42 protein-coding genes are annotated in these 40,741 nt (G+C 68.1%); 22 read left to right on the top strand and 20 right to left on the bottom strand.

Annotated features, from left to right (window positions below):
• Positions 1-568 precede the first annotated feature (568 nt).
• From ACFU5M_RS22965 to ACFU5M_RS22945, 5 genes are read right to left on the bottom strand one after another with little or no spacing between them, the layout of a single operon-like run.
• Positions 569-1,357 carry a DUF4913 domain-containing protein gene (locus tag ACFU5M_RS22965; protein WP_379052485.1) on the bottom strand — a complete coding sequence of 263 codons (789 nt, stop codon included), beginning with the start codon at positions 1,355-1,357 and terminating at the stop codon, positions 569-571.
• Positions 1,354-3,207 carry a type IV secretory system conjugative DNA transfer family protein gene (locus tag ACFU5M_RS22960; RefSeq protein WP_379052483.1) on the bottom strand — a complete coding sequence of 618 codons (1,854 nt, stop codon included), beginning with the start codon at positions 3,205-3,207 and terminating at the stop codon, positions 1,354-1,356. Before ACFU5M_RS22960 ends, ACFU5M_RS22965 begins: the two co-directional genes overlap by 4 nt.
• On the bottom strand, positions 3,207-3,533 hold the full coding sequence (locus ACFU5M_RS22955) for a WhiB family transcriptional regulator (protein WP_379052482.1): 327 nt from the start codon (positions 3,531-3,533) through the stop codon (positions 3,207-3,209). The genes ACFU5M_RS22960 and ACFU5M_RS22955 overlap by 1 nt, the downstream gene beginning before the upstream one ends.
• On the bottom strand, positions 3,530-3,775 hold the full coding sequence (locus ACFU5M_RS22950; protein ID WP_379052480.1) for a hypothetical protein: 246 nt from the start codon (positions 3,773-3,775) through the stop codon (positions 3,530-3,532). The genes ACFU5M_RS22955 and ACFU5M_RS22950 overlap by 4 nt, the downstream gene beginning before the upstream one ends.
• Positions 3,775-4,089 (bottom strand): hypothetical protein, encoded by a 315-nt coding sequence (locus tag ACFU5M_RS22945; protein ID WP_379052478.1) that lies wholly within the window; start codon positions 4,087-4,089, stop codon positions 3,775-3,777. The genes ACFU5M_RS22950 and ACFU5M_RS22945 overlap by 1 nt, the downstream gene beginning before the upstream one ends.
• Before the next feature lie 115 nt (positions 4,090-4,204).
• On the opposite strand from ACFU5M_RS22945, the gene ACFU5M_RS22940 reads away from it, so the two are divergent.
• The 4 genes from ACFU5M_RS22940 to ACFU5M_RS22925 all read left to right on the top strand — a co-directional run bounded on the left by ACFU5M_RS22940 (position 4,205) and on the right by ACFU5M_RS22925 (position 7,994).
• A complete protein-coding gene (locus tag ACFU5M_RS22940; protein WP_379052476.1) occupies positions 4,205-4,582 on the top strand; it encodes a GntR family transcriptional regulator in 378 nt (125 codons plus the stop codon).
• A gap of 356 nt (positions 4,583-4,938) precedes the next feature.
• Positions 4,939-5,730 (top strand): hypothetical protein, encoded by a 792-nt coding sequence (locus tag ACFU5M_RS22935; RefSeq protein WP_379052475.1) that lies wholly within the window; start codon positions 4,939-4,941, stop codon positions 5,728-5,730.
• Positions 5,727-6,305: a cysteine hydrolase family protein gene (locus ACFU5M_RS22930; protein WP_379052473.1), complete on the top strand. Its 579-nt coding sequence runs from the start codon at positions 5,727-5,729 to the stop codon at positions 6,303-6,305. The genes ACFU5M_RS22935 and ACFU5M_RS22930 overlap by 4 nt, the downstream gene beginning before the upstream one ends.
• A 582-nt stretch (positions 6,306-6,887) precedes the next feature.
• Positions 6,888-7,994, top strand: coding sequence for a hypothetical protein (locus ACFU5M_RS22925; protein ID WP_379052471.1), 1,107 nt, complete (start codon positions 6,888-6,890; stop codon positions 7,992-7,994).
• An 86-nt stretch (positions 7,995-8,080) separates the two neighbouring features.
• Here ACFU5M_RS22925 and ACFU5M_RS22920 read toward each other — a convergent pair whose 3' ends face one another.
• Positions 8,081-8,260, bottom strand: a complete 180-nt coding sequence (locus ACFU5M_RS22920) for a hypothetical protein (protein ID WP_357811178.1) — start codon at positions 8,258-8,260, stop codon at positions 8,081-8,083.
• A 203-nt stretch (positions 8,261-8,463) separates the two neighbouring features.
• Positions 8,464-9,261, bottom strand: coding sequence for a ParA family protein (locus ACFU5M_RS22915; RefSeq protein ID WP_357811181.1), 798 nt, complete (start codon positions 9,259-9,261; stop codon positions 8,464-8,466).
• 442 nt (positions 9,262-9,703) lie between these two features.
• Between ACFU5M_RS22915 and ACFU5M_RS22910 the strand changes: the two genes are divergently transcribed.
• Both ACFU5M_RS22910 and ACFU5M_RS22905 read left to right on the top strand, forming a co-directional pair.
• Complete coding sequence (locus ACFU5M_RS22910; RefSeq protein ID WP_379052470.1) at positions 9,704-11,107, top strand: hypothetical protein; 1,404 nt, start codon at positions 9,704-9,706, stop codon at positions 11,105-11,107.
• Entirely contained in the window at positions 11,107-12,942 is a 1,836-nt protein-coding gene (locus ACFU5M_RS22905) for a hypothetical protein (RefSeq protein WP_379052469.1), read from the top strand. The genes ACFU5M_RS22910 and ACFU5M_RS22905 overlap by 1 nt, the downstream gene beginning before the upstream one ends.
• A gap of 68 nt (positions 12,943-13,010) precedes the next feature.
• Here the strand turns inward: ACFU5M_RS22905 and ACFU5M_RS22900 are convergent, their stop codons facing one another.
• A complete protein-coding gene (locus tag ACFU5M_RS22900; RefSeq protein ID WP_379052468.1) occupies positions 13,011-13,244 on the bottom strand; it encodes a hypothetical protein in 234 nt (77 codons plus the stop codon).
• A 291-nt stretch (positions 13,245-13,535) separates the two neighbouring features.
• Here ACFU5M_RS22900 and ACFU5M_RS22895 point away from each other — a divergent pair, with 291 nt between their 5' ends.
• Complete coding sequence (locus ACFU5M_RS22895; protein ID WP_379052467.1) at positions 13,536-13,925, top strand: plasmid mobilization protein; 390 nt, start codon at positions 13,536-13,538, stop codon at positions 13,923-13,925.
• A 7-nt stretch (positions 13,926-13,932) separates the two neighbouring features.
• The gene (locus tag ACFU5M_RS22890) at positions 13,933-15,780 is read left to right on the top strand and encodes a relaxase/mobilization nuclease domain-containing protein (protein ID WP_379052466.1); all 1,848 of its coding nucleotides are present in this window, start codon (positions 13,933-13,935) and stop codon (positions 15,778-15,780) included.
• 454 nt (positions 15,781-16,234) lie between these two features.
• Here ACFU5M_RS22890 and mobF read toward each other — a convergent pair whose 3' ends face one another.
• On the bottom strand, positions 16,235-20,941 hold the full coding sequence (mobF, locus tag ACFU5M_RS22885; protein ID WP_379052487.1) for a MobF family relaxase: 4,707 nt from the start codon (positions 20,939-20,941) through the stop codon (positions 16,235-16,237).
• A 319-nt stretch (positions 20,942-21,260) separates the two neighbouring features.
• Here mobF and ACFU5M_RS22880 point away from each other — a divergent pair, with 319 nt between their 5' ends.
• Complete coding sequence (locus ACFU5M_RS22880; RefSeq protein ID WP_379052464.1) at positions 21,261-21,506, top strand: hypothetical protein; 246 nt, start codon at positions 21,261-21,263, stop codon at positions 21,504-21,506.
• 73 nt (positions 21,507-21,579) lie between these two features.
• On the opposite strand, the gene ACFU5M_RS22875 is transcribed toward ACFU5M_RS22880, so the two are convergent.
• The gene (locus ACFU5M_RS22875) at positions 21,580-21,909 is read right to left on the bottom strand and encodes a hypothetical protein (RefSeq protein ID WP_379052463.1); all 330 of its coding nucleotides are present in this window, start codon (positions 21,907-21,909) and stop codon (positions 21,580-21,582) included.
• Between the two features lie 140 nt (positions 21,910-22,049).
• Here ACFU5M_RS22875 and ACFU5M_RS22870 point away from each other — a divergent pair, with 140 nt between their 5' ends.
• Together ACFU5M_RS22870 and ACFU5M_RS22865 are read left to right on the top strand one after the other, a co-directional pair.
• Complete coding sequence (locus ACFU5M_RS22870) at positions 22,050-23,927, top strand: DNA cytosine methyltransferase (protein ID WP_379052461.1); 1,878 nt, start codon at positions 22,050-22,052, stop codon at positions 23,925-23,927.
• On the top strand, positions 23,915-24,259 hold the full coding sequence (locus tag ACFU5M_RS22865) for a hypothetical protein (RefSeq protein ID WP_379052460.1): 345 nt from the start codon (positions 23,915-23,917) through the stop codon (positions 24,257-24,259). Before ACFU5M_RS22870 ends, ACFU5M_RS22865 begins: the two co-directional genes overlap by 13 nt.
• 91 nt (positions 24,260-24,350) lie before the next feature.
• On the opposite strand, the gene ACFU5M_RS22860 is transcribed toward ACFU5M_RS22865, so the two are convergent.
• Positions 24,351-25,055: a hypothetical protein gene (locus ACFU5M_RS22860; RefSeq protein ID WP_379052458.1), complete on the bottom strand. Its 705-nt coding sequence runs from the start codon at positions 25,053-25,055 to the stop codon at positions 24,351-24,353.
• 229 nt (positions 25,056-25,284) lie between these two features.
• Positions 25,285-26,004: a GIY-YIG nuclease family protein gene (locus tag ACFU5M_RS22855; protein ID WP_379052457.1), complete on the bottom strand. Its 720-nt coding sequence runs from the start codon at positions 26,002-26,004 to the stop codon at positions 25,285-25,287.
• Between the two features lie 257 nt (positions 26,005-26,261).
• On the opposite strand from ACFU5M_RS22855, the gene ACFU5M_RS22850 reads away from it, so the two are divergent.
• On the top strand, positions 26,262-26,465 hold the full coding sequence (locus ACFU5M_RS22850; protein WP_195078888.1) for a hypothetical protein: 204 nt from the start codon (positions 26,262-26,264) through the stop codon (positions 26,463-26,465).
• Positions 26,466-26,471: 6 nt separating this feature from the next.
• On the opposite strand, the gene ACFU5M_RS22845 is transcribed toward ACFU5M_RS22850, so the two are convergent.
• A complete protein-coding gene (locus ACFU5M_RS22845; RefSeq protein ID WP_379052456.1) occupies positions 26,472-26,753 on the bottom strand; it encodes a hypothetical protein in 282 nt (93 codons plus the stop codon).
• Positions 26,754-26,804: 51 nt separating this feature from the next.
• On the opposite strand from ACFU5M_RS22845, the gene ACFU5M_RS22840 reads away from it, so the two are divergent.
• Positions 26,805-26,978, top strand: a complete 174-nt coding sequence (locus ACFU5M_RS22840) for a hypothetical protein (protein ID WP_379052454.1) — start codon at positions 26,805-26,807, stop codon at positions 26,976-26,978.
• A gap of 60 nt (positions 26,979-27,038) precedes the next feature.
• Here the strand turns inward: ACFU5M_RS22840 and ACFU5M_RS22835 are convergent, their stop codons facing one another.
• Positions 27,039-27,575 carry a hypothetical protein gene (locus ACFU5M_RS22835; RefSeq protein ID WP_379052453.1) on the bottom strand — a complete coding sequence of 179 codons (537 nt, stop codon included), beginning with the start codon at positions 27,573-27,575 and terminating at the stop codon, positions 27,039-27,041.
• 122 nt (positions 27,576-27,697) lie between these two features.
• Here ACFU5M_RS22835 and ACFU5M_RS22830 point away from each other — a divergent pair, with 122 nt between their 5' ends.
• Positions 27,698-27,889, top strand: coding sequence for a DUF6011 domain-containing protein (locus ACFU5M_RS22830; RefSeq protein WP_379052451.1), 192 nt, complete (start codon positions 27,698-27,700; stop codon positions 27,887-27,889).
• Here the strand turns inward: ACFU5M_RS22830 and ACFU5M_RS22825 are convergent.
• Positions 27,850-28,218, bottom strand: a complete 369-nt coding sequence (locus ACFU5M_RS22825; RefSeq protein ID WP_379052450.1) for a hypothetical protein — start codon at positions 28,216-28,218, stop codon at positions 27,850-27,852. The genes ACFU5M_RS22830 and ACFU5M_RS22825 overlap by 40 nt on opposite strands.
• Before the next feature lie 306 nt (positions 28,219-28,524).
• On the opposite strand from ACFU5M_RS22825, the gene ACFU5M_RS22820 reads away from it, so the two are divergent.
• On the top strand, positions 28,525-29,097 hold the full coding sequence (locus ACFU5M_RS22820; RefSeq protein WP_379052449.1) for a hypothetical protein: 573 nt from the start codon (positions 28,525-28,527) through the stop codon (positions 29,095-29,097).
• A 56-nt stretch (positions 29,098-29,153) separates the two neighbouring features.
• On the opposite strand, the gene ACFU5M_RS22815 is transcribed toward ACFU5M_RS22820, so the two are convergent.
• On the bottom strand, positions 29,154-29,345 hold the full coding sequence (locus ACFU5M_RS22815; protein WP_379052447.1) for a DUF6011 domain-containing protein: 192 nt from the start codon (positions 29,343-29,345) through the stop codon (positions 29,154-29,156).
• 210 nt (positions 29,346-29,555) lie between these two features.
• On the opposite strand from ACFU5M_RS22815, the gene ACFU5M_RS22810 reads away from it, so the two are divergent.
• Complete coding sequence (locus tag ACFU5M_RS22810; protein ID WP_379052486.1) at positions 29,556-30,128, top strand: SLATT domain-containing protein; 573 nt, start codon at positions 29,556-29,558, stop codon at positions 30,126-30,128.
• 2 nt (positions 30,129-30,130) lie between these two features.
• Positions 30,131-30,991 (top strand): nucleotidyltransferase, encoded by an 861-nt coding sequence (locus tag ACFU5M_RS22805; protein ID WP_379052446.1) that lies wholly within the window; start codon positions 30,131-30,133, stop codon positions 30,989-30,991.
• A 101-nt stretch (positions 30,992-31,092) separates the two neighbouring features.
• Here the strand turns inward: ACFU5M_RS22805 and ACFU5M_RS22800 are convergent, their stop codons facing one another.
• Positions 31,093-32,019, bottom strand: coding sequence for a tyrosine-type recombinase/integrase (locus ACFU5M_RS22800; RefSeq protein ID WP_379052444.1), 927 nt, complete (start codon positions 32,017-32,019; stop codon positions 31,093-31,095).
• Positions 32,020-32,287: 268 nt separating this feature from the next.
• On the opposite strand from ACFU5M_RS22800, the gene ACFU5M_RS22795 reads away from it, so the two are divergent.
• The 5 genes from ACFU5M_RS22795 (at position 32,288) to ACFU5M_RS22775 (ending at position 35,558) form a co-directional block, all read left to right on the top strand.
• Positions 32,288-33,070 (top strand): hypothetical protein, encoded by a 783-nt coding sequence (locus ACFU5M_RS22795; protein WP_379052442.1) that lies wholly within the window; start codon positions 32,288-32,290, stop codon positions 33,068-33,070.
• A gap of 619 nt (positions 33,071-33,689) precedes the next feature.
• The gene (locus ACFU5M_RS22790) at positions 33,690-33,899 is read left to right on the top strand and encodes a hypothetical protein (protein WP_379052441.1); all 210 of its coding nucleotides are present in this window, start codon (positions 33,690-33,692) and stop codon (positions 33,897-33,899) included.
• A 481-nt stretch (positions 33,900-34,380) separates the two neighbouring features.
• Positions 34,381-34,671, top strand: coding sequence for a hypothetical protein (locus ACFU5M_RS22785; protein WP_379052440.1), 291 nt, complete (start codon positions 34,381-34,383; stop codon positions 34,669-34,671).
• Complete coding sequence (locus ACFU5M_RS22780; RefSeq protein WP_379052438.1) at positions 34,649-34,999, top strand: hypothetical protein; 351 nt, start codon at positions 34,649-34,651, stop codon at positions 34,997-34,999. The genes ACFU5M_RS22785 and ACFU5M_RS22780 overlap by 23 nt, the downstream gene beginning before the upstream one ends.
• Before the next feature lie 379 nt (positions 35,000-35,378).
• Positions 35,379-35,558, top strand: a complete 180-nt coding sequence (locus ACFU5M_RS22775) for a hypothetical protein (RefSeq protein ID WP_379052437.1) — start codon at positions 35,379-35,381, stop codon at positions 35,556-35,558.
• A gap of 72 nt (positions 35,559-35,630) precedes the next feature.
• Here ACFU5M_RS22775 and ACFU5M_RS22770 read toward each other — a convergent pair whose 3' ends face one another.
• The 3 genes from ACFU5M_RS22770 to ACFU5M_RS22760 form a co-directional block, all read right to left on the bottom strand.
• Positions 35,631-35,936, bottom strand: coding sequence for a hypothetical protein (locus tag ACFU5M_RS22770; RefSeq protein WP_379052435.1), 306 nt, complete (start codon positions 35,934-35,936; stop codon positions 35,631-35,633).
• Positions 35,933-38,215, bottom strand: a complete 2,283-nt coding sequence (locus ACFU5M_RS22765; RefSeq protein WP_379052434.1) for an RRQRL motif-containing zinc-binding protein — start codon at positions 38,213-38,215, stop codon at positions 35,933-35,935. Before ACFU5M_RS22765 ends, ACFU5M_RS22770 begins: the two co-directional genes overlap by 4 nt.
• A 14-nt stretch (positions 38,216-38,229) precedes the next feature.
• Positions 38,230-40,741 (bottom strand): toprim domain-containing protein (locus tag ACFU5M_RS22760; protein WP_379052433.1); only part of this gene is annotated, 2,512 nt, incomplete at its 5' end.

The raw sequence follows: 40,741 nt of genomic DNA, 5'->3' as shown, positions 1-40,741 counted from the left end.
CCGCCCTCGGGGGGGTGGGGGGGGTGGTACCACGGTGTGTGCTTATTTCGTTGGCGGGGGCGGGGGTGTTTGGGGGATGCCTGCCCCCCCCCCCCCCCCGCGACGGTGCCGTCGGCGCGCAAGTACGGGTAGACCGCGACCCGCTTCCACGGCGAGGTCTGCGCACCCAGATCCGGCCGCTTGGGCTGCACCAGCGGCAGACCCGCCGCACCGAGGGCCTGATCAGCACGCGAGACCCGCTGCGGACGCGGCCGCGAGCGTAGTGTGCGAGCACGCCCGCGGTGGCGGCCGCGTTCGAGCGGGGCGTCGTAGAGGTCCTTGACCCGCAGGCCGACCGCTTCGAGGACCTGCTCATCCGAGCAGCCCGCATAGCAGCGGACTTTCGTGCGGCCCATGTCGCGGATGTACTTCGCGCCCAGGCTCGGGCGGTGCCCGCGGCCGTCGGCTTCGTGTACCGGGCAGCAGTATTTGACCCAGGACCCGGCGGGGCGGCCCGGCCCGACCGCCCGTTCCAGGGCCTCGGTGACCCGCTCCCACGACCCCGCAGGGCCGTGGCGTGCCGGGGCACTCATTCGGGGAAGCTCACGACGAATTCGCGGCGCCCGATCGGCGGTGCGGGCACGATCAGCCCCGAAGCGCTCGTCGTCCCGGCCGGTTCATCGTGGGCGTGGCCGTCTTCGAACATGCCCTCCGGCGCCAGGATCGTCGGCAGCGCCACCAGCTTCGTCGAGTGGCCGCGTTCCACCGAGCAGAACTGGAAAGGACCGTCGAGGGCGAAGATCCGGTCCAGCGCGGGGTAGGCGTGGGTGAGCAGGAACGTGGACATCTCGTCGGTCTCACCCAGCCGCAGGTGCTCGAACGCGCTCCACAGCGCGTCGAACACCGCGACGGCCTCGCCGTGGTCCCACCAGCGCGGGCACCACCGCGTCTTCTTCTCGCTGCCGGTCGCGGTGACCTCGCGGCGGAACACGTGCGCGATGTAGCCGGTGACGAACGCGTCCAACGTGCGGAAATGCAACTTCCGCTGCGGCTTCTCCTCCACCGGTTCCGGTTCGGGCTCCGGTTCGGGTTCCGGCTCCGGTTCGGGTTCGGCGGCCGGTTCGAGTGCGGCCTGCGCTTCGAGGATCGCGGTCTCCCGCATCCCGGCGATGACTTCCGGGGTCAGCAGCTCGGCGACCACACCGTCGGCGATGTCCTTGGCCTGCGCGTTGATCTGCGCGAGGACCGCTTTGCGGACCGCCGCGTTCGGCAACTGCCCCAGATCCATCTGCGGCACCACCTGCTCGGCCGCCTCGACGGTCTCGGCGGCCTCGGTTGCCTCGGTGGTGGTCTGGGTGTCGTTCACGGTGGCGGTCATGCCGTCTTCCCTTCTTCATCGGTGTGAGGCGGCACGATGCGCAGACGCGGGCGCTCGCCCTCAGCAGTGGTGTGGGAGTGTTCGAGTTCGTCGAGCGCGGCCTGGATCTCGGCCGCGTACGGGCGGTCCCACCACGGGACAGTCGCCGCGAGCGTCGGGCGGTGCCCCGAGGCGAACACCAGCAGCCGCCCCTTGGGCATGGCCGCGATCTCGCTGGCGTACAAGGTGGGCTCGGTGGTGCGGCTGGTCGAGGTCGAGCGCCCGCCCTGGCCCTTGGACACCGAAGTGGTCAGCTCGTGATGAGAGCCGATCAGCTCCGCGCGATCCCGCAAGAAGGAGGCGTCGTCCAGGCCCGCACCGAGGGTCTTGATGTTGGCCGCCGACCACAGCGCGGTCATGCCCTCATGCCCCCAGCAGCGCACGCCCTGGGCCCACGACTGCAGGATCGTCATGACGACCACACCGCGAGAACCGAAGTGGCTGTACTGCTTGGGAAGATCGGCCCAGCGCACGATGTTGGCGGCCTCGTCCAGCACGATCAGCAACGGCACCGGCAACCGCCCGCCGTGGCGGGTGCCCTCCCGCTCCGCCGCCGCAGCGACCGCCGCGCACAAAGCGGTGACCAGCGGCCCCGCAGAGCCCTTGCCCTCCTTCGACAGCGGATACAGCGTGTCCTTGGACTTCACGAACTCCGCGGCGTCGAACTCGGTACGCGGGCGCTCACCCTGCTGCGGCGGGCACACCCACGGGTGGATGCGCGAGTACTTCAAGCAGGACGCCATCTTCTTGGCCGTGCCGAACACGCCCGCGCGCTGCTTCTCCGGCGCGTAGTACTGCGCCGACAGCGACGCCGCGACCAGCCGGAATCCGCCCTTCTTGCAGATGTCGATCGGCGCCTTGTCGTCCTCTGCGGTCACCCACTCGAACGCCTGGGTGATCGGCTGCTTGGCCAACGCGGCGGCCAGGAACAGCCCCGCCAGCAGGTCCTCGCCCTCGGGCTCGAAGAACGCATCACGGCGGTCGCTGTCGCTGGTACCGGCGGCGAAATGGCCGGCCAGCTCCGCCGCGCGTTCCTGCGCGCCCGCGCCGTCGTCGTCACCCAGCACCCACGCGATCGGATCCCAGAACCAGGTGCACGGTTCATCAGCCACACCCTGCGGGTCGAACACGTGCACCTGGCGGCCGCCGGTGGAGCGGGCCGCGCGGGTGGCGTCGACGACGTCACGCTTGTTGCTGGTGGCGACCACCGCGCCGATGGCCTCCATCACCGCCGGGATCACGCGGCTGGTGGTCTTGCCCGAGCGCGGCCCCCAAATGTCCAGGTGCAGATCCTCGTAGGAGGCGTAGAGCATCGCCTTGTCGGCCACCCCACGCCCGATCGTCACGCCCGGGGAATCACCCTCGCCAAGCTGGACTTTCAGCTTGGTCGTGGCGTCCTTGAGGATCGCCTCGCGGCGCATGTCGGCCAGCTCCCGCCCACGCGCCATCCACCGGGCCTGCGAATCGATCCGCTCACGAGACCGCTTGCGCCGCCAGGCCAGCGCACGGCACTTCGCGCACACCTTGCGGTAGCCCAGCGTCGCCAGGCCCACGCCAACGGCGGCACCGGCCACGAGCGTGACCGCGCCGCCGGTGTCCGCGCCGGTCCACTCCAGATGACCCGTCGCCAAGTTGAGTGCCAGCGACAGCGGGTTCCACGGGATGTCCTGCGGGGTGTCGGCGTAGAGGGCCTCACCAACCCGCATCGATACGCCGACCGCCTCACCGGCACCAATGGCCGCCGAAACCGCGATCAGCTCTTTCCACTCCGAAGAATCGCCCTTACCAGGGTCTTTGACACTGCGGTCCATCAGGCTGCCCCCTCAATCTGGGTGGTGCTGGCGGCGACGGCCTCCAGCTGATCGGCGGCCGCGTCGCGGCGGCGGCGTCTGTTGGAGTTGGAGTGGGCGGCCGGTACCTTCACCGCCGCGATCACGCAGTCGGACAGAGCACCCGAGCGCACCAGCGGAGCCGCCCACTCCGCGCACTCGGCCAACCGCGGGCAGCGCCCGCAAATCTCCTGAGCGCGCCGAATCTCCTTCGGCCGCGAGGCATGCGGGAAGAACACGTCCTGGTCGATCCCGTTGCACGCACGATCGCGGTAGACCACCGGACCGAGCAGGTTGGTGCTGGTCATCGCGCCACCCCCGCACCCGGAGTCGCGGTCACGGTCGCGGTGCAGAACGGGGCGCATCCGTTGCCGGTCGGGATCGTGCTGCCAGGCCCGAAGTCGGTGCAGGACACGACCACACAGGTGATGCCAGCGAGAACAACGACCGCACCGAACAGGCTGGCCATCGCACCGACCACACCGATCCCATTGCCGCCGGAGTCCGGCACGACCGGGATCACCACGTCGACCACTCGCTCGCGCACCATCACGCCACCCCCACAGGCAGCGCCGCGAAACCCCTGGCCTCGGCAGCGGTCAGGCCCAGGAGGTTCGCCCACCGTTCGACCTCGATCCGGTCGGGCGCCACCGCGATCCGCATCGCCGCCCGCGCCTGCTCCCATGTCAGCTGACGGCCCGGCAGGTAATCGACGACCCATCGGTCCTGGCCGACGTAGTCGGCGTGGTGGGCGGTCTCCTCGCTGACCATGTGCCCGCGGACTTCGAGCACCGCCGGGATCGCCAGCGAGGCCGCGCGCCGCCAGATCGCCGGAGTCCACCTCTCGGACTGCTTGATTGCCATGAACTTCCCCTTTCGCTGATTCCAGCCAGTCACTTAAGTGAATCAGCGTCACCTAGTTGAGTCAATGGTGTCTATCAGTTGACGTAGGTGACTCACGGGGACTTACTCTTAGGTGGTGAGCACGAAACCTGGCCGACCTCGCTACCTGCAGATCGCAGATGATCTGCGCAGCCGCATAACCAGCGGCGAGTACTCCCCTGGGGACCGCATCCCAACGAAGGCGAGCCTCATGGAACAGTGGGGCGTCGCGCTCAATACGGTGGATCGAGCAGTCGACGAACTCCGAAACGATGGATTGATCGAGACGTTTCACGGCGTGGGGAGCTTCGTCCGCGCCGCGGCCGAACCGGAACAGCAGTCCCACGAGGATGAGCTCGAAGACCTCCGAGAACGCGTAGCACGCCTGGAAACTCAGATGATGGACGTCTACGCCAACATGGGGCTTGAGTACCCCGCTCCTGCGCCGCGCAAGTCGGTGAAGGAGGCAGGGTGAGTGTCAGTCGACTCCCCCGAAGCCCCGGAACTGTCACTGGCCTGCATACTCGCCGTTCGAGCTATCACCCCGACTACGCAGCTATCGCGAGAAACCGCATCGCAATTGCTCGCTCCTCAGCGGGAATGTCTCCAACAGCCTTCGCCGAAGCTCTCAGCGCCGTGCTGGGCAGGGCGATAGAGGCCGGGCACATTGCCTCCTGGGAGACCGCGACGACCCCACCCGGTGATGTGCTGGTCGCCGTAGGCGCACTCGTACCCACGGCAGGTGCTCGTCTCGGAGTCCGCTCGCACAAGTTCATAGCGGCGCGCATCGGCAACACTGCGGCGGCAAGCGAACTCAGCGACCGTCTCCAAATGACCGAAGTGGTGGGCTACCTCGGCAAAACCTCCTGCTGGGCAATGCCGCTTCCCGATGTCGATGGCGAGGCCACCCTGACCATCTGGCCGTGGGGCACCGCCATCATTCATCTCGTCGAGGATCTCGATGTCCCCGACGTGACCACGTTGGCACTTTGGCGGTATCGCTCCTACTCCGAGAACTTGGAGTGGGCCGGGCAGGTGTTGAGCAGTCTGGTCGGCTCCCGCATAGACGCTGCCTACGTACTCAGCCTCTACTGGGTCTACTCGGCACCCTGGCTTGGCACCACGCTTGAAACCGGTCTACGGCTCATCTGCGCGCCGCGGGTCCTCGTCGACCGCGAGCTGAGCGACGCTGCTGCCGCACAGGTCACCGGGGAACGTGTGGAGCACGAACTCCTGACAGCTGGTTACCAGCCGCCCGAGATGAAATCTTTTGGCGCTCCCGGAGTCTCCAGCGCCTGGGCGAGTTGGTCCGGCGTCGTCTACCACCCGCACGACCCGCTTCGCGCTCTCCCTGAAGGCGACCTCGTCAACTTTGAGATCGGCCTCCAGGCCATCTGGGCGCTCACCGCACACATCAACGAACAGGTCGAGGCCGGCCAAGATCCCGAGGTCTGCTCCCGCTACGGCTACGCGTTCCTGCGAGCCGCCCGCTCTGTCCTGCTGACGCCGCGCCCACAGGAGACAGGCCAACACCAGCAGATGCGCGCCGCCATCGTCTCCACCAGCGGACTACCCGGCCAGATGAGCCTGGCAATGGAAGCACTCAAGGAGGCTGGGAAATGACCCCGTCCATCGAAAATTCGGTTCTCCTGGTCGTCGACGCACAGAACGGCTTCGTCAACCAGCATTCGGCCCACGCCGTACCCGTGATCGCTGATCTGGCTACTCGGTGGGCCGAGACCGGGCGCCCAACAATCTTCACGCGGTACTGGAACTACGAGGGCTCCCCTTGGGAGAAGCTGATCGGGTGGCGTGCGCTTTACGGGCCACCCGAGACCGACATCGTCGACGACCTCACACCACTGACAACCAGGGCAAATGCCTACACCCTGGACAAGACCGTCTACACCGCCCTGACTGCCGAGGGAATAGAGCTGCTTCGGAAGCTGGAAGTCACGGACCTGATTATCTGCGGAATCGCAACAGACGCCTGCGTTCTCAAGACTGCCCTTGACGCCTTCGAACTGGGCTACGCCCCATGGGTCATCCGAGATGCCGTCGCTTCCAACGCAACCCGACACTCTGCACAGGAAATCCACGACTCAGCCTTGCTCCATATCTCTCGCCTGGTCGGCGTCCGTCAGCTCCTGGATGCAGCTGACGTTCGAGACCTGATCGACAAGGCCACCGTCGCGTGAAGTCGGAGATTCCCAAGATTCATGTGGAATCCGCTGCGGCGTGTCGGCGAGACTTTCCCCGACCACTCGTTAGCGTTAACCGCCATGGCTAGACCCGTGTCCATGCCCCCCTCCAAGCTGTCCGGTGTCCGCTTGTCCATTGACCTTCTGGATGCCTGTGATCAGGCGATCCGGGAGCGCGGGCTTACGAAGCGAGAGTTCTTCGAGCGAGCGCTCCGGCGGGAACTGGGTCTGCCGGAGACTGACATAGCCAGCCAAGAAGCACTGGACCTCGACGTGACTCGGAAGGAATGCGCGTAGCTGACCCGACCTGAGCGGGCAGGCTGCCCGAACCACACAACCTCATAAACGCGGAAATGCCCCCGGTCTTGCACACCGAGGGCACCGCTCCCCGAAGGGATCATGTCTTTGCACGACAGGTCTCAGGGTAACGCACGCGCTGATTCAGGGGCACGTGAACACACCCTTGTCCGTAGTAACGATTCTTACACCCCGCCTGGCCTGCGGAAATACTGTGCTCTCCGGCCAACACGCCGCCGGAATAGTCCTGCGTTGGTGGCTGGGCTCTTCCCGCTGCCTCCCTTGCGCCTTGAGTTGGCTGAGGACGTCTACAACGCAGTCCCGGCGTGCTGGTGGTCGCGTGAGCGGTGGATCGCGCACAACCTCGCGCTCTACGACGAGCACTACGCGCAGCTGCGCGCCGAGGAGAAGGTGGACTCGGTCGGCCGGCGCACGTTCGCGAACTACCTCATCGCCGAGTCCGGCGGCGCTGACTATGCGACCGGCCGCAACTCCCGGGTCACCATCGACCAGCTGCAGGCCGTGACCCTGCGCAGTGAATCGACGATCCACCGCTGCCGCCGCCTCACCAAAGCACTCGGTACCCGCACGGTGGTGTTCCGTGGACGCCAACGCACCCGCCTCGAGCGGCTGGACTCCTGGCGGCGCGGAGACCGTGCCCGCGGCTGGGCCGCCGTGTCCGCACTGCACGAATCATCCACTCTGCCTGTGGATAACGAAGCCGTCGAAACCTTGCTCCACCAGGGTTTTGGCACCCCACCGGGGCAAAGCTCCGGTACGCGTTTTCTCTCACGCCCAAAAGTAGTTTCTCCACCACAGAACGTGATGAAAGGACGCGCTACGCGCGGCCAGGACGAGAAGGGGCGGCGCAAGAAGGTCCGCTCGTACGACTCCAGAGCCCTGCTACTGGGGGCCAGAGTCCGCGCTGACGCCCGAAATCCGCTGTGGGTACGGCAGCTAGGGGTCCAGGGGTTGGCGGCCGTGCTGACACGCCGAGCGCTGGCCGGGTGGCAGGCCGACGACGTGCACGCCGCCCTCGACGAGGTGTACCTGTCGGGCCGCCGAATCTTCGACCGGCCCCGCGACCCCTACGCCTACCTGGCCTACCTGCTCAGCTCGACACCGGTCGACGAACCGCCGATGCTGCTGGACCGTGCCCGAGAAGCGTGCCTCGAGCTGGAGCACCAGACTCGCCAGCGGGCGGAGAACGAGCAGCGCCGCGCCGAAGCCATGGCCAAAGTCGTTGCCGCGCCGGATTCCCCGGGCCGCGCCGCAGCGCTCGCGATCGCGGCCGCCGCTGGGCAGCGGTCTATCAGCGCGGCAGCCGCCGATCGTGCCGCCGCCGCGGCCGCCCGCCGCGAGCTGGCCCGCAAGGTTCGGCGGGAATGAGCCCCTTTCCCTGGGGAAAGAGCTCCCTACGCGCGTGCGGGAGCGAGTTCTATGGCGACCCCTACTCCCTATTGCCCATATGGCCCCTACGGGGTCTTGGGTTTGGGGACCGGTGGCCACGGGTCGCCGTCGTTGAATCGTGCTTCGTGTTCGGCGCAGGCCCGTGCGATCGCGGCGCGGATGAACTGCTGCTTGGTCTTCACTCCGGTGTGCGGGTAGGTGTAGGCCAGCACCGATTCCAGGCGTTCGCTCAGCTCGGTCGGCACCGACAGCAGGATGTCGGTCGTGTCCGCCGGCCTTTTCGGGCGCCGCGGCTGCTTACTGTCCCTATTGCCCATATGGCCCCTATGGTCCGTGGGCTGCGGCTCTTCGGGTTCGGGCGGCGGCGGTGGGTTGCGGGGACCGAATGGGTTGCGTCTCGGTGCGGGGGCCGATGCCGGTTCCGGCAGCTCGGGCTTTGGGATCGTCATCATGCCTCCTTGTCGATGCCGTCGAGGATGGTGGCGAAGTTGTCTGCCAGCCACCGTGTGCGGGCGGTCTGGCGGGGGTGCTGGTCCATTCCGAGGCCCGCGTTGGTGAGCCGGGAGATATCGGCCAGCTGCGGGATCGGCTGGCCCAGGACGGGCACGCCAGCGTTGGCGCAGTACTGGCGGATGTAGTCGACGTTCTCGGCGTGGTCCTTGCGTGTCGAATCCATCAGGTTGATGACCACACCGGCGACCCTCAGCTCGTGATCGGCGAACTCGTAGAGGTCGTTGATCGCACCGAACACCGAGATCATGCCTTCGATGTGGTCGAACTCGGGCGCCACGACGATCAGGACGTTCTCGGAGGCGAGCATCGCGGCGCGGGTGATCAGGTCGACCGCGGGGCGGCAGTCGAACAGCACCCGGCCGTTCTTGCGTGCCTCCCGGAACGCCCGGCGCACCGACAGCTCCCCGCCGGTCTGGCCCAGCAGCGTGTCCTGGACTTCCTGCATCTCCTCGAACCCGCTCGGCGCGACGAAGATCCGATCCCTGGTCTTCGCCGGGATGACGATTTCCTCCAGCGGCCGGTTCACCCGCCGGTCCAGGACATCGGCGAGCGTGCCCGTCGGCGGAAGGTTGCGGGCGTTGTGGCCGGTGAGGTGGCTGGTTGTGTTGCCCTGCGGGTCGACATCACCGACGAGGACGTCCTCATCCCGGGCGGCGGCCGCGTGCGCGAGACCGTTGACCAGCGTGGTCTTGCCCGGCCCGCCCTTGAGATTCATCACCGCGGTAACCGTCATTCGAACCATCCTGGGCAGCTGAGAAGCGTGGACACCACGGCACCCTACCGGCCGTACAGCCCATATGGCGCGTAGGAAACACCGCTGACCAGGTCATACATGGCCCATATGGCGTATACGCCCCTACTGGCGAGGCGCCGACCAGGCACGACCCGCGTGAACTGTCCCCTACGCCATACCGATACCCATACCGCCCGTACTCCAGGTATCTGCCATATGGCCAATATCCACCATATGGACCACACCGCCTATAGGCCGATGGAGGGAGCCGATAGCCCCGAAAACCCCAGGTACACCAATCGGCGTTCCGCGAACGCCCAGGTCGTCACCCTCGCATCGGTCAGCGACCGGCGAGCGACATCAGGCGGAATTTAGTTTCTGTTAAAACGTAAAACTTCAACGTAAAAACTATAAACATAAACGGATATGGTAGGATTGAGGGGTGACGAATTCAGAGACGGCCCCGGGGGAGACCGGGGGCGATGCTGCCGCTGAGCAGCGCGTATGCCAGTTCCCGGTCGACTATGACGCCGCGACCGGGGATTGGGTGGTGGCTGGGCACCCGCTGCCGCCCGCCTCGCCGGGCCGGGGTCGGAGGTCGGAATACTGCGGGGAGTTCCATGTCGATCCGGACGGGGAGCGGCGGCGCCACGACCGTGCGACGGCGTTCCAGCGCCGACGTGAGCTGCAGCTGGAGGCCGCCGGCGGTGCCACGCCGAAGGCTCAGCGTCCGGCGCCGCGGCCGGTGACGTCGGCGCGTGCGAGCCTGTCGGAACTGTTGGCGCAGTGGGAGATTGTCACCACCGCCCACCGCCGCCAGCAGACCGAGCTGGTCGACCGTGTCGCCGAGATCGTGGCCACCGCCGGGGATCCGGATGCCGCGGTTGCGGAGGTGACCCGTATCCGCGCCGAGGCCCAAGCCGAGGTCGACGCCGCTCGCGCCGCAGCGGCCGAGGTCGAGGCCGAGGCCATCGCCGCCCGCCGCGAACGTGACCGGGCCCTGGAGGACAAGGAGCTTGCCGAGGGCGCAGCGCTGGACGCCCTCGCTGAGCGAGATGAACGCCTGGCCGAGGCTGACGTCCGTATCGCTGAGCATCAGGCCGCGGTCGATGCGGCCCGCGGCGAGGCTCAGCAGGCGCGCAGCGATGCCGATGCCCGAATCGCGGCAGCCGAGCAAGCCGCGCACGCTCGCGCCGAGCAAGCCGAGCGGGACGCCGCCGCCCGGGTCACCGAGGCGCAGGCCGAGCGGGACGCGCGGATAGCCGAGTATCAGGCTCTCGTCGACGCCGCGCGCGCCGAGGTCGAGCAGGTGCGAAGCGAATCGGCTTCCCGGATCGCCGCGGTGGAGGCAGAATCAGCCGAACGCATCGCCGCCGCCGAACGCGCGGCAGCCGAGCGCATCGACCGCGTCGAGCACGATGCGGCCCTGCAGATCACCCAAGCCAACGACACCCGCGACGAAGCCGAGCAGGCCCGCGTCCGCGCCGCGTCCGCCCAAGCCGTCGCCGAACAGGCCGCCGCCGATGCCCGCACCGAGGCCGACCGGTTGCGTACCGATCTCGCTCAGGTGCGCGAGCAGGCCCGCAGCGAACGAGAAGACCTGCGCGCCCAGGTCGACACCATCCGCGAGGAAGCGAAGGCCCAGGCCGCCGCCGATCGCACCGAGATCGGTCGCCTGCGTGAAGAACTGATCAGCGCCCGCGGCGAGGCCCGCGCTGACCGTGAGCAGCTGCGCACCGACCACGCCGCCGAAATCGCCCGCATTCAAGCCGCCCACACCACCCAGCTCGACGCCCTGCAACGCGCTCTCGACGCCGCGACCACCACCGAGAAAGGTTCCCGCTGATGTTCTCTCGCTTGAAACCCCGAACCACACCCCCTGATGGCGACAGCCTGGTCGTCGGTGCCCTGCCCGATCGGGTGCGTACCGCGCGGGAACGGCTGGCGCACCAGGCCGACCCGGCTCTGACCGCAGCACTGTCGGAGGCGGAGCTCGCGGCCAATCGCGCGGTGGCAGAGCGGATCCGCGAGCACGAACGCCTGGAACGCCTCGCGCAGGTCGAGACCGCCGAGTCGACCGCGGAGCAGGTGCGTCGCGCGCACGCGGAGATCCTGCGCGCGGATGCCCAGGACTTGGTGACCGCCCGCCGCGCGTTGGCGGAGCAGCGGCGCCAGGCCAGCCCGCACGCGCAGCTGGCGAACCTGTACCGCATCAAGAAGTGGTCCGGCCGCGCCTTGGCCGGCGTCGTGGCCGCCGCGATGGTGTGGTCAGCGGTCAACGTGCAGCACAACGTCGCACCCGGCGGCGCCACCGACCCGCTGTACTGGGCCAGCTACCTGCTCGAAGGCTTGATCTCCACCGTGCTGGTGGTGTTCATGGTGTCCGGCAACGCGGTGGCCCGCTGGAAGATCACCGAAGGCGAGACCCTGATCCGGTGGACCGAGGCGGTGCTGCTGGCGGCGACCATCACGTTGAACACCTACCCGTACCTGCGTGTGCACGCCTGGTTCGACGCCGCGGTGCACGCGGTCGCGCCGATCATGATCGGCGTCGCCTTGGTCGCTCAGGACGCGGTGTCCAAGCGACTCGGCGCCGCCATCGCGGTCGCGTCGGCGGAGGTGCCCGCCGATGACGACATCAACGACCGCCTGGCCGAACTCAGCCGCGTCGCGCAACCGGCCACCAAGCCCGTCGCGGAGCAGCGCGGAGCGGAGCAGCCCGGCGGATGGAGCATCGCTACGGAGCACCCGAACGGAGCACCTGCTCCGCAGCGCCCGATGGTTGCTGCTGTGGAGCACGAACAGAGCACCCCGGTATCCGTGCGGAGCACCCAGCCCGCTGAGCAGAGCGCCCCGGCTGCTACGGAGCACTCTGCGGAGCAGCAGAGCATTGCTACGGAGCAGTCTGCGGAGCACCGTGCAGAGCACGAACTGAGCACCCCTCCGGCTACGGAGCACCCTGCCGAGCAGCGCAGCACCCCGGCCAGCGCGCCGGAAACCGCGTCCCGTGCAGTCGAGCCGGACGACACCAAGACCACGCCTGCGACCGCTGAGAGGCTGGTAGAGCCCGTGGCAGGCCAGTCAGGTGCCGAGGAGACCGCGCCGGTCCGGCAGCCCGCGCAGAACCTTGCTACGCGGGTCACCGAGCAGCAGAGCACCGCTACGGAGCACCCTGCTACGGAGCGCCCGGCGACTGCTACGCAGCAGCCTGCGGAGCACGAACCGAGCAGTCCGGCCCCTCTACGGAGCAGCCAGCGGAGCACTCCGGTGCCCGTGCGGAGCACCCTGCGGAGCACTTCCGCTGTTGCGCATCGCCTTGCGGAGCAGCCCGCAGAGCACCGCCGGGTTGCTACGGAGCACGCTCGCGCTGAACGGAGCACCCCGCGTAGCACCCAGACCGGTGCTACGGAGCACCCCGCAGAGACCCACGGAGCACCGCCGGCCGGAATCACCGCGGCGGTGTGGAACCGGGCGCACGAGGTGCGCCGCTCGACCGGAGCACGCTCCTCAGCCGAGCAGATCGCGCACGTGCTGGCCCGTCACGACGAGCACCCCGAGCACGGGGCGAGCCGGATCGCGCGGGACCTGAAGATCGGCTTCACCTCGGTGCGCAACTGGCTGGAGGACGACGCCAAGCGCCACGCGGGCACGGGCGCCCGGGTGATCGAACTGCGGAAGTAGCACCAGCTCCAAACAGAAGACGAGACCCCGGCGGAAGGTAGCCGCCGGGGTCTCGTCGTGTCAGAACACTACCCGCGCAGGTAGGCGGTGTTGTTGAGGGCCAGGGTCGCGTGGATCTGCGCTTGCGCCTGGAGCGCTCGCACCCGCTCCCACATGACCCGATCGGCGGCCTCCCGGCCGGTTCCGGCGTAGGTGGCCCACCCGCCGTCCAACAGGTCCACGCTCGACGCGAGCGCCTTTTCGAGTTCTCGATTCGCCTGCGCCGCCAGCTCGTCGGCGCGCTCCCCATGCGATGCAGCCATGCCCGCGACGGTAGCCGCGAGACCTGCCCTGCCGCATCGGAATCGGCCGCGCGGTGCGGTCCCGTTTCGGTCGGTCCGGGATTCCGAGCGGATCGGGTTATCCTGGAACAGAACTCGCGGTAGCGAGCTAAGTTTTAGGTGCACTAATCGTGCACCCCACCCGGTTTCGGGTGGTCGCTGCGCTGGGCTGGAGGAGGGCTGCGGATGGCAGGGGAGTCGCCGAATCGGCAGGCACAGGCGAGGCGCGTGCGCGCGGCGAATGTGCCTGGGGGCAGACCACACCGACAGGTGGTGAAGCTGTCGGATGCCGAGCAGGCGGAGTTGACCGCACGGGCGGAGGCGGCGGGGATGAGCGTGCCGCGGCTGTTGGTGGAGACCACGCTGGGCGGGCAGAGCACGGAGGTCGGGCGGGCGCATGCGGCGCTGCGGGTGCTGGAACTCGATGATCAGGTGCGGGGGGCGATGAACAACCTGAATCAGCTGGTGCGGTACTCCCATCAGAACCGTGAGCTGGCGGAGGGGATCGCGGTGGCGGTGGTTGCGGCGACGCGGGCGTCGTTGCAGTTGGATGCGTTGGCGCGGTGGGTGATGGGGTTGGCTCCGGCGGTGTCGGCGGTGTCGATCGCCGAGGAGGACCTGGACGTGGACAACGAGTGGGCCGCCGCCGATTTGGACGGGTGATGCCGTCGTGATCCCGAACATCCGCAAGGGCTCGTATATGCGGCAGCTGCTGTGGTACCTCGCGGGTCCGGGGCGCAAGAACGAACACCGTGATCAGCGAGTGCTGGCCGGTGATGTGGTGACGATGGCCGTCTACGCCGGTCGGATCACCCAGGCGCAGGCGGTGGAGTTGGCGCGGCTGCTGGATAGTCCGCGCCAGACGTTGTTGCGTGGGGCGCCGGTGTTGGTGACCGACCACAAGCAGGCGAAGGCGTTGATCGCTCAGGGCATGGATCGCAAGGCCGCCTACGAGCAGGCCACCAGCGACCACAACACCTGGCATTGCTCGCTGACGCTGGATGCGAGCGAGGGGCAGCTGTCGGATGAGACGTGGCGCGGGATCGCGAACGACTTCATGCGGTTGATGGGGTTCACCGGCCGCAGCGATGGTGTGCCGGACGCGCGATGGGCGGCGATGCATCACGGGCTCAACGAGTCCGGTGGTGACCACATTCATGTGGCGATGGGCGTGGTGCTGCCGGACGGCAGCCTCGCGGACCGGTATCTGGACTTCCTGCGGGCGCAGGACGCGTGCAACAAGCTGGAGCACAAGTACGGGCTGCGGGTGCTGGCCTCGCGGGAGGAGGGCGGCGCGGAGCGGGCCACCAAACCTGCTGAGCGGGCCCGCGCCGAACGTCTCGGCGTTCCGGAAACCGATCGGGAAGCGCTGGAGCGTCGAGTGCGTGCCCTTGCGGTGGCCTCGTCGAGTGAGGCGGAGTGGATCCGGGAGGTCCGAGCCGCGGGCATCATCATCAGCCCGCGCTTCGCTGCGGGTGGGATGGACGAGGTCATCGGGTACAAGGTGGCGTTGCCGCCGCGCACGAACCGGGACGGCAAGCGCGAGAAGTCGATCGAATATGGTGGCGGGCGGCTGGCGAAAGACTTGACGCTGCCCGACATCCGCGTGTGGGCGAGCTGGGATCGGTCGTTCGAGGCGCGCGAGGAAGCGCTGGCCGAGTGGCGTGCCATCACCGCCGCAAGCCATCAGGGGCGCGGCGGCGTCAGCGGGATCGACTCGCGGATGAGCGAGCAGCAGGCCATTGTGGAGCTGGCGCGGTTCGGGCAGTACGCGCGCGAGATCCCGTCCGAAGATCGCGACGCGTGGGCGAAGCTGGCGTCGCAATCGGCCGGCCTTTTCGCGGCGCTGTCGGTGCAGACCGAGAAACGCCCTGGACCGCTGCACACGCTGTCACGCCAGCTCGCGCGAGCGGGGCAGCAGCCTGCGAATCAGCGGCGCCCGTGGGGTGTTCACGGGTCCGGCCTGCGTCATGTGGCGCGGATGGTGTGGGCGGCAAAGTCTCCGCAGGCGAGCAACGTCGCATTGGTCGAGGCGATGGTGGACTGCCTGCTGGCGGTCGGGCAGATGCTGGAGGCCACCGACCGCGCCCGCACCGCGGCGTCGATGCTCGTCGAAGCCAAGCAGGCGTTGACCGAGATCCACATGCGCGCGGCCGGTCTGGATCCGAGCAAGCCCCACATCGGCAACTACGGGTCACCAGCGTGGGCGGCGACCAAACGCGCTGAGCGTGTCCTGGCCGGTGGTGACCGCGACGCGACCGAAGCCGAGATCACAGACGCATACGACGGCTGGAACGCGCGCCGGATCGCGCTGTCGGCCACCGGGCGCGTGAGCTACGACGAGCGCGGGCAGATCGTGCAGGAAGTCCAGCCCCGCCGCGTGACCGCACCGGCCCCGCAGGCGGTCCGGCGTGCGACCGGGCAAACGCAGACACCGACACCACCCAACCCGGGACAGTCCAACAACCGCCGCAAGCCGCCGCCAGCGCCTCACCGCGACCGCGGATTCGAGCGGTAGACGGGGGTAATCCAGGGGCTACTCCACCCCTGGCAGCTCGGTGAGCTGCGGTGTTTCCGTCCCGGCCCGCACCTTCGTGCGCAAGCTCCCGATTTCCCGACCACCCTCGATCTGCGTACCTGGTTCAAGGGTGGTCGAGAAACCAGTTCGGGCCGGGACGGAAACACCGAAGAAGAACACCGGATTCGGGGAGGAATGGGGGAGGAATGGCGGCGGCCGCCGGGAGGGGGCGGATGCTGCGGTGGGGCGTGCTGGTCGCCTTGGGAGGTGCTGCCGCACGAGCTTCGCTCGCTTGCCACCGAAGTCGGCATCGCACCGTCGTCACCACTTAGATAATCGATCTCTATAGCTTGCTCCCGGATCATCCCGTTCTGACCTGCGTCGCGATCGGAGATGTGTGGCAAGCCCTCCCGCGAGGGAGGGCGCGGCAGCCTGGGCGGGGCGACCCGGCGCCTTACAGGCTGTAGCCGGTGTCGCGGGAAGGGCTGTTGTCGAAGATCGGGGTATCCCATCGCTCGCGCTGGCGTTGCCGCTCGGCCTCACGCTGCTGGCGTCGTTGTTCGGCGCGCTGCTGGGCGATTTCCTTGCGGGTAGGCAGAGGGTTGTCTTGGGCGTGGATCTCGTTGCGGGCACGGTTTTCCCGTTCGAGCTGGTCGGGTGGAAGCTCGGCGCGGCGGTGCTGTTCGTCGACGGGGGCTTGAGCCCAGGCGCGTTGCTGCGCGCGGTATGCGTCGGCGCGGTCGCGGTCGTGTTGGCCGGCGGCGATCTCGCGGTCGGCGTCGGCGAGGGCGTTGTTGCGCGCGGCGGTGTCGGTGGCTTCGGTGAGCAGGCGAGGCCAGAGGGATTCGTGCGCACCGATGCGGGCGCGCACTTCGCTGAGTTGCGCGCGGGTGGCGTCGCGGCGGTCGGCGGCCTGGTTGAGCGCTTCTTCAGCGTCGGAGGCGGCCTGCTCGCGCTCGAGACGGGTTTGGCGGCTGTGCCACCACCGCAGGGCCGCGGCATCGTCGCGTGCTGTTCGCCAGGCGGCACGCGCGGCGGCTTCGTCGCGAGTGTGTTCGGTGTTCTGACGTTCGAGGGCTTGGGCGGTGCGGATGTCGGCGGCTTGGTCATCGCGGCGGCGGTGGTCCTCGATCAGCTGCTCGCGAGCTCGGAGGGCAAGGGTGAGCCGGTCGGGTCCGACCTGCACGTTGGTGTACCGCAGGTGGTTGTGGCGCCTGGTGACCTCACGGGCGAGGGCGGCATCACGCAGTGCCCGCAGTTCCTGGCTGCGGAATTCGGCGATGAGGTCGACGAATTCGCGGTCGTGGCCGTCGTCGAGGTGCTCAGCCATGCGCCAGCGCAGCGCGGCCGCGGGCTGCTCGAGAGGCAGCGGTCGTTGTTCGTGCGCGGCGCGCAGGGTGGTGGGGACGTCGAGACCGGTTGCGGCGGCGCGGGTCAGCTCGGTGGCCAGCACCGGCCAGTACGGGTCTTCGGTCAGCCGTAGATCCAGCGCGGTCGCGGTCGCGTGCCAGCGCCGTGTGTCGGTGTCGCGGTCGCCCAGGACGCGGGCGAGCTCGTAGTGGAAGCCCGCTTGGGATTGATGGGCGAGGGTGCCGGGTAGTTGTTCGGGTCCGGTGAGGCGGCGATCGTTGTCGGGGATGTCGTGGACGGCGCGCCAGATGGTGAGCGAGGACAGCAGGTCCGGTTTGGTGTCGATGAGGGGTTTGGCCCACATCGGCGCCGAAGTGGTGGTCCAGGCTCGTGCGGTGGTGTCGATCTGGGCGACCAGGTCGGTGATCTGCTGCGCTCTGGTACGCAGGTGCTCGCCGTATTCCGGGTCGGCCAGTAGGCCGGCGGGCACGGTGGGCAGCCACGGCAACGGGTCGGCGGCGCCGTCGCGGTTGCTGGTCAGGTCAATGCGCCAGCTCAGGACGGCGGCGCGGTCGTTGGCGGTGTCGAGTTGGTGGCGCGTGACCGCTTCGGTGAGGACGGCGACGGGGTCGTTTCCGGCCACCGCGAGGGTCGAGAGCTGCTTGCGCAGTGTCGGGTAGGCGGGCTCGCTGGTGAGGCCCGGCGCGAGTTGTTCGGCCGCGGCGTCGATGCGCTCCAGCGCGGTGGGGTCGGTGCGCTGTTGGGTGACCACACTGATCGCGTCGGTGTAGGCGCGGGCGGCGTGGGCGAGCTGGGCGCGGGGGTCTTCGGCGTGGCGTTGGGCGGTGGTGGCGGAGACCTGGGCGCCGTCGCGGCCGAGGATGCCGGTGAGCACGTCGAGGGCGGTCGACGGGTGGAGCGCGTCGAGGGTTTCGGGTGCGGTGTCCTCGCCGTCGTGGGCGGTCGCGACGTACAGGTGGTTTTCGTGGCGGCCGCGGGTGAGCGCGACGTAGGCCTGCTGGCGGGACTCGCCGCCGACCAGCACGGTGTGCGCGGTGTCGACGGTGAGGCCTTGGGCGGCGTCGATGGTGGTGGCGTAGCCGAGGGTGGTGTAGTCGGCGACGTAGTCCTCGGGCAGGGTGATCAGCCGCCCGGATCCGATGTGCGCGGCGGTGATCCGTCCGTCGGCGTGCACGGCTCGCACCCTCCAGCGGTAGCCGTTGCGGACGTGGTCGGTGGCGGATATCCGCATCCGGTAGGCGTTCTTGCGGGTGGTGATGATGTCGCCGACGCTGGCGGCCAGCCCGTCCCCGAGCGTGACCTCCCTCCGGACGTGGGCGGCAGGGTCGCGGGCCAGGCGGGCGTCGCGGGCCCGGGTGTTCAGCTCGGTGACCAGGTCGCGGGTGGGTGCCAGCAGCACCGCGTCGCGGCCGGCGGCGGTGTCGGCGGCCCACGCCTGGAAGGCGTCCTCGATGACGGTGCCGATGGTGCCGACGTGGACGCGGTCGTGGTCGACGTAGTGCGCGATCGCGGCCGGATCGCCCTCGCGCAGCGCGAGACTGGCCGCGCGCTCACCGGGATCGGTGAACCGCATGACCTGGGTCAGGGTGAGGGCTCCGGTGGCGTGGGCGATGTCGCGGATCACGCCGCCGGCGGCAACGGCCGCCAGCTGCTGGTCGTCGCCGATCGCGCGGACGCTGGCGCCACGGGCGAGCAGGAACCGTATGGCGGTGTCGAGTTGGCGGGTGGAGGCTTTCGCGGCCTCGTCGATGATCACCAACGTGCGGTGATCAATCTGCCGCAGCCAGGCCGGTGAGTCGGGTTCGAAGATCGCGATGGGGTCGTCGATGAGGGTGGTGAGCATGTCGATCGTCGCGGTCGGAGCATGGATCTCCTCACCCAGCACCGCGGCGGCCGCAGCAGTCGGCGCCAGACCGAGCACGATGCCGCCCTCGCTGGTCCACGCGCGGGTCAGCACCTGCATCGCGGTCGTTTTCCCGGTTCCGGCCGGGGCGATCGCGACCTGCAGGCGCGCACCGGAAGTAGCGAATCCCTCGACGAGCGCGCGCTGTCCAGGGTTGAGGGTGCGGCCGTGGTTGTTGGCGGCGAACTCCACCAGCGCCAGCTGCACCGCCGCGGCCGGGATGGTGCGGCCGCCGTCGAGCTGGGCGGCGGCGATCAGCCGCTGTTCGGCGTCCACGATCGCGCGGGCGGTGTAGAGGGTGGAGTCGGCGGTGGTGTAGACGCTGGTGCCGTCACGGCGGCGCAGCACACCGACCGCGGGCACCGGATCCGGGACACCGCGCGGGATCGAGCACGGCTCGGCCAGCGCCACCTTGACGACTCGCTCAGCCACCTGCGCCCACTGCCGGGTGCTGACCTGGCCGCGCAGCTGGCGCTCGGTCTCGGCGCGAATGTGGTTGAGCTTCCAGGTCGCGCGGTGCCCGGCGACGGTGTCGACCACGCGCCGCGCGGTCTGGGCGATCCACGCCTCATCGACATCCGCCAGTTGGAGGCTGCCGGGTGCGAGGGTGTCGGTGAGCAGCTCCTCGACCGCGTGACGGGAGCCGAGCAGCCCCACCGCTTCCCGCTCCCAGGTGTCGCGCTGCTCGCCCAGGGCGCGGGGTTCGTGCTTGCGGGCCCGGGTGGAGAGCGTGGCCACCTGGGCGAGCTTCCACACCTCCGCCGGAATCGGCGCCCGCCCGTGCTTGGCCTGGAACTGCCTGGTCAGGGTCGCGAGTTCGGCGCGGATCATGGTCGAGCGCTGCGACCACAGCTCGATCAGTTCAGCAGCGACACCGGCGATCTCGCGGACCGGCCGCTTGTTGGGGTCGCGGGCGGGCCGGTCGGTGAACCGGACGCCGATCGCGTCGCCCAGGTGCTGCTCGAGGCGGGCGTTGTAGATCTCGCTGGCGGTGACGGCATGCTGGTAGACCATGCGGCCGTCGAGGGCCCGCCAGCGTCCGTCCAGAGTGCGGACCTTGTTGGACACCACGACGTGGGTGTGCAGGTTCGGGTCACCGGCGCGGGAATCGCGGTGCAGGAACGCGGTCGCGATCATGCCCTCGGTGTCGACCTGCCGGACCCCGTCGGTGCCCAACCTTGTGTAGCAGCCGTGCTTTTCAAGGTAGGCCAACGCGTCGGCGATGGCGGCGGCGTGCGCGGCCTCGATCTTCTCGGCGATCTCCCGTGGCGCCAACGCCCACACCGCCGACACCGACTTGGCCGCCGAGAACGTCAGGTCGAAACCGGCGACGGCCCGGCGCTCCGGACGAGAATGCCGAGCCATCCAGTCGGTCAGCTCCGGCCCGTCACGCGGTTCCCGACTGTGCTCCTGGGCGAACATCTCCCGGCCCACCCGGGTGCGGATCTCCTCCCTCACCTCCTTCGGCACGGGCGCGTCCTCAGGCTGACCCGCCGCGACATTCCACGCGGTCAGCGCCTCCGCGACGACATGCCGAAAGCTGCCCTCCGGCACCTTGAACCGGTAGAACGGACGCCCCAACTGTGCGGCCTTGCGAGCGGCGGCCGCGGAGTCGCCGGACGCAAGGCGGGCAGCGATGATCGCCTCCGCGTTCGGATGACGCCCCTCCCGATACAGGGCGGTCATCTGCTCTTCGTCGACTGTGTCTCCGGCGGTGATGTCGTCGAACGCGACCAGCCCCGAACCCAGCCAGATCCCAGGCACTTCACCGCGATCGGAGTAGTAGTCCGACAGGCTGGCGCGGCCCCGCTCGTGGCCGTCGTGCACCGCAACGCATCTCGTGTAGTAGTCGACACCAGCGTCCGCGCTGAGCCTGTGCGGAGACATCACATAACCGACGGTACGGAAGAATCGGACGTTGCAGGTCAGACCACACACAGCCGGTGTGCCCAAGAATGCAAAAGGTGTGAACATGTGTTCGAGGGATGTGGGTAGAGCGTAGCGCAGTTGGGTGGAAGTGCGCTGGTTGAAGTGGGTTTGGGTTGAGGCGTGCGGGTGTGGCTTGCGGTGGAATGGTGGGTTGGAGGTAGGCGCGGTGGTGTGAGTTACCAACGGCTCCGGCGCCTCACCACTACGCTCACACCACACCGAGACGGTGCGCGACCGCTCGCGGTCGAGCACCGGAGGGAAGGGGAGGTGCGGCGGGATGACTCAATACCGGTTCGAGTGCACGAACTGCATGCTCGGATGGCACGAGACGCCCTACTGCCCGTACCGGCGGCCACAGCCGCCCGCGATCACACCGGAGAGGATGTGGGCGGCGGGGCGCCTGCTTCAGCTGGAACGGGAGGGCGTGATCGACCTGACCCCGTTCCGCCGCAGCACGTTCTGGTGGGTACCACGAGCGCTCCTGGTGTTGCTCGTGTTCGTCGTGCTGGTGATCCTGATCTGACCGGGGCGAGAAGAGGCCCGCATGCCAGTGTGGGACCTCTTCCGTCTGTTCTTATGTCGTGGCGCGTGGCCGGTCAGGCTCCGCGCGCGTAGTCCTCGTGCCAGGTCTCGAGGACCGACAGCGGCCAGTAGAGGCGATACAGGATGCGGTGGGGGGCGGGGAAGGGGGCCTTTTTCGGGCCGCCGCGCGCCAACCAGCCGGTGACGGTGCGCGAGGGGATTTCGGTGATCGCCTCGACCCCGGCGATGTCGACCCACATGTCCCCGTCCGGCAGTTCCGGCAGGCCGAGGAGACGGCCGGCGGGGAGCTGCTCGCCGCCGGCGCGGGCCTGGCGGATCTGCGCGGATCGGTCCGCCAGGTCGAGGTCTTCGACCGGCCGGGTTCGGGTGGGGTCGGGCGGCATTCGGAAGTCGCTTTCTGTCAGGGCTTCACGGCATCGCCGACGAGTCTAGGACAGGTTGCAGTGTCAAAACTGTAGCAGCTCGCCGAGCCACACTGTACAGTTTTATTACTGCACAGTTTTGAAACTGCAAGGAGGGGTTCATGTCCCGACGTGACTCGACCAGGACGCGGCCGCGCACCGCTACACATCGGCCCGCGACTCGTCGTCGCCGGTTCCGCCACGACGATCTGGTCGCGGTGGACCTGTTCTCGGGGTTCGGTGGCCTGACCAGGGGAATCGAGATGGCCGGATTCACCACGATCCTGGCGGCCAACCACAACACCTACAAAGTCGATGTCCACGAGGCGAACCACCCGCACGCGCAGCATTGGATCGCCGACCTCGTCGATCCGGATGCGGCGGACTATCACTCTGCGAGGGACCTGCCCGCCGCGGATCTGCTGGTGGCGGGGGTGTCGTGTGTGAACCACAGTCAGGCGAACACGCAGAAGGCCTACGAGCAGGGCGTGAGCCTGTTCGACCTCGACGACCCCGACTACGAGGATCGCGTGACCCGCTCCGAGCGGGACCGGGCGACCGCCAATTGCGTGCTGCACTACGCGGATCGGAATCGTCCGCGCATGATCCTGGTCGAGTGCACGACCGAACTCACCTCATGGGGTCCGGCGATTCCGGGCCGCCGCAAGGTCGGTGACGGGTCGACGTACCGGTGGTGGCTGCGCGCGTTCGGCAACCTCGGCTACGAGCACAAGATTCTGTATCTGAACTCGATGTTCTTCGGGGTACCGCAGAGCAGGGATCGGCTGTACATCGTTTTCTGGGATCGCCGTCTCCCGGCGCCGGACCTGGATCATCGGCCGTTGGCGCGGTGCGGGCACTGCGACGAGGTCGTGGAAGCGGTGTGGTCGTGGAAGACCGGTGTGCCGCCGACCGGCGCGGTCCGCTACGGCACCCAGTACAACTACCGGTGCCCGCGCTGCCACCGCGAGGTCGTGCCGACGATGACACCGTCACTGCACGCGCTGGACCTCACCAACCTGGGCACCCGGATCGGGGACCGCAAGCGCCCATTGCGGCCCGCGACGATGGCGCGTGCGGAACGCTGCCGAGCGAAGTTCGCCGAATTCCCGGCGATCCTCATGCCCGCCAAGAGCGTGCATGGCACCGAACGAGCCCTGAGCCAGCCCCTGGCCACCCAGACCAGCCAGCAGGAAACCGCGCTGCTGTCGACCGGGCACGTGTTCGCCGCGCACCGCCACAACGGCGACGGCCAGCACTTGAGCCGCCCGATGGACACCGTGACCTCCACCCACGAGAAGGCGGTGCTGCTCGCGGTCAACAACTTCCAGGGCGCACCGCGCGCTGCCGGTGATCCGCTGCCCACCCAGGGCGGCTCGCAGACGCTGAGTCTGCTCTCGACGGGAGTGGTGCCGTTCCGGAAGAACACGCTGCCGACCACCTACGCCGAAGCGATGCCGACTGTCACCTCCGAGCAGATACCCGGCGTGCTCACCGCCGCCGGGGTGATCAAGAACAACGGCGCCATCGACGAAGCGAAGTACCGCGCCCACCCGGTCGCGGACCCACTGGGCACCATCACCGCGTCCGCGTCGCAGGCCCTGCTGTTCGGCGGCTGGTACAAGCAGAACGGGCCTTCGGGGACCGAGACCGCACCACACCCGATCATCGACCCGTTCGGGACCTTGACCTCCCGCGATACCACCGGCCTGCTCACCGCCGGATGGCGAGCTGCGCTGGCCGATCTCGCGCTGGAGGACTGCTACTTCCGCATGATGGCCGCCCACGAAGTGGGCCGCGGCTGCGGATTCGACACCGACTTCCCCGGCCACACCGGCGAGTTCGTCGTCTGGGGGACCGCACGCGACCAGGTCGACGGATTCGGCAACGCCGTCTCCCCGGCGGTCGGTGCCTGGATCGGGCAACGGCTGCGTGCGGTGCTGCACACCGCAGAGGCGATCGCATTCCCTACGAGCAGGAGCACCTCATGCCGAGGCTGATGTCGGTCTCCCTGACCGAGGACGCGGTGCGCGAACGCCGCAAGACCGTCACCCGCCGGATGGGCTGGCTCACGCTGACGCCAGGCACGCGGCTGACCTTGTGCCGCAAGGTCATGGGCCGCAAGCCTGGCGAGCCGCTGGTGCGCATCGTCGACGTCGAAGTCGTCGATGTGCGCCGTGAGCGGCTGGCGCTCATCGGTCCCGACGACGTGGAGGCCGAAGGGTTTCCGGACATGACGCCGGAGGCGTTCGTGGAGTTCTTCTGCCGCAGCCACACCGGCTGCACCCCGGACACGCTCGTCACCCGGATCCGCTGGCGGTACCTCGACTGACCAGGCGCCGGCGAAACGGCCCCGGACCTCGCTCAGGCAGGTTCCGGGGCCGTTTCGCTGGAGCGGTGCCGCAGTCGCGGCTGGAAGTCGGTCATCGGGTTGTCGGGGTGCGGGGGACGAGGGTGATGCCCAGGTCGACGGTGCTGCCGCCGTCGGCGAGATGCTGGGTGACGACTCCGGACAGGGTCCGCTCAGCGCCGGATCGCCGGGTGTGCAGGGACACGTGGGGAGGTTGGGAGCGTAGGCCGGAGACGACGAGCACCCACAGCGGGATGTCGTCGAGGTCGGTGGGGTCCTGGCCGTTGCGGGCGTATCCGATGGGTCCGATGCGGTCGACGATTTCTTGCTGGCTGGCTACGAGTCCGCGCCGTTTGAGCCGCTGTGCCATTTCGCGTTCGGTGGCGCCGGTCGCGGCGATCAGTTCCTCCCAGCTCGCACCACGCTGCCAGCCTTCCAACAGCGCCTGATCCATGGCCTCGCTCCAGTACAGCTTGCCCGCGGCGGCGGCGTGGTCGCGCAATTGCTGTTCCCAGTCGTATTCAGGATCGTTGTGCAGCTCGAGGCCCAGCAGTTCCACGGCCACCCGCTTGCTGTTGCGTTCGGCGCGGCGCTGCGGCGGCAGCAGCATGTGGCAGCGGGCCCGGATCGCGGTATCGGTGCGGCCGAACTCGGCTGCCAGCTCCATCACCCGTTTGCCCGCGCGCACCTGCTCCACCAGGCGGCGGCACTCCGCGGTCAGCCACGGCTCCCCGGCCCGCACGGTGGCCACCCGCTCCGAACCGTATGTCTCCGACATGAGGTCCCTCCCTGTGTGTTCCCCTGCGCGCCTTACATTCTCGCGCTCCGCGAAGCCTCCAGGGCGAGTATCGACCGGCACACCGACACCTCCCGCCTTACGGCAGCCGGGTCGTCATCACCAGATGCCGCGGCGGCACGGACTGATCAGGGGCGCGGATCCGAAACGCAGAACTCGCCCCGGTCCGCGCTGGACCGGGGCGAGCTTTCAGTAGTCGGGGGTGCGATTTTCAGGATTCATCGAGCAGTTCGAATACCCGCACCGGTGTGGTGTCCATGTACTTCTCGTACTCCTTGGGCTGAGCGGCCTTGAACTTCGGGCTGTCGAACTGCAGGGTGAGGTACTGCGCGTGTACCTCGGGTGCCTCCTGCGCAAGCCGCTCGGCGTTGAACTTCGCGCGAGACTTCCCGATCCGCCACATCGCGACTCCATCGATGCCGCTGGATTTGCCGATCGCGATCTTCAACGCCGAGGTCAACCGGCTGATCTCGTTCTCGGCGTCTTTCACCTGGTTGTCCAGCCGGGCCTTCTCCGCCAGCATCTCGTGCAGCTGGCGGTGCAGCATCGCCGTGTCCGCCGTCGCCTCCACCACCTCCTCGTCAGGAGTGACGGCCTCGAGCTCGGCCACCGCCGCCTTGTCGGCCTGCTCGCGCGGCAACTCCTGTTCGAGGTACTCCTGCGCGGCAGCCAGCACCCCGACCACCTCGGCCGGGGTGAACCGGAAGATCTCGCTACGCGGGCGCACCAGCCGTAGCGCGTAGCGCTGCTTGATGAAGTGCTCACCCGCCAGCGCCTCCGCACTGGTCTCCGTGGACACCGACCGGAACAGCGCCAACGTCGACGGACATCCGGTCTGCAACTGGTTGCGGCGCTGCTCAAGACTGTTCGATGTCTTACCGATCTTGAACAGGTCCTCGTTGCCGAGCTGGAACGCATAGATGTGTGCCATGAGAACGATCCCTCCCTGGAACCCGGGGGCGAACACAGAAGGCGGCCATCCCGCACCGCCACGAACGATCGCGAGTGTGACACACCCAACCGACACGAGATCTACTGTTACGCAAGGAAAAACAGACCACACGCCACCGACCGATCCAGCGGATTGCCGGGCCGTGTCGGTGGCCCGGCGTAGGCTTCCGCAGCCACGACGGATCCGCGTGACGATGTCCGGAAATCCTGTCGGTGCCCAGGGTGACCATTCGAGTTATGCAGCTTCGCTCATACGACCAGGGCGGTCCGCTCATCCCGCACCCGGTCACCCTCGACGCGGAATGGAACGCCGAGTGCGGCCATCACCTGTCGGCGTGGTGCCTGGGCTGCTCGACGTGCACCGACTGCACCCAGACGTGCTACTGCGGCGCCGCCGAGGACGAGGACCCGCCCGGCTATCTTCTGGACCTCGCCAGCTGACCGCGGTCAGGTCGACCGCGTCGTCGGGTGCTCGCAGTCCGGGGCGACCGGTGGGGTGTAGAGGACGTGACCACACCGGACGCAGGTGTGCAGGCGGTGGATGCCGCCTGCCTGCAAGCAGGCCAGTGACCCGACGAGCATGTTCTTCGGGCCGAAGCGCTGGCCACAGCGCGGGCAGCCGCCGGGCCACGGCTCGGCCCACCTACCGTCGCGCAGGCGATAGAGGCAGCCTGGTTCGACGACCCGGCCGTCGCTGAGCCGGTAGACCAAGCGCGAGGGTTCGAACACGCTTTCGATCATGTCACGTACCGGTCGGTCTGTCGGGATAGGCTCGCGGTCATGGTTCAGGTCGGTGACAAGGTGCTCTTGGTCGCGAACGGGGTCTCCGTGTTCGAGGTCCTGGAACTCGACGAGGAGGGCTACGCGCTCGTGGAATCCGTGCTCGAGGACAGTCCCGGCCGGTACCCGTTCAGCGTTCGGGCCGACTCGCTCGTGCCCGCCCCGGAGACGTAGAGGGGTCACGGACTGGAAGGGACCCCGTTCAGGGACGCCGCGCACCCGCCTATCAGTCGCTCAGCGCCGCTGCTTCCGATCCCCTATCTGCGAGTAAGGGCGGCCACGCAGCGCGTACCAGTCGTGGGCACCCCACTCGGTCATCTCCACGGCAGCGCCGATGTCATGCCAGCTGTCGCCGGCCTCAACGGCATCGCGCATCACCAGCCATCGCCGCAGGGTGAGTACCTCGATCAGGCGGTGGTTCGCTTCCAGCGCCTGCATACGAGTGACGCCAGCACATTCGGAGAGCCTGCTTTCGAGCAGCGCGGTGCCGTCGGGCGGGAAGGCGAGATCACCTGAGTAGATCGCCTCGATCTGCTCGTGGGCCCACCTGATGTGGTGGTAAGTCGTCCACACTGCGTGAAGGGCTCGTGCGTCACCGCTGGCGAGGACGGACTCCACATCGGTCCCGGGGGGCAGATAACCGCGGTCGGTGAGCCGCACCGGTTCCCGGTTCGGGTGCTGTCGTGTCACTGGGTCATCGGCGTTGGACCAGATGAACTCTTCGTCAGCAGGATTGATCGGCGGCGTGATAGGCAGATCGTCGCTCTTCACGGCCGTGAGTGTGACACCCAGACCCGGCGGACAGCGGAATATCCGGAAAATGCGCTCGGGGCGGCGATGTCGGTCCCTTATGTCAGGCTTCCGGCGTACCTGCCCGGCCGGAGGAGGAAGACATGGCCGAGACCGGCGAACAGCCCACCGTGCGAGTTGTCGTACATTGCCGACGCTGCGGTGGTTGGCTGCTGTCACCGGAATCGGTCGCCCAGGGAATCGGGCCGACCTGCGCGATCCGCGAGCGCGCCGAACACCGCGCCGCGGCTGCGCGTCAGCCACGAGAGCTGGCCCTGTTCGATATCGCGGCATGAGCATCGCCTGGCTGACTAGCCTCCAAGTCTTCACCTGCGCCGATGCTTGCGCTGTGTGACGCGGCCGACGTATCGGTTTGTCTGGGTTCGGCGTTGGTGACGCCCTTGTGTCGCCACAGCATCGCCAGCAGCCGCAACGCTGCTTCGCGTTTGGCCGGATCGGGTGAGCGCACAGCGGTCCAGAACAGCATGTAGACCAGCGGCAAAACGGCCAGTGCGACGGTCTGGCCAGTGGAAAAGAGCGCGGCGAGCACGGTTCGGTTTCCCTTGTTCAGGGGATGGTCTCGCCGTGCGGGCCGGATGTAGGCATGCAGCACCGGTTCAACCATCCCGTTCGTAACGGATGGTGAACCGGGTTCTGGTGGAGCCTGCCCTTCGCCCGGGGGGTGGCTCCTATCCCGCACTTGGGGGTCTAGAGCCTGTACTACGCCGCAGTTATCCGAAGGAGGTCAGAACTGTGCTCCCAGGAGTTGCTCGCTGCACCGGCTTGCAACCCCAGCCTGACCCTGTATTCGATACTGGATGCAATGTACATGACCGTCCTGACTCGCTCGTGTCCGTCTCGGAGGGCGCAGAACGCGGGCCCGACCCGGATACAGGGCGCGGCTTCAGCTGGTGTGGATACCGTCATCCGCATGGGAGAGACAGGTTTTGACGATCTCGAGTTCGCGCGCCAGCAGCTGCATCTGGCTGTCGAGGAGTTGAACGGCAGCGAGATGACCCCGCAGCTGCGGGTCCAACTGGGACTGCTGGCCGCACAGGTCGCCGTCGCCGGTCGCCTCTCCGCACTGCTCTCCGGCAACGACACCGCGGACTCCGATCCTGTGGACACCCAGCCGGACATCGGGGAGGCCGAGCGTGTCGAGTGGACCCCCGCGGTGGCGGCGCAGATCCTGCGGTCCTCCACACCCGCCGGGTACCGGCTGGTGCAAGCTCTGATCGCCGAAGGCGGATCCGCCCCCGTCGGCAGGCTCACCGAGCTGACCGGCGACAGCCTGCTACGCGCGGCCACACAGTCACTCAACGTCGCCGCTCGGCGGGAAGGCGTCACCCACGGCCTGCCCGAGCGGCGGCTGATCCAGGCAATCCGATACCCGAATCCGCTCACTTCTAAGGTGGCCGCCTACTCGCTTCCGGCCGAGTCGATTCCGGCGTTCACCGCCGCGATCGAGCTCCTGGACGACCTGCACCGCCGACTCCACGAATAACCCGCCATCCTTCCATGAGGAATGACGGCGGACGTGCGCGCGTGGAATTCGAGCGGCTATGCCGCGATGTCGAACAGGGCCAGTTCTTGGGGATGCCGCGCAGCCGCGGCGCGTTGTTCGGCGTGCTCGCGGATCGCGCAGGTCGGCCCGATTCCCTGGGCGACCGATTGCGGGGACAGCAGCCAGCCGCCGCAGCGGCGGCAGTGCGCGACCAGCCTCACCGTGGGCCGTTCATTAGTGGCGGCCATTCGTTCTCCTCCGGCCAGGGCAGCTCCGTTGGCGAAGTGTGGCATGACGAGCCGACATTGAACGTCGAGCCAGCGATTGAGCCGCTCGTCTTGCGGTCAGCAGTTGAACGGGAAACACGACTTCGGCGGGGAAGTCGGCTGCGCGGCGCGGTAGCCGAGGGCGCCACGGCTTCGCCGGCCAACCTGTATCTGTCGGTACCGCAGGAGACAATGTCTGGCTGGCCCTCGTCCTTCGACCGAAAGCTGACCTCGCCAATGTCCGATGACCTACTTGCAGACCGCCGTCAGGCGATCGATGAGGAACTGCAGCGGTTGGAAGAGAGCGCGATGTACAGCGCTCAGAACCAGTTCGAGCAGGCCAAGCAATGGCGCGGGGTGAACCTGTTTCTCGGCCTGCCCGCAAGTGTTCTGGCCGCCGTCTCGGGAGCCGCTGCGTTGGCGTCGACGGCGAATGCCTTCTGGGCCGGTGTTCTCGCCCTTGCTTCAGCTGCGTTCGGCGCCGTTCTGACCACGGTCAATGCCAGTCACCGGACAAACCAGGCAGCGGCCGCTGCGAACGCATATCTCGAGATCCAGACAGCAGCGCGCCAGGCTCGGTTGCTTGACCTTCCGAACACCGAAATCGACGAGATGCGGAGCGTGGTTGCTGAAATCACGGCTCGTCGCGACGAACAGAACAAGACGGCTGAACCCCCCAACAGGTGGGCTCGCAAGCGCGCTCAGAAGAACATAGCTGGGGGCGGGCAGACCTACGATGTCGACTCAACTGGAACAGGAGTCTGAAGGTGTCCCGAACAGTCGCCGAGGGATTCGACGAGTTCCTCAGCCGATTGACCCCCTTGTCGTCGCAGATCTCCGCAGCCAAGAGTCACCGCGACCGGGTGGAGAGATCTCTGAAAAAGTCGCTGTCTGTCCTAAACATCAGGGAGACAGGTTCTTTCCATCACGGGACCGGCGTTCGACACTACAGCGACGTCGATGTGCTGGTCAGCCTTGGAGGCACGCAACCATCCTCTTCGGACACCGCACTGAGGTGGGTCAAAGACGCATTGTCGGCCTCGTTCCCGACCACAACAGTTCGCATCAGCCGACCTGCTGTCGTAGTCGAGTTTGCAAGCGGCGCCGAAACGTGGGAGGTCATCCCTGGCTTCCTACAGGACACATCCCCGCATTTCCGATACGAGATACCCGGGCCCTCAACAGGTTGGATCGACACTGCGCCAACCGAACATCTGGACTACGTCAACGAGTGCAACCAGGCGGCTGCTCGCGGTGGCGCCAAAAAGCTGGCCCGACTTGTCAAGGCGTGGAAGTACTACTGCAACGTCCCCGTCTCCTCGTTCTATCTGGAGATGCGTGCGGCCCAGCACATGGCGACGGAGCCGTCGTTCATTGCGGTCTGGGACCTGTGCCTGCTCCTGGAGTGGCTGCAGGACTATCAGCTCCCAGCGATGAACGATCCCAAAGGGGTGACAGGCAGGTTCCACCCCTGCTCTTCCGACTATCTGAAGTCGGAGGCATTATCCAAACTCACCACAGCCGCCACACGCGCCCGCAAAGCCTTTGATGCGTACCAGGCTGACCGCATCGACGATGCATTCATATGGCTGGATCGCCTCTTCGGCGGCCACTTCCCTGCGCGCTAGTAGGGGTCCCCAAGTGCTGGACACCACGAACCTGGCCGAAATGCAGAGACTCATATCAAGCGCTCCTCTGAGGTTGCCGGTAAGGAGCTGAATGTGCGTCGTCAGCGGCGTCGCCGTGCGGCGGGATCGGTGGCGGCCTGCCAGGCCAACAGCGCCTCTTTCGAGGGGCGGGCGTATTTCGCCAGCGACCGCACCGAGGAATGCCCAGACAGCGTCATCAGCATCGGCGTGGACGCCCCGTCTTCGGCCGCGTGGGTCAGCCGCGAGTGCCGCAACTGGTGCAGCGTGAACGGCCCGCCGGGCAGCTGGGCGGTGTGGTGTTCGAACAACTCGGCCGCCCGCCGGTACGACAGCCGGGCGCGGTGGCTGCCCGGGTCGATATCCGCCACCGCAACATGAGGTTTGGCTTTGCGGTCGGTGAGGAACAGCGGCCCGCTGTGGCGGCCGGCGAGCATACGGGGCAGCAGCCGGGCGGTGCCGGTCTGCCAGGCCACCACATCCACCGCGCCGCCCTTACGCCGCACACGGGCACACCGGTTGGCGGTGTCGAGATCCGGCACGTCGAGCATCAGCAGCTCCTCGGCGCGGGCGGCGGTCTCGTAGAGCATGTGCCACAGCACCCGCTCCCGCAGACCCGCGTCCATGCTGAGGATCGTGGTGACCTCCGCGCGGGTCAGCGCCCGGCTGCGGTCGGCGGGCACCGACCGCGGCCGCAACCGCACCAGCGGGTCACCGACCAGCCAGGCCTGCTCCCGCCAGTAATCGCACGCGGCGCGCAGCGCGGCAAGGCGCACGTTGAACGTCTGCGCCGACGCCTCACCCCACCGGGTGCGGAACCAGGCCGCGACCCGGTCCGGATCCAGCAGCGCTGGATCGGCATCCGCACCGAACTCGGAGACCAGCGCGGTCAGCGCGGTGCGGTAGCCGCGGCGGGTGTTGGCGGCGGGCACGGTGTGCAGATAGGTCTGGACTGCAGCGTCGAGGCGGATCCCTGCCCGCAGCGGGCGCACCACGCGCGACTCACCCATGCCGCGCCGCCGTCTGCGGGCTGGGTGTGAAGTGCCCTGCCGGTCGGTCCATCGGTGTCTCCCTCGATCTACCCGTATCTACCGCAGATAATTTGCCGAGTCGCCCCGGCGGGGCGCGGGTGTCGCGCCACGTCGCACAGCGGCATAAATTCACTCTACCGCAGATAATGTGTCATTATCTGCGGTAGTGGCGGGGTGCTCGTATGGAGCCAGCGGAACCCGGCCCGCATCACTCTGTGGCGTCGGTGCCTGGTGAAAGCATCACGCCATGAATCCTGATGAAGGCGTGGCACCGGAACCTTCCGCTGATCCGGTCGTCGAGATCCTGGAACGCATACGCACCGACCTGCTGCTCACGATCGCGGTGGCGCGCATGGCGCCTCGGGCAGGCATGTTGGCCGTTCAACTGATCAAGGGCATCCAGATCCCGTTCCTGGGGCAGACCTACAGCTACAGCCCCACACGGGGACGTAGCCCCTCTGTCTTCGATGTGTGCGACCCGGAGGGTCTCCGGCCCGGATGGACGGCCTCGTCCACGACCGTCGCGGCCAGCCTGCTGCTCGATGCACTCAGCTACGGCAGCGAGCACCACGCCTGGGGCGGTCGGATGTGGCTGCCGACGTTCTTCTCGCTCTGGGAAGAGGACTACCGGCACCAGCTCGCCGCAGTGCACGAATGCAAGCCCCGCGATTTCCAGATCCCCTTCTTCGGCGACCTGCGCAAGCTCCGCAACGACGTCGCCCACCGCGGAGGTGTCGCCCGCGCCGACGGGGCCGCCACCTGCGAGATCCTGCAGTGGTTCGAGGTTGGCGACCCGATCGTGCTGAACCACAACCACTTCAAGGAGATCATCGAGAAATTCCCCTGGCTCGAACTCGCCCAGCGCCCAGCTCCAGCACCCCCGGGCAGGACCAACCTGTCCACCAGCATCGACGACGATCTGGCACTGCGGGTGCGCCAGGCGGCGCTCGAGGACGGGCTCAAGATCGGTGCCGTCACCGAGGCGGCATTGGAAGCGTGGCTGGCACAGCGCGCGGACGACACCGACTAGCACGGCCGTGCGCGCCATCCACCGGCCCCTGAACACCACCGAACCTGCGGCGTTACGGCCAGCGCCCGAACTCGACGATGGCTCGGAGATGTTCGAGAACCGACCGTTTGCGACGCCCGACTGCCCACGTCGAATCCCACATCTACGACAACTACGTCGACACACGGCCTCACGAACAAGGCCACTGTGTACGCGGACGAGTAGTTGGTCAGATACATGCCTCTGATGCGGATGAACTCCCGTCGAGCTGCAGTTGCAGACCAACCTCGAGATACGGAATGGTCTGGCTATCACGGCATTTTCGAGCATTTGCGGGGGTCTACGACCCGTTCGATGACAAGCGAATCACTTTCGGCGGTTCAGCCCGATTCGGCGGCTCTACCTGGGGACATGCGTTGCGGGGCTGCGTAATCGCGCTCCGTACACGGTGGTGTTCATGCCGGTTCGTTGGTGTGCGGTCGGAGGGGTGTCGCGAGACTGCACTAAGCTTCTCGGCAGTCCGATTCGAAGGCTCTGCCAATCGAATCCAGTACGCGCTCGACCTCTCGGTTTCTCGCGAGGATCGGGAAGGCCCCGAGCCTGGATCACCTTCGGGTGATGCGTACACAGGAGGGCACGCGTGGAAAACCGCGAGTCGGATTACCCGGAGAACGAGCCGCCACCCTGGTGGGTCCGTTTCTGGGCCGTGGTCGTCGAGGTGAGTGTGGTCGGGACGTTCGGGTTGGACTTCGGCAGATTCCTCACGGAGGAAGCCGACGCCAACTGGGCAACGATCGTCACCCAGTCGACGCCTGCGGTGGTGCGTGCGGTCTGGTGGTTCATCTCCTAACCGCCCGCGCCGGTGTGGCCAGAAGCCCGGGTTGGGGTGCGATCCCGCCCGGGTTCTCTGGTTTCTAACGCGCTTTCGCGGTACCAAACTAACTCCCCCGGTGCACCTGCACCACCACCGCCCCCGCACACGCGTCCTACCTGTCTGTGACATAGATCACAGCAACGCTATCCAATTCGGAACTCCAAAATGGAAAATATGCAGGTTGACGAGCTGTCCCACGAACCTGGCAGCCGAACAGTTATGCACATCGGCTATGTATAGGGTGACAATCGCTCTTTTGAAGTTCACAAATTGACGATGCGTGGTTGCCGAACGAGGTTGCCTATTCGCGCGAACTTCGCACGAACAAGCATCGTTGGCGGGCCGTCCGTGGCTCCGAAACCCGTTAGCGTTCCGCCACATCCATCACGCCTTTGCATTGCCGCCTCATCCAGAAGACTTTCGGTGTTGTCGGGGTTCGGGCGTAGGGTGGCCGACCATGCCGTACGAGCTGCCCCCGTGGGCGGAATCGAAGCTGCGGGGTGTGACCGCTGAAGAGGTGGACCAAGTGCTCACGGCACGCCGACGCTGGCCCCGTCCATCGACGGGAGGCCCGGTACCGGTCACACTGATAGCAGGCCGCACCAACACGGGAAGGCCCCTGGTGGTCGCGGTCCGTGAGGTAGCCCGGTTCCACTCGGTCGTCATCGCGGCGGGCGAATTGACCGGCGAGGACCTGACCGCGTTCGAGGAATGGGAGGTGCGCAGTGAAGAACCATACGACGGATGAGCAGCGCGCCAGCGACGCTGTGTACCGCGAGCTCGTCGACGCCTTCGGCGAGGACTGGAGCATCGACGACTTCCGCCCCGACCCCGACGCGGCGGCGGTGGAGGCGGAGCGTCCGGAGCAGCCCGGCGAGCTGATCGTCACCCGCACCGTGGAGCTGCACATTCCGCTGTCGATCGAGCAGCGGCTCACCGCCCGCGCCGAGGCCGCCGACGCCAGCGTCGACGAACTGGTCTCTGAATGGGTGACCGCCGAGGCCGCCGCCGATGACACCATCAGCCGAGACGAGATCCTGGCGTTGCTCGCCCGCCGGCACCGCCGCTCAGCCTGACCACCGACACGACGACGGCCCCGCCATCGGCGGGGCCTTTCTGCTGTGTCGAAGGTGGTGACTGGATGTCTCTTCGATCCGAATGCTGGCTACAGCGAAGTACCGCACGACCTGAGCAGGGCAGAGTCCGGTTTCGCGCACGAAAGTGAGGGCCTGGTGCTCGGGTCTCGAGGTGCTGCCCGCGCTCTCCCTCAGCGGGAGAGCTTGCCTCCGGTCCTGGCGCCACCGATGAGGGTGTCCCTCACTTAGACAGTCCAAGTCCATAACTTGCTCTCCCGACAGACCCGGACTGACACACAAGGGCGAGTGACAATCGGTGCGCGCCGGGCCCCGCGGGCGTATCCCGGAGGAGGGGCCGAGGTACGGGAAGGAGTGCGTCATGTCGAAGTCTGGTGGGAAGGGCCACACCGGCGGCAAGATGACCACCGCGGCCGCATCCCGAGTCCAGTCCGCGGCGGCGAAGAACCCGGGCAGCAGCTCGGCGAAGTCCGGCTTCGCCTCGCGTGCTCAGTCGAGCGCGGCGAAGTCCGGCAGCGGTAAGAGCGGCGGGAAGAAGTAGGCCCAGTGCACAGGGCAGCCCTGGAACGTTGGGTGTTCCAGGGCTGCCCTGCGTACTGGATTCAGGTGTCGGTCAGATGTCCTCGATTCGGATCGTGGCGACGGTGAAGTACCGCACCGCGCCGGAGCTGGTGGTCTTGCGCCTCCACTCGCCGGTGCGGGTGTACCCGGCGGCGGTGAGCGCGGCGTCGAGACCGTCGAGACTGCCCGGGGCGCCCGGGGCAGCGGGAACGGATTCCCACCGGCAGCTGACGTGGTGGCCGTAGACGCTGCCGTCGTCGCTGTAGAACAGCTCGCAGGAGTACAGGTCGGCGACCGCGCCAGCGGGATCGTCGAGGCGGGCGATGACGTGCAGGTCGACGGCTTCGGTGTCGGTCATCGTCCGATCTCCTCGCGGTGGAGCTGTCGGCGGCCGCCGACAGCGGGTGTGGGCCTGGCCTGGCCTTGTCCGGCGGTGCGGTCAGGGCGGGTGGTGCAGGCCCGTGTCCCGGGGTTCGGTTCGCGGCCGGCGGCGGCGGCCTGACGCTGGGCGATCGCATCGTCACGGGCAGCGACAGCGGCGGCGGACTTGTCCCTCCACTGCTGGCGGCGCGCGGTCGCCGGGCGGCCGAGCTCCCCGGCCTGGCGGGCACGGTCATCGACGAGGGTTCGGATCCGCTGCCGCACTTCCGGATCCACGCCCGCGCGGGCCAGCGCCTTGCCCAGTTCGGTGCGCCTGATCGTGTACTGCTGGCGATCCAGCTCCACGCTGGTTCCCGGCGATCCGGCGGCCACGCTGAAGACGGAGTCGCTGATCGAGGACACTTCCAACCGCAGCCGCTCGTCCTCGCGGCTGCGCGGGGTGACCGCGCCGGTGGCGTTGATCAGTTCGGTGATCTCGTGGCGGGTCGCTGTGGACAGTTCGCTGGCCGGTTGGGCGGTGCGCAGGAAATCCACGCTGGCCTTGGTGCGCTCATCGGCGAACAGCAGCTCCGGAAGCTCCTTGTGCCCGTGGATGACTCCGGCGTCGATGTCTTCGATCGTGCACACGATCTGCGCGCGCTCCATCGAGGTGAGTCCCTTGCCGTGGCGGGCCTGGTCGAGCAGCTGCTCGCGCTGGGTGGCCATGCGGGTGATCTGCAGGTTGGTGTCGTCGGTGATCGTGCCGACGACCGCCCCGAGGCGAGCTTGTTCCTCCTCGGTGAGATGGCCTTCGGCGAGGTAGTCGGCCATGCTGCGCAGTTCGGCAGCGTCGTCGGCGTACTCCACCAACGCTTCCCGGAACGCCTCGCGGTTGACGTAGCCGGGCCACACCGCGAAATCGATTGCCTGGCCCGCCTGGATGGCGCGGCCGACGTCGCGGACCCGCTCTTGGTCGTCGGCGGTCAGCACCGTGATCTGCTTGCCGACCTCCCGAGCGGACTTGGGGTTGTTCGCGAACAACGCCAGCAGCGCCGCCACCCGGCCGCGGGTTTCCTCGCCCGGGTCGACGACCACCGGACTGGTCAGCAGATCCACTCGCGAGGTTTCCCCGCGCACGTAGTCGACGACGAAGGCGACGCGGGCGCGGTCCTCGGCGGTCAGCGGCGCGGCGGCCAGGTCGACGTCGAGCTGCTCGCGTCGCGCCTTCTGACTCAAGCGGTGCTCATCCGGATCCAGCGGGTCGACCTCGGCGCCGCGCCATGCCATCACGGCCCGGGTGGCGGCGTCTTTCGCGGCGTCGGGCATCGGCAGGGCGGTCACGATGTCGATCGCGGCGGACTCGCGATCCCACACACTGGCCGCTTCGGCGTAGCGCTGGTAGTGCTCGGCTTCGAAGTTCGGGTCGATGCTGACGGTGAACTCCATCGGGTCGATGAGCACGCCCCAGCTCAGGGCGTAGGAGTTGGTGAGTTCGTCGAGGCGCTGCTGGGCCAGCTCCGAGTCGAAGGACCACACCAGGGCATCCGCCAGCGAGGCGACCATCGCGGTCCGGTTCTGCCACGGGATGTTCTCGAGCCGGGTCTCGGCCTGGGACATCGCTTCCCGGATCTTCGGCTCCAGATCCCAATCGGCCTCCTCACCGCGTTCGGCCCGCCCGATCGCGGCATCGACCTCGGCCGACCGCTCACGAGCCTGGTTGGCCGCGACGGTGGCCAGCAGGTACGCGACGCGCTGGCCGTGGCCGGCGGGCACACCGAGCTGGAGCTGATCGCCAGCATCGGCCAGGACGTCGTCGATGTAGTCGGCGACGCCGTCGTGGAGCTGCCCGGCCGCGTGCAAGGCGCGGACCTCGGCGGAGATTCCCGCCAGCTCGACGGATGGGTTGTCGGACATTGGTGTTCCTTCCTGGGTTGAATCGGCCCACCCTGGGCCGGGATCTACTTCTGCGTGCAGCTCGGCGCGCGAGATGCCGTGGCGCCCAGCCGCCTTGATCTGGTGCTCTGCCGTCGCTTTGGTGATGGCCGCCAGCTGCGCGGGCGTGGGAACCCGTTTCGGCGCGGCTTTGCGAACGTCGAACAGGTGCGCGACCAGACGGCGGCCGCGCCGTTTGCCGACCATCAGAGCGGCGACGCCCTGACGGTTGGGGCCCAGGCCCGCCGCCCGAAGCTGGCGGCGGGTCCGGAAGTGGGCGGGGGCGAGCATCCACGGGTATTCCGGGATGTCGCTGCCCTCAGTGCTGCTGTCCCCCTTGGCCACAACTCACCTGCTGGTCAGCGCCCAAGGCCCTGCTCGCCGCGCCCACGGCCACGGTGATGGGTGCGCCGCACACCCGCGCCCTGCTGGGTGCTGCGGGCCCGGCGCGGCTTCTCCCCCGGCGCGTAGCGCACCGCCGCCGACGGCGGGTTCGCCCGGCCAGCGGAGGCGGCCATGTGCTGGGCGACCTGGTCGTCATCCAGCCCGGCGGCCTTCAGGGTCTGTTCCTTCTCGGCGCGGCGTTCAGGGCTGTCGTAGTCCGGCTTCGCCGCCGACCGCGCCGCGACGACGGCTTCGGTCCGCTCGGCCCACCGGTCGCGGATCCGGTTGGCCTGCTTGCCGGTGATCGCGGCCTCACCAGCGGCCCGGTCGACGTGGTTGATGGCCCGGTTCCGGACCGCGTCAGGGACACCGGAGGCGGCTAGCGCGACGGCGAGGCGTTCCTGGCTGCCGTGCTCGCCGTAGTCGCCCAACGTGATCCGGCCTGCGGCGAGATGGGTCTGCTCGTCCATCACCCGGGTCACGTCGTCGCGGGTGCGGCGAACCGCCGCCGGGTCGACCGCACCAGAGGCCAGGATCTCCTCCAGCTGGCGGCGGTGCACCCGGGTGGTGTCGTGGGCGATCTGCGCGGCGCGCTCGGCATCGACAGCGGCGGCGGTGCGGTCATCGGCCCACAACATCTGCGGGGCGGGCTGACCGGCGTCGACATCCCGCAGCACGGCCGCGAGCTGGTCGCGCTCCAGATCGTGCAGGCCCTGGCCTTGCTTGATCGCGGTCTGGATGCGGCGGCGGTGGCGGGCGGCCTGCTCGCGCAGCTGCACGGCGGCGGCGCCGTCGTAGTCGCCCGCGGCCACTGCTGCCCGGTCGGCGTGCGGCTGCAACGCCGCGTACATCTGCACCGACTCCGCCAGCGCCTCACGGTCCACGTGATCGGGCCACAACGGCGCGAACTTGCCGGTGGGGTCCTTGCGGATCTCCACACCCCGATCCCGCGCCGCCTTCTGGTCCTCGGCGGTCAGCAGGGCGACAGCCTGGCCGAGACGCTCGCGCACGTGTTCGGTCGGCGCACCCAGTCGCAGCTGGTCGCGGTAGGCCACCAGCAGCCGATCCACCCGCGGCTTGGCCTCCTCGCCCGGGTCGACCAGCGGCTGATCCATGCGCCGCAGCAGGTGTGTGGCCTCCAGCGCGGGGGCGTGGTTGTCGCGGGGGTACGGGGTCTCGACGCTGCCGCCCTGGGTGAGATACACCGCGGTGAACCGGATCCGGGTGCGGGTCTGCTCGGAGACCTTGGCATCGGAGAGCTTCTTGGTCAGCTCGTCGAGCGTGGCCGGGGTGGGGTGGTTCTGCCAGCTGGCGATGTCGGCGTAGAGGGCCTGGCGGGTCGACTCGTCCAGCCCGGCCTCGGCGGCGATGGCCGCGACCATCCGGTCCTGGGCGTGGGAAGCGCGGTCACGGAAGGCGCGGTCGGCCTCCAGCGCCTGGATCTGGGAGACCAGCCCATCAGGGTGCTGCTCCAGTTTGGGCTCGTCGTTGTCGTCGATGTAGATGTCGTAGTGACGGAACACGTGCAGCCGCAGGTCGTACCACACCTGTTCGGCCAGTTCGGAATCCGGCGCCCACGCCCGCGACTGCGCTACGGCGTCGGCGATCTCTTCGCGGCTGGCTTTGTCCAACCCCTTGTCCTTCAACGCCTTCAGCCGGGTCTCCACCGCCTTGCGCTCGGCGGCGTACTGCGCCTGGATCTGCTCCTGCTCCTCCCGGGCGCGGGCGGCGAGAGTGTCCATGTCGCGGCGACGCTGCTCGGCCTGGCGCTGGGCCAGCATGATCAGATGCCGCAGCATGGTCTGCCACAGCATCGCCAGCTGCGCACCGGCGTGGTCGATGTCCGGGGTGGTGTCGGCCGGTGCGTCGTGCAACTGCGGCGCGAGGAACTGCTCTCCCACGGTGTTTCCTCCTGGGGTGGGTGGGTGGGTTTCAGAAACCGCAGCCGAGACCGGTCGGGCCTCGGCTGCGGGAGTAGAAGCCGACCGGCGCGAGTCAGTCGGCCGGTCGGTGTAGGGGTCCAGGTACGGGATCGGCTCCAGCTCGCCGACGGTGTGACCACACGCGAAGTGGTCGGTGAGGTCCTTGCCGGTGAGCGCCTGCACGACCCGCACGCGCTCGACCAGCCCGGTGAGGCTGGCCATGACCTTTTCGGCGCGCCGGTATCCGGCGGTGTCGCGGTCGGCGACGATGACGACCGTGCCCGCGCCTTCGAGCCACCGGGCGTGTTCGGCGCTCCAGCTCAGCGCGCCTCCGGCATTGCAGGTCGCGATCAACCCGGCCGATTCGGCGGCCAGGACGTCCTTTTCGCCTTCGACGACGTAGATGACACGACCAGCAGTGATGCCTTCGAGCAGTTGCGGCAGCTGGAACGGGATGGCCTCGAATCCGCCGGCCTCCATCTCGCCGGTGGCGGGGTTCCAATGCCGCTGGCTGAATTCCTTGTCCCGGCCGCGGGCGAAGTCGGCTTCCATGCGCACGACTTCG

This window comes from Nocardia sp. NPDC057455, from assembly GCF_042802775.1.
GTDB lineage: Bacteria > Actinomycetota > Actinomycetes > Mycobacteriales > Mycobacteriaceae > Nocardia.
The sequence above is the reverse complement of the archived record's forward strand: the minus strand, read 5'-3'. Positions and strand labels throughout refer to the sequence as shown.

Excerpts from the sequence above, each read along its gene's own strand:
- ACFU5M_RS22965 (WP_379052485.1), bottom strand. The coding sequence starts at position 1,357 with ATGACCGCCACCGTGAACGACACCCAGACCACCACCGAGGCAACCGAG.
- ACFU5M_RS22960 (WP_379052483.1), bottom strand. The coding sequence starts at position 3,207 with ATGGACCGCAGTGTCAAAGACCCTGGTAAGGGCGATTCTTCGGAGTGG.
- ACFU5M_RS22955 (WP_379052482.1), bottom strand. The coding sequence starts at position 3,533 with ATGACCAGCACCAACCTGCTCGGTCCGGTGGTCTACCGCGATCGTGCG.
- ACFU5M_RS22950 (WP_379052480.1), bottom strand. The coding sequence starts at position 3,775 with ATGGTGCGCGAGCGAGTGGTCGACGTGGTGATCCCGGTCGTGCCGGAC.
- ACFU5M_RS22945 (WP_379052478.1), bottom strand. The coding sequence starts at position 4,089 with ATGGCAATCAAGCAGTCCGAGAGGTGGACTCCGGCGATCTGGCGGCGC.
- ACFU5M_RS22935 (WP_379052475.1), top strand. The coding sequence starts at position 4,939 with ATGACCGAAGTGGTGGGCTACCTCGGCAAAACCTCCTGCTGGGCAATG.
- ACFU5M_RS22930 (WP_379052473.1), top strand. The coding sequence starts at position 5,727 with ATGACCCCGTCCATCGAAAATTCGGTTCTCCTGGTCGTCGACGCACAG.
- ACFU5M_RS22915 (WP_357811181.1), bottom strand. The coding sequence starts at position 9,261 with ATGACGGTTACCGCGGTGATGAATCTCAAGGGCGGGCCGGGCAAGACC.
- ACFU5M_RS22905 (WP_379052469.1), top strand. The coding sequence starts at position 11,107 with ATGTTCTCTCGCTTGAAACCCCGAACCACACCCCCTGATGGCGACAGC.
- ACFU5M_RS22900 (WP_379052468.1), bottom strand. The coding sequence starts at position 13,244 with ATGGCTGCATCGCATGGGGAGCGCGCCGACGAGCTGGCGGCGCAGGCG.
- mobF (WP_379052487.1), bottom strand. The coding sequence starts at position 20,941 with ATGTCTCCGCACAGGCTCAGCGCGGACGCTGGTGTCGACTACTACACG.
- ACFU5M_RS22880 (WP_379052464.1), top strand. The coding sequence starts at position 21,261 with ATGACTCAATACCGGTTCGAGTGCACGAACTGCATGCTCGGATGGCAC.
- ACFU5M_RS22875 (WP_379052463.1), bottom strand. The coding sequence starts at position 21,909 with ATGCCGCCCGACCCCACCCGAACCCGGCCGGTCGAAGACCTCGACCTG.
- ACFU5M_RS22870 (WP_379052461.1), top strand. The coding sequence starts at position 22,050 with ATGTCCCGACGTGACTCGACCAGGACGCGGCCGCGCACCGCTACACAT.
- ACFU5M_RS22865 (WP_379052460.1), top strand. The coding sequence starts at position 23,915 with ATGCCGAGGCTGATGTCGGTCTCCCTGACCGAGGACGCGGTGCGCGAA.
- ACFU5M_RS22860 (WP_379052458.1), bottom strand. The coding sequence starts at position 25,055 with ATGTCGGAGACATACGGTTCGGAGCGGGTGGCCACCGTGCGGGCCGGG.
- ACFU5M_RS22855 (WP_379052457.1), bottom strand. The coding sequence starts at position 26,004 with ATGGCACACATCTATGCGTTCCAGCTCGGCAACGAGGACCTGTTCAAG.
- ACFU5M_RS22850 (WP_195078888.1), top strand. The coding sequence starts at position 26,262 with ATGCAGCTTCGCTCATACGACCAGGGCGGTCCGCTCATCCCGCACCCG.
- ACFU5M_RS22840 (WP_379052454.1), top strand. The coding sequence starts at position 26,805 with ATGGTTCAGGTCGGTGACAAGGTGCTCTTGGTCGCGAACGGGGTCTCC.
- ACFU5M_RS22830 (WP_379052451.1), top strand. The coding sequence starts at position 27,698 with ATGGCCGAGACCGGCGAACAGCCCACCGTGCGAGTTGTCGTACATTGC.
- ACFU5M_RS22825 (WP_379052450.1), bottom strand. The coding sequence starts at position 28,218 with ATGGTTGAACCGGTGCTGCATGCCTACATCCGGCCCGCACGGCGAGAC.
- ACFU5M_RS22820 (WP_379052449.1), top strand. The coding sequence starts at position 28,525 with ATGGGAGAGACAGGTTTTGACGATCTCGAGTTCGCGCGCCAGCAGCTG.
- ACFU5M_RS22815 (WP_379052447.1), bottom strand. The coding sequence starts at position 29,345 with ATGGCCGCCACTAATGAACGGCCCACGGTGAGGCTGGTCGCGCACTGC.
- ACFU5M_RS22810 (WP_379052486.1), top strand. The coding sequence starts at position 29,556 with ATGTCTGGCTGGCCCTCGTCCTTCGACCGAAAGCTGACCTCGCCAATG.
- ACFU5M_RS22800 (WP_379052444.1), bottom strand. The coding sequence starts at position 32,019 with ATGGGTGAGTCGCGCGTGGTGCGCCCGCTGCGGGCAGGGATCCGCCTC.
- ACFU5M_RS22795 (WP_379052442.1), top strand. The coding sequence starts at position 32,288 with ATGAATCCTGATGAAGGCGTGGCACCGGAACCTTCCGCTGATCCGGTC.
- ACFU5M_RS22785 (WP_379052440.1), top strand. The coding sequence starts at position 34,381 with ATGCCGTACGAGCTGCCCCCGTGGGCGGAATCGAAGCTGCGGGGTGTG.
- ACFU5M_RS22775 (WP_379052437.1), top strand. The coding sequence starts at position 35,379 with ATGTCGAAGTCTGGTGGGAAGGGCCACACCGGCGGCAAGATGACCACC.
- ACFU5M_RS22770 (WP_379052435.1), bottom strand. The coding sequence starts at position 35,936 with ATGACCGACACCGAAGCCGTCGACCTGCACGTCATCGCCCGCCTCGAC.